Here is a 57,671-nt window from a genome sequence, read left to right as displayed (position 1 = left end):
ATTAGATCTAGCAGAATCGATAACCGATGAAAATGCCATTATTGCATCAAACCATATTCCGTCCATTAAAGTCATTCCTTTTCAAATACAGCAACTGTTTTCAAACTTAATAACTAATTCGTTAAAATATAAATCAAATGACAGAACCCCAGAAATACGTATTACTTATAGTAAAGTAATAGCTTCAGAAGAACCAAGAATACTAAGGCCTAAAAAACCATATTATCATAAAATTAAGTTTTCAGATAATGGTATTGGTTTTGATAATAAATATGCCGAAAACATTTTTGTGCTTTTTAACCGTCTTCATAATAAGCATGAATATTCTGGTACAGGCATAGGGTTATCTATTTGTAAAAAAATAGTTGAAAACCACCAAGGTTTTATTTTCGCAAATGGCAAACCTAATATTGGTGCCACATTTACTATTTACCTTCCCTTTTTATAAATTTTCCATTTTTTAATACAATAAGACCTTACAAGTGCTTTTGATAGGTTAATTCATATGTATTCTTTTTAGTGTTAAATACAAATGTTGGAATATTGTAACCATACTCCATAATACTGTAACATAAAAAGTAGCAGGCCATCGCATATTTGTATTAAACTTATTCAATAAAGCATCAAATTAAAAGAAATGTAAATTCTATAAGCATTGTAAAAAATATTATAACACAAAAAGCATCATTCCATTGCATATTTGTAATGCAGTGTAAAGGAAGAAGAAATGAAATTTAGAAACATGGTAAAACTGATATTGATGTCGGTATTTGCAACTCTCACATTAATTTCTTGTAATTACATTTTAGAAAATGACAAAGATGAGAATGACATTGTAAGTGACATTCAAACTAGAATAAACATATACAAAAAAGAGGCTGAGTTATTGCTTAGTGTTTCAAAAAACAATTTGGATATTCTAGAATTATGTGAGGCCATAGAGTATGTTGATACCCTCGATAATGTGGCCCATTTAACTGAAAGATTGGAACAAACGCACATTGAAATATCTAATAATTACAAAAAACTTGCAGAAGATAAACTTATTTCAATTCCAAACTATATAAACATAAGCAATGAATTTGAATTGAAAAATGTTGATGATAATGAATTTATAGAAAAAAAATTAAAAATAATCTTAAATAAGATAAAAACACAAATACGGTTGCTAGAAACTTTAGGAAAAACAACGAATAATGTAGAATTTAAAGTATTAGCAGTTAGAGATACTCATGAATTAATATCCAATACAAACAAAATTGAATCTGCTTTAAATAAATTAAACCAAGAAGCTCAAGATATATAAATACTAAAAATTAACGTCATGAAAAATTCAATTATTGCAACTGGTATAGCGGCATCGAGGATGTTATACTCAAACCAAATGAATGCAGCAACAAAAAAAAATGATATGGAGGCAGAGGATAAAGTTATACAGGTATATAAATGGAGTATAGAAACAGAACTGGGATCGTTTACAGGAACCTGTTTGAGTATGGATGGTGTAAATGAAGAAATAACATTGCTAACAAACAATGCTAAAATTCTTAAAAAGAATATTATCCCGATGTCTTTAATCAATGAAGATTTAGGAAATAAGGTTTACACCTGGAATATAATAACCAATTCTGGTCAGGCCTCTGGTGTATCGGTAAATTTAGAAGAAGCTATCAGGGTGGTAAATTCATTTGGAAGTACCGAGGAGGTAAAATCCAATATAGACGAATCATTTAAAATATTAAAATAATAATTAACCAATAAAACACAATATTATGAGAAGTTTATTATACATCATCGCAGTCATCCTAATAATTGGTTGGGCATTCGGAGTTTTTGTTTACAGCGCAACCGGACTAATACACATTCTATTAGTTATAGCAGTAATCGCCATTTTATTAAGATTAATAGGTGGTGGTAGAGGAATTTAATAATTAAAATAAATTAATAACAATTAACAATTAAAATTAAAAAAAATGAAAACAAGTAACACAATATTAGGCCTGTTAGCAGGTGTAGCAGTAGGAGCAACTTTAGGCGTTTTATTCGCCCCAGACAAAGGTGAAGCTACCAGAAGAAAAATCTCGGAAAAAAGCAAACAAGCTAAAGACAAAGTAAAAGAAGGTTTTAACGACTTTTTAGATACCGTTTCAGATAAATATAGCTCTCTTAAAGAAAACGGTGAAGAATTCTTGAATAAAGAAAAAGAAACAATAAAAGATAATATGAAAAAAACCTATTAAATAATCAAAAGAACCTATTAAACAATAATAAATGGAAACCACAGCCAAACATATAGAATTGCTTTATGATAAAGTTAAAGAATATACCGAAACTAGTTTAGAGCTATATAAATTGAATGCTATAGATGTAACAGCAGATGTTGTTTCGTCTTTAGTATCAAGAATAGCAATAGCTTTGGTGTTTTCTTTATTTACCCTTTTTGTAAACATTGCCATTAGTTTATTAATAGGCAATTTACTTGGGGCTTATTACCTAGGCTTTTTAATTGTCTCTGGTTTCTATTTAGTTATTACCATCATTTTCTATTTTTTCAATGATAGGTTAATTAAAGCACCCATCACAGATCTGGTAATTGAAAAATTACTAAAATCAAGAAAACCTGAATTTATAGAATCCAATACTGAAGAAAATGAAGAATTATAGTAATCAAAGTCAGCTTTTGGATGCAAAAATTACAGCTCTAGAAAACAAACAAAAAATAAAAACTAGGGAGTTAAAAGGACAATTAGACCTTACCTATAAAGAATTAAGACCTTCTAGATTATTAAATAGAGTCTTAAACGATATTAAAGAAGAACCCCAACTTAAAGGCAATATCCTAGAATCAGCACTCAGTTTAGTAGGAGGCTATTTATCAAAAAAAATATTAGTAGGCAAAACAAATTCCATATTCACAAATTTGTTTGGTTACGGCGTACAATACCTTGCAACAAAAATAATTTCAAAAAAAATCAAACATTAAAATTATGAAAACAATAAAGTTAACAATCGGAATCTGCTTATTTGCCTTATTATTTGCATCATGTAAAGATGAAAAAGCAGAAATAGCCAAACAAAACGTAGAAGAATACACAAGTTATGTGGATTCTATAGCAACTCTAGAATATGCCGAAGCCTATTCTAATTGGGAAAGTATTGAAGATGGGTATAACAACCATAAATCTATGGCAAGCGTGGACATAGATGATAACGAAGAAAGAGTTGTCTTGTTAGAAAATGTGGATAATGCCACATTAAAATATGAGACTTATAAAACCAATCTAATTGCTGAAAAAGAAAAAGAAGACATCCGTACTAGCAAAAGTAATTTTAGGAAAACGCTTTTGGGAGCAAATTATGATGATAGTGGTGACATGGCTTTTGAATGGATCAATAAAGACAACATACTAAGCGTTTATGAAACATTTGTTAATACTGTACAAACCAATAAAGACTCTTATTCTAGAGAAGATTGGGATGAAATTAAACTATTGTATGAAGCTATTGATACTAGAAAAAATACTGTAGAAAACGAAGGTCTTACAAGCTCTGATAACAGAAAAATTGCTGGACTTAAATTAAAGTTTGCACCCATGTATACTGTTAATAGAATGGGAGCAAAATCGGCTGAAAATGCTGAAGCAAAAGAATAATACCGCGTTATCGCAATTTATATAGCCAACAAAAAAATAATTAAACTTAATAATTAACCCTTAAAATAAAAATTATGTTAAAGTGGACTATAATATTCATAATTATTGCAATCATTGCTGGAGTATTAGGCTTTGGTGGTGTAGCAGGAACTTCAGCAGGAATAGCTAAAATACTATTCTTCGTGTTTATTGTCTTATTCATTTTATCACTTGTAAAAGGTGGTTTTAAAAGATAAGAACCAATAAAAGAAAATCGATAACCTTAAAAATTAAAACATGAAAAAATTAGCATATATATTTATAATTGTTCTATCCATGACGGCCTTTAATAGCTGTAGAGAAAAAACAACTGGAGAAAAAGTAGAAGATAGCGTTGAAGAAGCAATAGATGATACTGGAGACGCGATTGATGATGCTGCTGATGAAATAGAAGATGCCGTCGATTAACGATTACGAACATTTTTAAAAACAAAAAACCACAAAATATTTTGTGGTTTTTTATAATATATTATCTGTATATTTATATTCAATTAAATGAACTAAAAGCCAACCCAAACCTACAATTATAAAAAGAATTTATTTTATAGAACTTCTTCTCTTTTAAAACCAATTACTTTAAAAAAAGTCACCTGTAAAATCTAGGCTAATCTAGATTTAATTTAAAAAATTTATTTATTATCAGCTTTCGTTAAATGTACTGAATGAAATTATACATTAAATATATGGTTAGCAATCGTTGCAAAATGATTGTGAAAGAGAAGTTAAAAAACCTCGGATTAAATTATGTAACAGTAGATCTGGGTGAAGTGGATATTCTGGAGGAGATATCCAACACGCAGCGCGACCAACTAAAATATTTGTTATTGAAATCTGGGCTTTTATTAATGGATGATAAACGAGCCATGCTCATTGAAAAAATAAAAAATGTAATCATTACAATGATTCATCATGAAGATGAACTTCCGAAAATTAAATTCTCCAATTACCTAAGTGAAAAACTAAATTATAATTATACATATCTCGCTAATATTTTTTCCGAAAACCAAGGAATCACCATTGAACAATTCATTCTCCTCCATAAAATTGAAAGGGTCAAAGAACTGATTATCTATGATGAGTTAAACCTTACTGAAATTTCCCATAAACTTAATTACAGTAGTGTAGGTGCTCTTTCCAATCAATTCAAAAAAATAACGGGACTCACACCTAGTTTTTATAAACACCTGAAAGAAAAACGTAAAAAAAACATTGAAGACCTTTAAAATCTTTAATTCATATAGTAATCAAGACAGTCTTGTGTTTTTTTACTATTTTCCTTTTCCCACCTCTTTGTTCCATTCAAAATAATCGCGTTTCGTTATTATCAACCAACATAAAATAATGAAAATAGAACACCATCTATATAACAACTCTTTATAACATTTTCCATCACAATATGTATGAATGTTGTAATTAATACTTTTAATTTTATAACACTTTTACTGTTATAAGAAATCACCTTTGCCCCATAAACCCCAAGTGTATCCCGTTCCCTCCGGATTGCTTTTAAACCCTACAAATACATGAAAACATTTAGACCCTTGTCAATTTTTACATTAATAATGCTTGTGCTTTTTTCGGCCTGCGAAAAAGACAGCTTCATAGAAACCATTGGGATATGCCCCTTGGTAATAGCAACTAACCCTGATAATAACGATACTAATGTACCACTTTCCCAGGTTATAACAGTGACCTTTAATGAGGAAATGAACCCTGCAACCATAACGGACATAACGGAGGCATCTATTATTATTGAGTCGGGATCAGCGATTGCAGGTACTATAACGTATAGTGGCTTTACTGCAACCTTTACGCCTGCAGCTCCACTGGAAAGAAGTACTACCTACACCGGAAGGGTAAAAACTTCCGTTAAGGATCTTAATGGTAATGCCCTACAGGAAGAGTATGTTTGGACATTCAGTACTGGCATAACAGTATCGCCAATGGTTATCTCAACTAATCCCGAAGACGAGGAAACAGATGTTGTAGTAAATAAAACCATCACAGCAACATTTAGCCAGCCAATGGATCCGCTCACCATAGATGAAACAAGTTTTATTTTAATGGACGGTTCTACAGCTATATCTGGAGTAGTGACCTATAATAATTTTACCGCTACTTTTACCCCTACCGTAAATCTTGAGGCAAATACGCTATATACTGTAACAATAACTACAGATGCCACTAATGCTACAGGCATCCCCTTAGAAAACAATTACGAGTGGAGTTTTACCACAGGAACCTTATTAGCACCTATGGTAACTTCCACAGATCCTGAGGACGATGAAATAGATGTTGCACTAGACAAAACAATCACGGCCACATTTAGCGAGCCAATGGATTTGGCTACCATAGATGAAACCACGTTCACTTTACAGGAAGGGACAAATTCTGTGACTGGTACAGTAAGTTACAACGCTTTAACAGCTTCTTTCTTTCCTTCAGTTGATCTTTTGCCAGGTACTTTATACAAGGCTACCATAACAACGGGAGCCACCAATGTAGCAGGTATTCCGTTGGCAAATAATCATGAATGGGAATTTACTACAGCTGGAACGCCCTTTAATCCAACAATTGCTTTAGGCTCTGTAGCACGATTTGGAATAATCTCGGGAGTAGCGGTAAGCAATAATGCAGGAGCAAGTGAAATACATGATTTGGATATTGGTATATATCCCGGTGCTAGATCATCAATAACAGGCTTTTTTGAAGTAGATGGTGGACCAGGACTTATATTCAATGGTGATTTTTATGCCGCTGATGATGCAGACCCAGTACCTGCTATGTTATTACAAGCTAAAGATGACCTTACTGCAGCCTATCTTGCAGCAGAGGGAGCAACTTCACCTGCACCGGCTACTGTAGCAGGAGATTTAGGTGGTCAAACACTGCCTCCTGGTATTTACAAATCAAATTCAACATTATTGATACAAAATGGAAACCTAACTCTTGATGGGCAAGGTGATCCAAATGCCGAATGGATTTTCCAGATTGCAAGTGATTTTACAACAGTGGGAGGAGCACCATATCCATCTCCAGCAGGTGGTAACGTTATCCTAATAGGCGGTGCACAGGCAAAGAATATTATTTGGCAAGTTGGAAGTTCAGCTGTAATTGGGGATTACACGTCATTTAAAGGTAATGTTCTTGCATTGACGTCAGTTACCATGAATGCTTATTCACAAGCTGTTGGAAGAATGCTTTGCAGCAATGGAGCAGTTACCCTGACTAGTACAAACTTTATTTACAGACCTTAAATCTACCTAGAACATGAAAACAAAATATAATAAAAATAAGGGATCAGGCAAAGCCTGGTCCACTTATACAACAAATATAAAAAGTGTCATTTTATTCGCTTTTATAATAGCAGTTATACAAGCGCCACTTCAGGCACAAGAACAAGACACATTTTCCAAACCATCATGGTGGTTTGGTGTTGCAACAGGAGCCAATTTCAACTTCTATCAGGGAAGTACACAGCAATTAAATGCTGACCTAACTGTACCTAAAGCGTTTGGTGATGGTTCTGGTGTAGGACTATTTCTTGCTCCATCTATTGAATACTATCGCCCTGGTTCTTTATGGGGTATGATGTTGCAGTTTGGCTTAGACAGTCGAAAAGGGGAATTTGACGAAACATTGTCTGTATGTAATTGCCCAATGGACCTGTCAACTAACCTCAGCTACTTAACGATTGAGCCAAGTATACGCTTTGCTCCTTTTAGAAATGATTTTTATTTATATGCAGGCCCACGTTTCGCCTTCAATATGGATAAAGCGTTTACCTATCAGTTGCATCCAAACCCAGCTTTCCCTGAACAGGTAATGTTACCAGAAGAAACAGGCGATTTTAGTGAGGTGAAAAACACTCTTATATCCATGCAAATTGGTGCCGGATATGACATCCCGCTTTCATCCCAAAACAACAAAACGCAATTTGTACTTTCTCCTTTTGTTGCATTCCACCCCTATTTTGGTCAGTCTCCAAGATCTACAGAAACTTGGAATATCACAACCATCAGGGCCGGTGCTATTCTTAAGTTTGGAGTAGGCAAAAATACAACTGTTGAAGAAGAGGATGTAAAAGTTGCAGATCCAAAAGTTAATTTTACAGTTAATGCTCCGGAAAATATTCCTTCAGAGCGTACTGTAGTAGAAACGTTTCCAGTAATTAATTATGTATTCTTCGATTTAGGTTCTACAGAGATACCTAACCGTTATGTATTATTGAAAAAAGAAGATGTTAAGAATTTTAAAGAAGAAAATGTTCAATTATTCACACCTGCTAATCTTTCGGGACGTTCTGAAAGGCAAATGGTTGTATATTATAATATATTGAATATACTTGGTGACCGTATGGTAAAAAATCCTAACACCAATATTAAACTGGTTGGTTCTTCTGAAAAAGGAGTTGATGATGCAAAAACAATGGCTGAATCCGTAAAACGTTATTTAACCGAGGTTTTCGCTATGGCTGGTTCCAGAATAACTACTGAAGGTCGCAATAAACCAAAAATCCCATCAGAACAACCGGGTGCCACTGAAGAACTTGAATTGCTACGTCAGGGAGACCGAAGGGTTTCGATTGAAAGTAATTCACCTGCATTGTTAATAGAGTTCCATAGTGGCCCAGATGCCCCGTTGAAACCTGTAAAAATTGTAAACGTACAGGAAGCACCTGTAGAAAGTTATGTTACTTTTAATAATGAAGGTGGTGCAGATGCTTTTACATCTTGGACATTGGAAATAGAAGATGATAAGGGTAAAAAACAAAGTTTTGGCCCTTATACACAAGATGTAGTTACCATTCCAGGAAAAACAATCATGGGCACACGGCCTGAAGGTGTTTACAACGTGAAAATGACAGGAATTACAAAAGAAGGCTTAACTGTAGTAAAAGAAACCTCAACCAAAATGGTTCTTTGGACGCCTTCCAAAAATGAAGAAGCCATGCGTTTTAGCGTGCCTTACAACTTCAATGATTCTAAATCAATAACTATGTATAACACCTATCTTACTGAAGTGGTGACACCAAAGATACCAACGGGCGGAAAAGTAATTATACACGGCCATACAGATGTGATAGGTGATGCCGCTTACAACCAAAAATTATCTGTAGCACGCGCAAATGATGTGCAAGCTATTATCAAGGAAGCCTTGGCAAAAACAGGCAGAACAGATGTGACTTTTGAAGTGCATGGATTTGGTGAAGACCCAAACCTGTCACAGTTTAATAACAAGCAACCTGAGGAACGTTTTTACAATAGAACGGTCATAATCGACATCATTCCCCGTAAATAAATTATAAATCGATTAATGAGCAAAGGGCTGTCTAAATTTAGACAGCCCTTTGCTTATTATATTAAAACCGCATTTAAAAGGTTTGTGGTTTTCAAATATGTCGTCAATTACTTTAGTTTTGGAATTATATATGTTTGTCAAAAGATGCATTAGTGACAAGAAAATGGATAGGTTTAAATGTTCCACCATTACTGTCTTCAGCAGAGCAAGCCGTTAAACCCACTATGAGATCCATTTCGGCTTTAAACCTAATTAAATCCCCTGGCTTCGACGTTGGAGGTAACACTTTAAGCTGACCCGTTGTGTCAAAATGTACATTCATAAAAATGTTAAAAGCTGTTGGAATACCATCCAATTCAATGCCATAACCGATCAAATTTTTATTTAAATTTTCCAAGCAACTTGGGTGATAGCCAGGATTGTTATACATGATTTTGAATGTTTCCGGACTGCATGGGGCTAACAGAAAATCATTCCTTCCGTTACTATCTTCCATAATTTCCATCATTTTTTGTGAACGATTGCTCCATAAAAAATGTCCTTTAGTTAATAATATCGTTTCTTCAAAGTCCATGGTTTTTCCAGAGGATATTTTTTCTTTTATATCATCACGATTAAAAAGCACCATATCGCTTACTTGTTGACCAAGCGGATCGATAACAGTAAGTATATCGCCTTTATTCATTTCAAAGGCTGCACCAGATTGCGGTGCTATAATATGTAATGCACTCATACATTTTTATTTTTAGGTTTAAAAGGGCATTCCCACTGATGACCCACTGCCCTTCCACTATATTGTTTGGTCTCTGTATCTGAACCAAAATCACGTAATACAGGGTTAATACTTCCCTGTAATTTCTTATCGCGTCTACGTATTCTTTTTTTAACACTTTGATAGGTCCCCATTTCCCTCAATTTTTCAAATTGCCAATGTAAATTAAAAACGACGGTACAATAAGGCGCTTTCCTTGCTATTCTTGAACTTTCTGGATGCATGCCCACTACATAAAAAGCTTTTCCCTTAATACTGAAACTGAAATTCGACTCATTTGGGTTTTGACTTACATTGCAATCCCAAACTACATCATCATGATTATGAAGCCTTTGTAAAAATATCCATAGGGCATTTTCAAACTGAATTTCTGATTTAAAGGTATTATTTTTAAAACAAATCATTAAAGACTCAAAGTGATTAGACTCAAAATCATATTGATTTAAATAGTTTTCTATATCCAAAAGAATGGGAGTTATAACCTTATCAGATGTCATATCCTCATAAATTTTTATATGATAATTATCCATAGCAAAAACCGTATTTGCCATGATACAAGGATGTTTTTGTTTAATAATAAAATTTCGATATTCAAGTTCAATTCTATCTGGCTTCTGTGGAGTCATAAAATGATTATTTAATGATAATTAATTTTTAAAATCGATGCCTATTATTGTTGTACATCTTTCATAATCCAATCATCAATAGCATTATCATTATCTTTATGTATTACTACCAAATCGCCAGTAGTTTCAAAAACAACAGCTTTCACCTCAGAAAGTTTGGTAACATTGGACGCACGCAGTTTAGATCGCAAATCACCTTCTGTGACTCGAACTGCTTTCATATTGTCCCTTAACATGACTTCACCATCCATTAACAATGTAGGCTGATTGTCTGTGATTTGTCTGAACCATTTATAACGTCTTAAAAATGCGGCAGTTAACTGAAGGGCATACACCGCAAATAGGCCTACAGCACCTTCCAAAAGGGTAACCGAACTTGATAATATGGTAGTGGCTATCATAGAACCTACTGCAACAGTCATGGCAAAATCAAAGCTTGACATCTTTGAAAAGCTTCTCTTTCCAAATAGTCTGGTATATAGAATGACGGCAATATATATGCCCACACTGGACAACAATATTAGTGGCAAAGTATTTTCAGTTATCTCAAAAAGATCGTTCCACGTCTGGGAATAAGTATTATTTATAGCTATCATAGTAATGAAATATGGATGTTGAATAATTATGGGTTACACATTACTTTCCATTGACCCAAAAAGCGTAAATCATACCTGGAATCCATCCAATTATAGTAAGTATAATGCTAATGAGCAATTCTTTGCCTGTTCCATGTTTGAGATAAACCGCGAATGGAGGTAAAATGATGTTAAGTATAATGATATGTAAAGGCATTGTATATAAATTTTAAATTAAAAAAGCTTCTGGCCACGTATCGTTGCCAGAAGCTTTTTGCAGAAAAAAAATCGATTATTTTTTCTTAGAAGGATTCGCTGACTTTTGATTAGTAGGCGATTTTTTTGGAGAATCTTTTTTATCCTCTTTTTTATCCTCTTTTTTTTGGGTTTCTTTTTTGTCTTTAGCGCTCATAATCCTCTTATTTAAGTTTATCAAATAAAATTAGATATAACAAACCGGATAAAAGTGCGCAGAAAAAGAAAATAAGAACGCTATCAATTAATTATTACTTGAGTAGTTAATGGCGTATTCAGATTCTTGGTTGGATAAGTTTGGAATCACGTTTAAACAATATATTATATTTCAATTTTTGTCCCATTCATATTTTGTGGGACAAGCAGTGGGACAAAATCCGAGTAATTGAACGCCGAATACATAATAATCCTATTTTAGTGAAACCATTGAAAACACAAAGGCGAACCCGTATTACCGCTGTGGTTAGCAGTAATGCGTTTCGCCTTATTTTTTGTTTTAGTGACCTCGACTGTTTAGTTTTTTAATCAGTTTTCCAATTAAAACTCAGCGTTTCTGACGTTTTTCCACACTTTTTTACAACAATTTTTAATGATAAATGGTCATGAATGGACATATGTGGTCAAAAATGTGGTCATATATTTTTTTCATTTTCAGTGACTGTTATAACTTTTAAAAAGTAAAAAACTGAAAAAATGAGAACAAATTTTAAACTTAGAAATGGAGCAAAAGTAAACACAATTTTAATTGATTTAAGATACGGAAGAAACATAAGAGTTCGATGTACAACAGCATTAATTATTAAAAAAGGTTCAGAAAAATATTGGAATGCTAAAAGGTGCAGAATTAAACAACCAAATGACATTTATAATGCCGATGAAATTAATAAAAAACTTAAAAATTATGAATCTGACATCGAAGAGATAATTGAAAATTTAGAAAATAAAAATATCTTAACTCAATTTAATTGTGATGAAGCTATTAAGAAACTTTTAAACCCAAATGTCCAAAGTGAAATTGAGACAGATATAAGTAAATCAAATAATGTTCTAACATACTTCGATTGGTATCTAACTTTTTATGCAAGCAAAATATCTCCACATTCTAAAAAGCCCTTAACATCAGGTACAATTAAAACTTACAGAAACTGCAAAGTGTATTTTGAAAAGTATCTAAAATCAAAAAAAATTAAAGATTTTTATTTTGAAAATTTCGATAAAGAATTTTATTATGATTTTATAGATTACGGTTACTCCAATGGATATACAAGAAATTATGTTGGTTCTATGATACAAAAACTAAAAACGATAATTAGTTCTGCATATGATAATGGAAACCATAAGAATATAGAATTTAAGCAACGTTATTTTTCAAAACTTACGGAGGAAATTAACCATCCTTACCTAAATGATAAAGAACTTGATTCTATCTATTCACTTGAATTAAATGACCCATATCTTAATGATGTTAGAGATGTTTTTTTAATAGCCTGTAATACTGGATTAAGAGTTGGAGATTTAACAACTTTTCTAAAAGAACCCAAATTGATTAACTTAAAAGGTAGGGATTACATATTTTTAAAACAACAAAAAACAGGAAATGAGGTTTATATTCCACTAAATAGTATGGTTCAAAATATTCTCAAAAAGCGAGATAACTATTTCCCTCCTTACATCCATCAAAATCTTCTGAATGAGGAAATAAAGCGAATTTTAAAAAGAGCCAAAATAACAGATGATTTTACAATAATAAGAACAGTAAAAGGAATAAAAGAAAGAGAGATTAAGCCCAAATATAAATTAATCAGTATGCATAGCGCAAGAAGAAGCTTTTGCACAAATGCATATAATCAAGGAATGCCTCCTCACCACATAATGATTATTTCTGGACACAAATCCGAAAAGGTATTTTACAATTATATTAAAGCAACAGTTCAAGAAAAAGCAACGCAAGTAGCAGAGCATAGCTTTTTTAAATAAATTAATTTTCTTACAATCTATTTTTTTTGTAATTTTATAAACTTATCCTAATAAATTAATTTTTTACATTTTACTTTTTTGAGTTAATAAAAATTTATCATTATAAAATATGGAATCATATTTCGCAAAATATTAGCATTTAAACCAACCAAAAACCAATATACTATGAAAACCAAATGCTTATTATTATTATTATTATTATTTATCAGTTTATTTTCAATTCAACTTCAAGCACAAACTTTTTCGAAATCAATTAATAACAAAATAGTTACCGATTCAAAAGTTACTTTAACTGATAACAATACACATTCTCTAAATCAGAATTATATTATTGAAGCCTCAAAGTCGGATTCCAATTACTTTGATGTCATTCTTAAATCAGATAATAATCAAGAAGAAACTTTTAGGATTCATCCTTTGTCTATTGATCTTTTTTCTGCAAAATTTAAAAATTCATTTTTAAAGTTGGCTGCAAAAGCTGAGGGAAAATCTATAAAGAATACATCAACTTTTAATGAACTACAAATATCTTATCTATTTGCACAACTTGTTACTTTTGAAAGAACAGAAGATGAACGACCAGTGGTTGCAAATATCACTTTAAAACAAGATATTCCTGTTAAAATAATGATTACAGACTCCACATTTGAAGTTAAGACTATTGATGAAGCAAAACTTGAACTCACATTCTTTAATGGTTATATTGAAAAAGTCGAATTAGAAACAGAGTTATATGGTACTAAAGTTAGATTTACAAATACATATTCCATTGGAATTTCTTCATCAAACGGAATAAAGAATTTTACAAAAAATAACATTCTAAGTTTTTACAAATATAAATTTGACAAATCTAAATTAACACGAGATTACTATGGATATTACTTAACTATTAATTTTGCGGATATTATAGATTATGACAGAGAAATTGACATAAATGCTAACGATATTAGTCCAGAACCGACCAAATTAGTCTTGGACGAAACCCAAAAAACAACAAAACTTTATAAAGAACAATCTACAAAGCTATTTGAAGCTATTGTTTACTCAGATTTTTTAGGGGTATTCGATGAAGAAAATCCTAATGGAATAATACAAACAGAAATAGCTAAAAAATTCTATATAAATACACATCGATATGAAATTACTCCAAAAGGTAGATTCTTAGGACTTTTATTTCCACCTATCGCATTTTCTGAAGGGTATGGTTGGTTTGAATATGTTAATTTAAGTGCGATGTTGTCGAAAATTGAAGAAAACAATAAATTCCTACAGCCAAGTACAATTAGTACTGTAGATTATTTCTCTCCAATTAATATTATGCAACATCAATCTTTCTCCATAGGATTAGATATTAACCTCCTATATTTAGAAAACCAAAACAAAAAAATTAATACTAATTTTGACTTTGGAGTAAGATTTGGAAGGAGCGGTTTGCAAATTGATGAAAGCACACAAGAATTTTTTAATAGTATTACCACAACTATAGAATTAGGTTTTCAATTTATACCAGAAAAACGTTATGGGCTTTTGATAAGTGAAAAACTAATGCATTTTCAAGTGTATAACGATGATAATTTTAATGTTATGTCTCTCAAAAATGGAGAACTTGTATCACCTGAAAACTTGTTTAATAAAACCCAGTTTGAATTTTTTGTAAATACTTCAACAACAGGCAAACTCTTTATAAGGTACAACCTTATTACTGAATTAGCAGATTGGGATAATAATTATTCACAATTTCAATTTGGCTATTCATTTTATTTACTTAAACAGAACGGAAAGTCAAAATAAGAAAAAAGCTCGTCTTGATAAATTTATTATCAGTTTTAAACCTAAAAGTTTGTAGGTTAGTATTTTATGGTTAATAGTTTAATTAATTTGGAGCTAAGAAATTATTAATATCCCTATTTTATTCATTCTAACAAAAAGATTTTAAAAGGTAATATTTTTCTTATTATATCATAACTTTGGGAAGTTATGTCTATTTTAGTAATCCTAAAATAAAATAGCCTTCAGCCAAAATAATTAACACAGTAAATATGAACATTTATAAACTAAAAATAGAAAACTACAGGCTATTAAAAAGCTTTTTTATAGACATTGAAAAAGAGCTTTCTTTGGTAATTGGGAAGAATAATTCAGGAAAAACCTCAATTCTTTCAGTTCTTGATAAATTCTTGAATGAGAAAAGTAAATTTTCCTATGATGACTTTAATATAGATTTTATAAACGAATTAGAAAGTTTAATTAAATCTCCTGATACTCCTGAAGAATTTCTACCCAAAGGCATTAAATTGAAAATTTATATAGAATATAACGAGGCAGACGATTTATCTAATGTAAGCAGAGTACTCATGGATTTAGACCCTAACAACAATAAAATTGTGTTGGGTTTTGAATATACACTATCATATACAGATTTTATAAAAATAAGGGCAAATTATCGAGTTTTTACTGCAAATGAAATAACCAAGAATGATAAGAAGAAAGAATACAAACCAAGAGAATTAAAAGAATTTTTAAAACAAGAATTAGATAATTATTTCCAAATAAACAAAATGTCTTTTGAGTATAATTCAGTTACGGATAAAGTTAATGATGCTAACTTTATTAACCTTGAAAGTGAAGGTATTCGTATAAAAGATATTATTAGCTTTAAATACATTAGTGCAAGAAGAGATGTAACTAATAAAGAAAAAGAAAATACACTTTCTAAACAAACTTCGAGCCTTTATAAGAAGAAAGAGGATAGTAGCGATAAAACCGAAGCTACAGAGGATTTTAAAGACCAACTTTCAGAAACAGATAGAACATTAAGTGAAATATACAAAGACCTATTCAAAGATGTAATTAAAAAAGTACAAGATTTTGGAGGGGTTAAATTCAATGACACTGATATAGCAATAATTTCAACATTACAACACAGAGAATTGCTTGAAGGAAATACAACAGTTGTTTATACTCACGATGACCATAAATTGCCAGAGCATTATAACGGCTTAGGTTATATGAACCTAATAAGTATGATTTTTGAAATTGAAATACTTGTTCAGGATTTTAAAAGGGATAAGGAAACAAAGCCAGCCGATATTAATTTATTAATCATTGAAGAACCTGAAGCACATACACATCCGCAAATGCAGTATATTTTTATCAAGAACATAAAGAGGTTACTAGCAGAAGGTATTAAAAAAGATGATGGAATAATAAGACCACTACAGTATATAATCACCTCACATTCATCTCACATAGTTGCAGATAGTGATTTTGACGATATTAAATATTTGAAGGCAAAGGAGAAAAATAACGTTGTTGCGAAAAACCTGAAAGATTTGAGTAAGCAATATGATGCTGAACCAAATCATTATCAATTCTTAAAGCAATATTTAACTATAAGTAGAGCAGAAATTTTCTTTGCTGATAAAGCTGTTTTAATTGAAGGAGATACAGAACGGATATTAATTCCAACTTTTATGCGAAAAGTAGATATGCAAGAAGCTGACCGTTTGAAAGAAGAAGGAAAAGAAGATAATTTTCTTCCGCTATTATCTCAAAATATATCAGTCATTGAAGTTGGAGCATATTCCCAAATATTTGAAAAATTTATTGACTTTTTGGGGATAAAATCTTTGATTTTAACGGATATTGATGCCGTCAAAATTGTAGAAAAAGATGATTTTGCAAAGGATGTTTGGGGAGCCTGCCCTGTTGAAGAAGGCACTAAAACAAGTAACTCGGCTATAAATTATTATTTGAAAGGTATTGCTTGGGATGTTTTAAAAGATTTACCTATTGGTGATAGAACAATTATAATTGGGAGTTCTAAAGTTTGTTTATGCTACCAACAGAAAGAAAATGGATATTATGCAAGAAGTTTTGAAGATGCTTTTATTCATTCTAACAGAGAATTTGTGAAAGCAAATAAAGAAACTTTTCTAGGATTAAAAAAGGCTAATGATTTTGATGATGATGATAAAAGCCCCTATGAATTAGCAGAATCTTGTATAAAGAAGAAAACTCATTTTGCTTTAGATATATTATACCACAGCAATGAAAATTTTAGTAATTGGAATATCCCTGAATACATCCAAAATGGCTTATTATGGTTGAAGAAAGATTAGACTTAGAACCCGAAGTACAGGAAATCTTCAAATTAATTGACGATGGAAGAAACTTCCTTTTGAGTGGTGGTGCAGGAAGTGGTAAAACTTATTCACTAGTAAGTGTAATTCGTCAAGTAATAGTGGAAAATCCAACCATAAAAGTTGCTTGTATGACTTATACTAATGCTGCCGTTAAAGAAATAGAAGAAAGGGTAAATCATAAAAATTTGAACGTATCAACAATTCATGATTTCTTATGGGATAGTATTAAACACTTTCAAAAAGAGCTTAAATTAGCACTTATATCTTTAGTTAATAATGTAGAAATAAACAGCATTAATATTGACGATATATTTCCCCTTCCTGAAAGTTATTACGATTTATTACCTGATGGTATTCAATATAAGGAATTTGTGAAGTTACGAGAAGGCATCATCTCTCACGATGAATTACTTATAGTTGCAAACTTTCTTTTTGAGAAATATCCTAAACTGAGTAGCATTGTAAAAGATAAATACAAGTTCATATTTATTGACGAGTATCAAGACACAAATAAAACTGTTGTAGAAATATTTCTAACTCATTTCAAAAAAAGTGAAAGAAAAAATATTATTGGTTTTTTTGGTGATGCAATGCAATCAATTTATGAAGGTATTGGTAATTTAGCTGATTACACAGGAGAAGATGCAGACAAAGTAAAAGAAATTAAAAAGAATCAAAATAGAAGAAACCCTCAACTCATAATTGACTTAGCCAATAAACTTCGAACAGACGGTATAATTCAAGAAGCCTCTACTGACTCTAAAGCACCAAATATGATAGAAGGTGTTGTTAAACAAGGTACTATTTTATTTTTGCATTCTGCCGATGGTGATATTAATGTGGTTGAAAAATTCTTAGAGAATAAATATGATTGGGACTTCAATAATTCAAAGCAAACAAAAGAACTTAACCTCACTCACAATTTAATAGCAGATAAAGCAAGGTTTAGAACACTAATGGATATTTATGATAATGATCCAGTTATTGGTCTAAAATCTGAAATACTTGAGAAAATAAAATACAATAAAAAAAATAATAGACCCGAAATTAAAATTGAAGAAGATGATACTTTTGATACTGTTGTAGATAAATTTCAACTTAAGAATAGACAAAAACAACTAAAAAAAGATATTCTATTATCTGACCCAGATAAGGCTGAATTATACAATCAGTTAAAGGATAAACCATTCTCCGAAGTAAGGAAAATCTATTTGAATAAAGATGCTCTAATTGATGATAAGAAACAAGATGAAGAGGATGAAAACAAAAAAGGTTCAAAAAGAGATAATCTTATTAAGCATTTATTCAAAATTCAAACTAATATTTCTCTTTATCAAAATAAGAAGTACAATGAATTTTTAAGAGCAACAGACTATCGTTACAAAATAACAAGTATTGAAAGCAAAAAAATATTAAAAGAAAATATTGAAATTCTTATAAATGTTGGAGATAAAACAATTGAAGAAGTAATAAATGTTGCTAACGAAAAAGGGATTTGTTTAATTGATGACAGGTTAGATATTTTTAAAGAGAAGTATATGTATTTATATAATCGTGTAAAGAATGTTAAATTTATTGAGTTTCAAAAATTATATGAATATTTAGAAGGGTTAACACAATTTTCAACACAACATAAAACAAAGGGTGCTGAATTTGATAATGTATTAGTTATACTTGATAATGGAGGATGGAACAATTATAATTTTGAGAAAATGTTTTTAGGAACTGCTTCTGAAAGTGTATTGGAAAGAACACAAAAACTATTTTATGTGTGTTGTACTAGAGCTAAAGAAAATTTATCAGTTTACTTTCACAATCCAGATGAACTTGTTTTAGAAAAAGCCAAAGAATGGTTTGGGAAAGTAAATGTAATTGATATTGTCAGTAAGATATAATACTAACTATATTTAATCATAATAATGAAAAAGTCAATAAATTAATTAACAAACTGATATAAAGACCTTTTAAACTTGTCCTAAGCCGATTCAAACAGCTATCTCTAATTCTATGACCCAAGCTCACTTTAATAACATTCGATATAAAATTTTAGAATTAATTAGTTCTTCAAAAGAAGAAATTCAAATTTGTGTAGCCTGGTTTACAAGTAAAGAGATTCTAGGAAAACTAATTGATAAAGCTGAGATAGGATGTAAAGTCCAAATAATAATAAGTGACCATTTTGAAAATAAAAGACTAGATTTTAAAGAGTTTATCAACAAAAATGGAACAATTAAAATTTTGTCAAGTAGTTCAGGGAGATTTCTTCATGATAAATTTGCGATTTTTGACAAAAAGAAAGTAATTATTGGTTCATATAATTGGACTAATTCAGCAGAATTTTTTAATCATGAAAATGTTATAATCAGTGATGATAAAACAATCATTAAACAGTTTTTAGGGCGATACCGATTTTTAGAAAATATTGTTGAAAATTATGAAATTCAAAAACTACTAACAAAATCAATTTTAGAAACAGAATCTAAAGAAGAAGAATTTCAAAATATTGAAAATGAGTTGTTTAATGAACTCATTAACTCTATTGAACTTTCCATAAAACAGGGAGCAAAAATAAATAAATCAACAATTTTGGATTTACTAAATAGATATGGAGCAATTGGCACAGCAAAACGTTTGGTAAAGGATGGTGCTGAAAAACTTCAATCTGGATTTCTAAAAATGTTTGAGATAGATAGATTAGACCTAACTTTTGAAAACATAATCTTAAAAGACAAGTATAGAGTTATGTTTGATGAAGATACACTTAAAAAAGCAAAAGAAAAGCTTGATAAATTAGGATATAATATTAACGGATAATTAAATACTACCCTACTTAGTAAAATATTTTTGGGTTTCTATCCGGTTTTATTCACAAAATTAGAAATTTAAACAAAATATTAATATTACATAAATAAGTTATTCGCAATTAAATGAAAAATAAAATTGAACTACCTCCATTTTATAATTATAAAGAGGAAGGAACTGATAGTGGTTACGAATCAATCCAAGATTTTATATTAAGTTGGACTTTAAGGTGTTCTGTTGAAAATTATTCAAAGGTTAATAATACTCTTCAATCTTATTCAAAAGGAGTTCTTTTAGCCTTAATTTTTGGCGATAATGATAGTGATTGGAATTATCAACTTGCAGCTTCTAATTCTGAAATAATAGTTAAATCTGTTAAAACAAAAAGACAGTGGAATTTAATTGATTTATTAGCTGAAATCAATTTAGAGATTAACGGTGAGAATAAATCTTATATTTTAAGCATAGAGAATAAATGGTATTCTTCAATCAGAGAAGGTCAACTTGAAAAATCAATAAAATTTATTAGGGATGAGTACTCTTATTTTAATAATAAAATTATTAACCTTATAGTCTTTAGTGATTATGAGAAACTAAATCTTTACACTAAAGAATTTTGTAAAAAGGCAGGTTATAAAGTTGTAGTTATAGAAGATTTATATGAATTAGCTAAAATGAGAAAAGACAAACTAACAAATAATTATTTATTTGACGAATACTGGTTCAGATTCTAAAGAACCTACCCCTTTAGTAGTAAATAATTTTTGTCTAGAATAGAAATTGATAATAATTTTGAGTTTAAAGAATGAATCACGATTTAAATAATTTACAATTCCCCAAAGATTCAAGAAACGAGCAATTAGAAGTAATTTCCGAAAATTATTTTCGCCCACTCTTTGATGTTGAACGTTTCATATTAAAGAGTGAGGTTATTGATAATGGCATTGATTTTAGAATTGAATTAAAGCAAAAAGGAAACAAAGTAGGCTTTGGATTAAATTTTCAACTTAAAAGTACCGAGAACATATTTAAAAACAATGATGGTACTTACAGTAAGTCTTTTAAAACTTCAAACATTGAATACCTTTTAAACAATGGTCAACCCGCTTTTTATGGTTTCTATATTGATGAAGAAAAAACAATGTATTATGAAAGTTTAGATGCATTCATAAATCAATTAAATTCTCAAAAAATTAATTGGCAAAACCAAGAAAATCATACTTTAAGATTTTCTAAAAAAATTACCTCAAATTCAATCAACGAAATTTATGATTTAGCATTAAAGAGAGGGTTGATGTTGAGAAAATTAAATTCTAAGCTAGCTGAAAATATCAATAATATTGAGCATGATAATAGTATTTTAATTGATTATGATTGCAATGTGGAATCAGAGGATGATATAAAAAATATTATTCAAAATAGTGGATGGATATTAAATGATGAGTGTAGGTGGAAAGAAATTATATTTTTACATAATAAAACATCAGTAGGCTCAAAAAAAACAGCCTTATATAATTTTATAGTAGGGCTATCTTATACATATACTGGAGAATATTTTAGGGCATTAGATTGTTTTAAAAGTGCAGTCCAAGACATTGATGAACTTCAACAATATGTAAAAGGATATGCAATATTTTTTTACGCTGAATTACGTTATTTGTTCGGCTTAATTGATAAAGATGAATATGATAGCACAATTAAAAACTTACCAAGTGATAGTGGGATTAAATATTATATTCAATTAGAAGAAATAGAAAAATCAATTCCTGATTTATTTAATTCTGATAACTTTATTTCAAAGAATTACGAAAAGCGAATTTCTGATTTTATTGGTAACGACAAAGTAAATAATAAAATAAAACTAATAGCTAAAATTGGAGTTGCTGCATACAAAGGAGAACAATTGATTTGCTTGACACCATTTATGTTTATAAATCATGATGAGCACATATTACAATCAAGTTTTGTCGCTCTTAATAAAGAGTTTCGTAGTTTATTGCTTGAATCTGAAAAAATCAAAAGTCCATTTATTAGCCACTATTGTGCTTTAAAGCACAATAAGTTTTTAATACAATTTGATGCTATTTGTAAAACTAAAATAGATTCTTTGTTTGATAATAAACTGTTTGAGGATATTCAAAAGTCATTATATCAATCTTACAAATATTTTATTGAGATTGGACATATTGATAACCAAATATTTTCGCTTACCATTCTATTAGAATCATATCAAAGTTCTGATAACAAAGAAAAAATAAAAGAAATAATTTCTCTGCTTGGAGAGTATGCAGAAAGGTATCAAAATCCTGATCTAAAAAAGCGAATAGATTTTGTGGTTAATGGGGGTACTTTTGTACAATATACTATTAACCAGAAAGAAAGAATTAAAAAAATTGAGATTGAAATTCAGTTTAAAAGAGATGAGCTAGAAAAGCTCGATGAAATTGAAAAAAAGAAACAACACAATACATCAAATAATAGTTCTGTGATAAATTTATTTCCGATAGGATATTTTATAATACCTAATGACAAAGTTGAAAAAAGTTTTGATATTCTGGAAATAAAAGACACATTACTAAAAGAAAGGCTAAAATGGTTTTTTAAAGAAGGGATAATACCAATAGTAAATGTTTATGTTCCAGAAATAACCGAAGAAGGAGCTTTAGAAGGAAATCTAGAGTACAGAGGCATTGAGAGTTATAGAAAATTATATGCCATCAGAAAAGCCTTTTTTGAAAATGGCTTTTATAGAACAAATATTTTTTAAATGGAAATAAATAAACTTCATATCTTCTCAAAAGATACAGATGCTTTTTCCTCTCAGAGAGGTTACAATTACCAAACTTTAAAAACACTCGAAACTTGGGTTAATAATTTTTTAGAGGATAATAATGAAGAAATATATTGCGAATTTGAAGAAGATATTTTCCAAAAGGACAATTTAAATAATAGCCTTAAATTTAGACAACTTAAACTTTATAAAAGTAACTTTTCTTTTAGCAGTGATGAGGTTAGAAAGTGTATAGCACACTTCTTTATGTTACATATTAAATATGATTACAATGACTTTCAAAAAGAATTTATTTTTGAAACCAATTCAAATATTGCAGGAAAAAGGCTAGAAAACGATGCTGAACTATTAAAAGACTGGTATGAAAACCAAGACGTTTTTGATTTTGATAAATTTAAGATATACTCTGTAAAAGTAAAGGAGATAGTTTCTGAATATATACAAAAACAAAAGAAATCATTAGAGGGAGAACTTGATGACAAGTTATTAGCGGAGTTAATTGAAATTTTTGATATAATTGATGATGATTTTTGGTTAGAATTTACAAAACTTATTAAATGGAAATTTATTGGAATTAGTTCTGAAGAAGAATTTATTCGTGTAAAAAGTAACATTGAAAATCTAATACTTAAATTACCTTTTTCAGAAAATAGTGGCAATGAATCACAGGCTTTTGGTGTATTATTGGAAAAAGTATTCTCAACGACTTCACAAGAAAAGCCAGAAAATAGGAAATTAACCCTTGTCCAATTGGAACAGTTAATGCTAAATATTGGCAGTGAAGATGATAAATGGTATTCCAAAGGACAATTATTCTATTCTAAAATAAATAAAATAGATACATTTAGAATAGGAGAGTTTTACGAAATTTTAGACCTAGTAAATTATTGCAGAAGAAAAAGGTATTTACACAAGCATAAAGCCCTCTGGAATGCTTTTTTGGGATTTTATACTAAAAACGAAAACATTCTCCCTTCATACAAAAGAAAGGCCATATACGAGCTTGTTTTTCTTAATAACGAGTTTTATGAGGTTGATTATAACAATCTCAAAGAAAGAGTGCGTCCAAAAGGTAGTTTGTTTGGTTTTGAGGAGGAAATAAGGTATTATTTAAATGATTTTAATTCATTTCAGAATGCAGATGAGTTAGAAAAAGCCCAAAACATCATGAATGTTTTACTTCCAGTAGTATTTGAACAAAAAGTAAATATTTCTGAGAACGATTTAAAGTTATGGTTAGTGAATCTTTATAAGGAAATAAGCAGAAGGTTTTTATCTGAAAGAGACATTAATGAAAAATGTAGATTAATTGAACAAAAAGGAAATATTTTACTTTCTGTTAATAGATTTAGGCTCAGGAGCAATATTGAGTTTATTTATTATTATGAACAACTTTTAAAATTAATAGACCAAGCTCCATTGTTTAAAATTTCTCAATTTGGAGACAGGATTGATAAGTACATAAAAATACACATAAATATAGACCCTAAAGATAAGATGGGTATAATACAAAGCTTAGAGGATTTCTCAGAAAAGCTTTTCCCATTTGTAGAAGAAAGAGAGGGCAAGGTTAAATTAGCCCAAAAACAAGTTTTAAGGGGCGTTCAGTATCTTAATAGTTCTGAACCACCACTCTTATTAAAGGCATTGGAATACTTTCATAAAGCAAAAGACAACTATTTACAAGAAGATACAATTGAAGGTTATATTTTGGCTTTACTTAATATTTCTCAGCTATATAATCAAGTAGGTATGCACTTAGCAGCTAAATATTATGCCTTAGCAGCGTTTCGATTATCTGTTAATAAGGAAATGGTAAATAGAACGGAAAAAAGCTTGGCAATGATGTTCTATTGTGACTACAAACAAGGCTCTTGGTTTAATGCAATAAATATCTATAAAATATACATTGCTATTAGAGATGAATCAAATCTTCAAATGTCAGATTATAAAGAAGAAGGAGAAATTACCCAAAGGTTAGCAATGATATTGTACTATACAAAAAAGACCTCAAACCAATTTAAAAATTTTATAAATGCTTACTTGAAGGAACTAGATTATATAGGTAGTGAAATAATAGAGCCAATTTTTAAAAGAATTGAAAAGGATATAGATAATAGTGAAAAATTGAATAAAGTTATATTAAAAGAAATAGATGATTTTCCGCTTAACGATATTGGAAATGAAAGAGTTATTTCTTTTTACGCTTTAGGAAGTCTCTGGAAAATTAAGTTTGAAAATAGTTTTGAACTTATGTCTATTGCTGAAGAATACATTTCAACTATTCAAATAGTTTTATCTGAAATCTCACTTTCTAATTATGATTTTCATCTAACAAAAAGTGAAATTAATATTGAATTAGAATTGAAAAACGATTATACCCCACCAGAACAATTACCTTCAAACAAAATTAATAAATGGAAAGTTTTTATTTGCCATTTTGACAAAACTAATCCCGAAGCAATAAATAAACATACTGTGTTTAATACAGTTACGGTTCTATATGTTTTGAATAACATTAGTTTATTAATAGAAGAAGAATATAAAGACCTTTTTTTTAAACTTATTAAGGAAAGAGGCTTAGACAAGAAGCAAATCTCTGTTAATTTATATCAAAGAATGCATCGAGATATATACACTAAACAAGCTTTTGATATTTCACAAAGATGTTCTTTTCAAAAAGAATATTTTCCACTAAATTTCCCAAAAGAGAACAAAGCAATGAGATGGGATGATTCTTTAAGTGAAAAATATGATGTGGGTTTTTCTGTTGAAGCAATTGAAAACAGATTTAATAACACAAAAAAATCTATATATATAACAATTGAAAAACTGAAAAAGGACAATGAGTTTATTAAGCTAATCCATAGCCTAAGAGAGGAAGGTTGGAAAGATTGGCAAATAATTACTAATATTTTTAATTTTATGATTAGTTATAAAGTTAGAAGATTTGAGAACATTAATTATACCAATGAAAAAGAAGCTATTGAACTAATAAATAAAATGTTTGTTAAGTACAAAAACTTAGATGAAAAAGATTGTTATATAGAATTTCCAGTTCAAGCTTTCAAAAGCAAAGAATTTATGGAACAGTTTGAAGTTGGTATAGGAAGTATAATAAAAACTTATGGATTAGAAAACAAATCAATAACTCCAAATTTTGATGCTATTAAAGAATTTTTAGATGTTAGATTTAATTTAGCAGTAGATGATTATAATGAAAACAATCCTTTGAAAAATATTTAGCTCTCAGCCATTATAACTGTTTTTTTTAGAAATTATCCATAATAGAACATGCGAAAAACAGTCAAGGTAAAATACTTTCAGTGGATTAAATTGAGCATAGACATAATTATTGCATTTCCTTTCATAATTTAGGTTAAAGTGATTTCTTATAGGGTTCAAAAATTTCTTTTTTTAGTGGCTCACTTTGACAGCCCTATTCACTGTTGTATATAATGGAGTATAAAACTCAATATTTTTTGTGTCGTATAAATTTTTTAATTTCATAATTTAACAAAGTTATTAAATAAAGACATTGTAAAAATGAAAAACTTAAAATTAGAGGATTTACCTAAAGCAATGGAAATAGCTTTAGAAAAGCTAAGTATTATAGAACAACAATTAAATGATTTAAAACATAATTTCCAGCCTAAAGAACCTATTGAATTAATAACTAGAAATGAAGCGGCAGAATACTTAAAAATTAACTCTACTACACTTTGGAGTTGGACAAACAAAGGTAAACTTAAAGCATATGGGATAGGTGCTAGACGATACTATAAAAGAAGCGAAATAGAGAAATGTATGGTTGTATTAAAAAAGTGAAATTGATATTTGTGCTTCGTTATTTTGTGTGCTGTTTTGTTTAAATTTAAAAGTTTTTACATCTTTAAAATATGACTAAAAGCGATATAAGAAATACCTTTTGGGGCATAGGAGTTGATAGTCTTAATAGATTTCAATGTTTTTTAGACCTTAAACAAAAACTATCAGGTGAAAGTTATTGGTATGCTTTAAGAATAGCTTATACCGATAGTGATAACTTATTTTATCATAAATCAAGTATAATGGATTCTTTTTTATGTGATGAACCTTTCAGAGAACATTTAATGGAAAATGATGAAATTGAGTATTTAAAAAGTTTACCTGATAAAGTAACAATATATAGAGGTATGACAAAAGAAGAGTTGAAATCTGGTTTTTATGGTTGTTCTTGGACTCTGAAAAAAGAGGTTGCAGAATTTTTTGCAGATAAATATAACCGTAATTATTCCACCAATAATTTAAAGAAAATAGTTGTAAAAAAAAAGATTTTAAAAGAAGATATAATTGCATTTCTTAACAATAGAGATGAGTTTGAAGTCATTTACTTTGATTTAGCTGCATTAATACACCATCACTTCAAAATCTAAATCTGTCCAATCTTTATTCGTCTAATTGAATAAAAGGATAATTTTATATACTTTCAGAACCAAGTTCCTTAAAAAATTTAAATGTATTATCTAATTGCCAGATAGGAGGAAAATACAAAATAACACCGTCTCTACCCCTAGTTAGTAAAATCCTATAAGTGTTTTGTCTAAATTCAGTATTCCCTACAATTGACCGCACAAATTCATAATTCCACCTGTTTTTGTACCAAATATAATCTACACCCCAAACAATAATGGGCATTTGCATTTCAAATCCAATTGCAGAAAATTCGGTTAAAGGGATTAAATCTCCATTACTATCTTCACATAAACCATTGTTATTAAAATATTGATTAATACCTAACCTACTTGATTTTTTGTAATCATACAAAACGTTACTCTTAAAATTTAGTTCCCTAATTTCATTAATTTCTGATTCAGATGATGTTAGAGTGCAATAAGAATTTGGTTTATCTTGGTATCTAGCTTCACAATAATCAATAGCACTGTCAATGTTCCTAGTTATAATAATTTTAAATCCATTATCGCATAATTCATTAAACTCTTTCTGTAAACTTTTAAAATAATAAGAATCTAAAGTTCCCTCAAAATCAAGTAATTTATTAATAAAAACAGGTGAACTAGGTGTTTTAAAATTTCTAAATGAATGCGATAAATCAAAATTATTTTTCTCAAAATAAATTATTTTCTTACTATAACCAATCCCTTTCTTCGTTTTATTAGAACCATAAACCATCCATTTTTTATTTGCATTATTTATAGCATCTTTCCACTGGTAAAAATTTCCGTATTCTCCCCAACTTAATTCTTGCCCACTACCTATTAAAACTACTAAAACACCCCATTCTTTTTTCTCATATAATTCTAAAACAAATCTGCTTTCACTTGATTTTAAGCCAAAGTACTTTTCCATTTTATCTTGATTCCAAAATCGCTGTGCTTCATCAAAAACAATCAAATCCCAAATTGGCTCACCTTCCTTTTTTGAATATTCAGTTATAAAATTATGAGTTGTTTTAATATTAGAACAAACACCAATTTCATCATTTAAATTTTCAGCAAATTGCCTGTTCTTTGTAACATATAATCCATTATTTTCGAATGCGCATTTAAGACCTAAAGCTGATTTACCAGAACCTGCTGTACCTGTTAGAAACACTATTGCATGTTCATTTTTAGCCTTCGATTCATTATACACATTATTCAAATCAATACTTATTTGACTCGATTCAAGGAAACATGCCTTCTCAATATGCTCAATTTCTTTATTTTCAAATACTGCCTTCGCATATTCAGTAATAGCAGGAACTGGCTTAAAATTTCCATCATTCAAACTATTAGGATGAACCATTAAATAATTTTGATAATTTTCAAGTAAAATAGGCTTTAAATTATCTGGACTTAAAACAACTATCTCTCCTATATTTTCCTTTAATCCATTAGCTTTAAGCAATAATAAAATAGGTTTGATTTCAAAATTTTTAGCTGTAGAATGATAATATTCTAAATCAAGTTTATAGCCGTTTATTTGGTCTAAATCAGCCAAAGTATATTCTGATTTATTTTTTACCTCTATTAGAAAAATGGTAACGCCATTAATTAATAAAATATCAGGACGTTTACCACTTGACAAGGGAATAAGAAATTCAAAAATAATATTCCAATTTTTATTATCTTTTTCAAAAATACTTTTTACTAAGTCGATAGATTTATTCCAAGAAATAATTTGTCCTTTTGAAAATGTATTACAATTTATCTTTTCATCAAGAAAACATTCAATGTTACTTATAATTTCGGAAGTTGAAAGCTCTTTCAACTCTCTAATAGTGTAATAAGACTTTATCTCTTCTTTATTTAACATATTAATTTGGGGTAATAATTTATGTAATCATTAATGTTTAAAAAAATATTCGTTAGAACTCATGTAGTAACTTTTCTTAGAACCTGCTTTCATTTCCTCCTCCCACATAGTTTTTATTATATCTTTACTGTACCAAAAATTCATTCCATTTTTCCAACTATTCCAAACAGCTTTTTCAATTCTATTTTTTTTAAACCAAAAATATTCTTCGGCACAAAGATTAAAATAATCGTAGATTACATTTTTATCTTTAAAATCTAACTCCTTCATAGATTTTTTATTTTTAGTTATTTTATAAAGTTTAGAATTGAGCTTATCATAGCGTAAATTAAAATCCAAATATAACTCCTTAAAAAACCTGTCATCTTCCATATAGATTTTTGTTAAACCTAAGAAAAAGGTGATAACGCCACCTAAAAGACCTAATAATAAAGAAGGTTCTATTTCAATAATAAGATGAAAAACTAATATAGTAATGAATAAAAAAATTGATGTTACAGATAATATTCTAGTCCTATTATTTCTAATATATCTACTCATTGTTTATTTAAAATAAATGTTTTTATAATAATTCTACTATAGATTAGTCTAAGTTAAATTTGGATGCATTTAAAATATAAAACACAAAATATCAATAAAATAATTTCAAATAAATAAATTGGCAATATTGTTGGTCTTTTAAATATTACCCATTTATTGACTTTTATCTTATAGTCCGAAATATCCATACTCATTGATTTAACTTCTTTATTTCTGACACCATCATATAGTTTTCTGAAAACTTTTTCAAGCCATAAATATTGAGAATCTAAATACCAGAAAATTATTGTAATGGGAAATCCAATAAGAAATATTCTATAATCTTCTTTGTCAATACCAAAAGCGATTAATGCAGTAATAGCAGTTATACTCCAACTTTTTACCAGAAAAGATTTATGTGATAATCTGTTTATCACATTGTGAATAAGCTCTAAATGTTTTATTGTAGTTTCCTTCATGATATTATATTCTTAATATTGGGTCTGTGCCAGTAAGCCAATAATCCATCATTACATATTTATTTAAATTTTCTCTAATCCATAGTTTATAGTTGTCTGTTCCTTCTATTTTATTTTGGGTTATATATGGATAAATACCTAAATACTCTGAACCAGAAAAATTATCGGATTCATAATCAGATATTGGCAATACAGCCACTAGACCTTTATACCCATCAAAATAACCTAACTCCCAAGGCATCCACTTTGACAAACTACTATTTCTTGAAAAAGCATATACTAAAGATTTACAATTTTGCATTCTATATTTAATTATTTTTGCCGTTTCCTTTGTAACTGAATTTCTATTTAGTTGGTAGTCCTCAATCCAATCTATATATACCGAAAACCCAAAATCTTCCAGATAGATTTTAAGACTAGCTATCTCATCTTTATCCAAATAGCTATGAGATAAAAATATATCGTATTTCTTATTTATGCTAAATGACTCATTTAAGATTTCGGGTGTATCTAACTCTTTACTAAAATTAACTTTTCTGTAATTAGTAACTCTACTTAATAAGTCTTTTGTTATTAAACTCATACTAACTCTTTAACCATTCTATTATACCAATTTTCTTCCCATCTGGAAAAATAACATCGTAGTCATCATTCCATTCCACACTTTTATACCTTTTATCAACATATGGATAAATTTGTAAATATTCATTCCCGTTCCAATTTCCTGAATTATCAGCAACAGGTAAAAGTGCTATATTACTGATATATTTATGAACATCACCTATTCCCAATTCCCAATTACACCATTTTGATTCAATAGCTTCAGTTGTAGCCAATAGTAAAAATTTTTTATTAGCTTTTATCATGTTCTTTATCTTTACAGCTGTACTTCCTGTTGGAGGATAAGATAATTCATCATCCATCCAATCAACATAAACTTCAATTTTAAGTTTATTTAGAATACCCACCAAATAACCTACTAAATCAGAATTTTTATGACTGTGGCTAATAAATATACTTGACTCAAATTCTCTTCTATTTTTAGAAAGTTTTGATGACATTGATAATAGCACAGCCATACTTCCTTTTATTCCAAATGAATCTTCGCCAAGCGTAGATTTTAATTGTTCTTTAGTAATAAAATTTGCCATCTCTAAATATTCTCTACAATTGCAATTTCATTTTCAGTTAAGCCATACAACAAATAAACCATTTGGTCGATTTCCTTTTCTGTTTGTTGTATTTGAATTTTAAGTTCTTGTGCTTTTTGTTTGTTTTCTTCAAAGAGGTCTAACCACTCAAACTCATCTTTTTTGGAAAGTTCTGCAACGGGAGATTTACCTCCTGCTAATAAAGTTTTGTTATTAGCTTTTATAGCTTTGTCTAGCTCTTTAATAAACTCACTAAATTCTAATTCGTTCCAGTTTTGTAGTTTGTTGGATAGTTTTTCTAATTGAAATTTTTGCAGTAAGTAATTCTGAAATTTATTAGAAGAATTAATATCCCTTTCATTTAGCTCTAAAATTAGATTTGCTTTTTCTATAAAATACTCTTGTTTATCTACATTAATTTTTTTTATGGGAAATTTTCTTAAATCATTTAAAATAATTTTAGGAAACATCTTCCTAACAGATTTAGCTGTGTTCTTTACAAAGTAATATGCTATTAATTTACTATTAAGTATAGTTAGTATATATTTTAAAGAAATTTCAATATTATTTTTATTCGTAATCGCAATATTACTCATATTAAATAAATAATCCTCATCAGTAAAAGTTGCAATTATACTTTTTGGAAACTTTCCTGTAATCTCTCTAATAATAATTTTTTCACCTGTAAAACGTCTAGGTTCAGCTAAAAACGAACCAAATCTTAAAAATGTTCCTGACCAATTAATATAATTTCGACCAATATCCCTACCTTCAAGATAAGGAAAAGTTTTGTCATCAAATTTATAAGAATAATCAAAGGGTCGGTTTTTAACATCTTCGACTGTTTGTTTTGGTTTACCCTTACCTTTTTGATAAGCCTTTAAACCAGATTTTATTAAAACTAGGTCATCAAGTTTTTTAGAATTATATTGTAATTTTTTAGTCAATTCAACACTTATTTCATCTGAAAATACCTTAAACTCAAACCCTTCATTTTTTGAAAAATCAATCTGCTTTCTATTGTGAGAATATCTAAACTCTTTGCCTTCACTTAATAAAACCTTTAGTTCATTATCTTTACTTTTCTGATTCGTTTTACTGGCAATGATTATAATTGTTTCAACATTTACCCCTTCAAAGGAGTACCCTGCTAAATTTATTATTTGATTCATAGAACACCTTTCCAATATAAACCTCCTTAAACCTTTGGCTGAACTAACCATTAACCAAGCATTTGGTATAATTAAACCATAATTTGCATTGGACTTAATAATATTAATTGTACGCTCAATAAACAACAAATATGTGTTAATTTGATATTCAGCGGAAACATAATTGTTAATATAATAATCTTTTAAACTTTGAGTAAAGTTGTCTCTAGCAAATACATAAGGAGGATTTCCAATCACTACATCAAACCCACCCTTCTCAAATACTTTAGGGAATTGTTCTTGCCAATTAAACGCTTTATTGCCAGCTATGGCTTTACTATCAATTAAACTGTTACCGCATTTAATATTACTGCTTAAATCGTTTAATTTACGTCTTGGCTGTGCGGTACGTAACCAGAGGGAGAGTTTAGCAATTTCTACAGATTCTTCGTTTAGGTCAACACCAAAAATATTATTTTCCAAAATTGTGTTTTCAATATCTGGAAATTGAAATCCTCCGCCTAATACCTTTGTTTTTAACTCATCTATATAAGTATGTTCTTTTATCAAAAAGTCTAATGCTTGGTTTAAGAACGCACCAGAACCACATGCAGGGTCGCAAATAGTTAATTGAAGTAGCCAATTTCTATAACCATCTAAAATTGATACTAATTTTTCAATGGTGGTTTTATTTCTGTTTTTACGACCTTTAAAGTATTCTTCTTCTTTAAACCCTAACTCCGTTTTCTTTTCAATACATAGTTTGCCTATGGTATTCTCTACTATGTATTTCGTTATGTACTTAGGCGTGTAAAAAACCCCATCTTTTTTACGCTTACTTTTTTGCTTATCAAAATCTCCTCCTTCAATCTCGGCATTAACACTTTCAATCTCGTTTAATGAGTTCTCAAATATATGCCCTAAAATATTTACATCTACCTGACTTTCAAAATCGTATGCAGCTAATTGTTTTGTGTATTTGTATAATAGCTCGTTATCTATTTCAAGCGCATCTAACAAAGTATCTTCTTTAAAAAGACCACCATTATAGGCGTAAATTTCGGCTCTACTGCTCGTTCCCTGCCTTCCTATATCTAAAAAATTAAAATATTGCTTAAATAGGTCATAAAGGGGTCTTTCATCTCCAAAATCTAAATCAGCTTTCCATTTATCTAAAATTTGTATCGTGCTATTTGCTGGTAATAAGCCCCTATCCTCCGCAAAGAATATAAATAGAAACCTATCTATTAATTTTTGAGATTTTTTAAATAATGTAAGTTTTACATTTTTTTCTAAACGCTCTAATTCAGTTTTAACCTCATTATCTATATTAACCGAAGTGTATATACCATTCTGAAAAGATTTAAGTCGTTTTGAATTTCTTCTTACTAAATCCCTATATAATTCACGCTTAAAAAGTGAGTAGTCTTTATAAAACTGTTTAGTTATTTGTTCTTCTATAACAATAGAAGCTTCCTTAATTTTTGAAGGTATATTATTTAAAATATTATCTTTTTGAAGGCATAAATACAATAATTCAAATCGCTCTTTTGTTAACTCAAAAAGATTAAACTCTTCAAATTCAGTCGCATCATTTATATAGAATCGTAACTTTTCAAAGTTTGAGGTAATTACATATACACACCCTTTTTGATTGACTTTATAATCAAAAGCCTGTTTACGTATTGTTTCTAAATCTTTTGTATTAGTTCCCTTTAATTCTATGACACCAATGGCGATGTCATTACTCAATATTGCACCATCAGCTTTACGAGAATTACTTTGGTTTTTATATTCTGCAACTAAGTTAAAATCTATGTTAGGCTTTAATGTGTAATCTAAAATATTTACAAATAACTCCGTTAGGAATATACCTTGATATTCTTCTTCTTTAGAGCTTCGTATATTATCTTGTATTGTTAAATTCAGGAAGTATTTTGAGTACTTTTTGTAAGCCTTATCTAATTTATCTTGCTCAAGTAATTTAAGATGTTGTTTTAAAACTGAAACTTGGTACAATGGCATTATAAAAAATTATTTATTTATCCATAAAAATAAGATTTTTTAGACACTAAGAGCATTTCTTTAAAATTGTTTTAAAATATAATTTTTCATTAAAAAAACAATAATTCATACTTTACAAAGAATAATTAAAAAGTTAAGTTATTTAATTAGTTACCAATTAAATAATTGGAAATAACTTAATCTATATTAAAAACAACAATAATCAATTATTACTTAGTATAATGATTCAATAATAATATCATTACTTAATTAATATTAATCCAAACTAATGCTTACCAAATTCCCATATTCAATAGGGTTAAAATTACTGACCTCTACAAAATCTACCACAAGTCTAAAATTAAATGAAGAGCCATTCCGTTCAATTAAATATATTGGTATTCCTTTTCTATATGCTGTTTCACAATCTTTAAATGAACCCTTACCAACATATCCATTATATTCTGATACAATTAAAACATCAACTAAACGAAATATATCTGTGTAATCTGATTCATTAACAAATAAGTGTGAATGGTTATTTGGACATATGATATTCCCATTAAAAAAGTTTTGTAAAAATTCAAACTCTTCTTCCTCGTCAATAGTATTATATGTTTTTATACTATGGGAGAAATACGCTTTTTTACCATTTAGTTTCATATATAATTTTAGATTAAAATTATTTTTAAAAAGGTAATCGGTTTTACTGTCCATAGTTAATTTCTTAAAGTGTTTTTTAAATTCTTAAAATGTCTCATCGAAAAATTTAAAATCCTACAAGCTATACCAAAAGCATAAACGCTTCCAACAACTATAGTTCCTATTTTTATATTTTTTATGATTTGTTCTGTTTTTGTTTTAATCATGAAATGCTCCTGAGTCATTTCAAGAATACTTTTATTTCTTTTCATGTTTTAATTGTTATTAGTTATACATTTCTTCAAAGACTGAGACAAAGGCTATTCATATCAAATAGCTTAATTTTTTTAATCTTAGACTTTTTTTAAATTATTTATATTCCAATATTCCCTTTTCAGTTTTGGTTTTTGTCCTATTTTTAAATATAATTCTTCATTCATAACCTGCTCAACTATATCTACATATTGAGGAGTTGTTGCTATACTATCGTGTATAGTAAATATTGGTGCTAAAGGATATTCTTCAGATATTCTTTTAGCAATTACATCAACAATTAAATAGCTTTCAATATTTTGAAGTAATCTAGGAAGTAATGTTTTGTCTTTTCGTTTGATAATTTCAAACAAAGAATATACCTCAGGAAATAAATTTTTGAATAGTTTTTTTGGCTTCGCTTCTGGTTGACCTAAAAAGTTATTATGTGAAAATAAAACTAAAAAAACCATTGCTTTTACTCCTTTCCTATCATTATAAACCACATCATGCTCAGTCTTAATTTCTTCTTGTAAAAACTCATAAAGCTTTCCTGTGACAACTAGATTAATAAAATATGAAAAGTCATGTTTCAAAATACATCCGAGAATTTCTTCTAACATAATGTAAGGAATGATATTATTACATTTAAGTTTATATATATTTATAATTAATTGAAAATCAGTTGATTTACAACCTAAATTAAAAAAATCGCTCGTTTTCGTGCCATTATCGCTCGTTTTTATGCCATTTTTTTCTTTTCTCCAAAACAAAGGATTCATAAGTATCGTACTAAAATATGGTTGACTATTTTTTATATCAATCGATATGAGGTTTTCACCATTATAGCTAAGCGCATTTCTTAACATACTTGGCATGTTTGTCAGGTTTGAGTGAAATCGATATACATTTAAATCTCTAATCATGAAAAAGTCTCTTTTAAAAATTTTATAGATACTCATTTTAGCATAATTAAAACTGTTCGTAATATTTGGTATATCTGTTGTCTTACTTTGAATCTTATATTGGGTTTTAGCAAATTTCATGGCTTCTTCAAAATCCATACTTAAATCATTAAACCATTTGGTTAAATGGTAAAGTTTCTTTTCCACTTCAATATTTTTTGTTTTTTCTTGGCTTAACGCTTTTTTGAAAACACAATCCATAACTTCATAAATAATCACTTCTGTTTGATAATAATCTTTCAGTTTATATCCTTTAGATTTCTTGCCACTTATATACTGGTTATCACATTCAACAATTTTTAAGATGTTAACTAGATAATCCAAATATTCAGTGTAGTTATGTATTTTGCTTTGAAGAAGAGTAGAATTTATAGGAATGAACCTCTTATCTCTATATAACTTATTTACTAAAGGAATATGAATTATCAAGTGAATGATATACAGCAATTTTTCAATCTTAAATTTTGTTTTCTTAAAAGTTGGAGGATTTTTAATTATAAGCTCTTCAAAATCTAAATTTTTTGGAATAAATAATAACATTTCTCAGCAGTTTTGATGTTTTATCAATCTGGTTTAAGTTGGTTTGATTCGCGCCTTTTAGATTAAAAACGAATTATTGTTTACCAATTTTTATATTTAGGCTTAATAGCTTTAAGATTTTCTTCTGTAACTGTGTCCTCGTAAATTAACACCCTAGTACTGTAAGCTGGTTTAAAGGCTTCAAACCGCCCTTCTGACAAATACCTATCAATTGTTCTAATACTTAGCCCCAGTTGTTCTGTACATTTTTTTCTTGAAATTGTTATTCTTTCCATAATCTACATTCATATTTTTCATAAATATATGATGCGATTAAAAAGAAAAATCGGAACAGATTCAATGGCAAACCATCAATTCTATTCCGATTTTATTTTCTACTATGCTAAAAGTTATAGATGCTTTTGTATATCTCTGAGCTTTTCTTTGTCCAAGCTTTCAATATCTCTACTATGAAAAAGCGGTTTATTTATATTGTTAAACAATGTTCTCAATTCCTTATTATATCTGTTCGAGGTTATATTATTCTTTTTAACAAAATTTGATTTAAAACTAGAATATATCATTCGTTCTGCACTTCTTGCAGTATTATATTTAATTATATCATCTAAAAAGGTTAATGCCTCCTCTGTACTATTACATTTTGAACTAACTAATAAATTATCAATGAATCCAATTGAAGTTGTAAGTGTTTTTACGTCGATTTTTGATTTCTTTAAATTTTTGATATTTTTTAAAAAATCTCTTTTTAAATTTTTAAAGTCAACTCTAAATTCTTTTTCATATGTAATATTATCCCGTGTAATTCCAAATTTAAAATCAATCGATTTGCAAAAAATCACAAAACAGTATTTATAATATGAATTAAGTAAATCTTTATAAATATTTTCAACATCAATTTCAAAATTATTAACTTTACTTAATCTCAGCATTTCCTTATTTAAGAAATCCTTATCGAGCTTGAAATTCAATAAATTCTTTAAAAGCACTTTATCTGTTTGTGGCAAATCCTGTATAAACACTCCTTTGAGTTCTTTCCAAGCATCAATATCAATATTATAAAATGAGAAAGTTGGATAAATAGTTAATAAGTAAAAAAGTAAATCATAACCAACTTTACTTCTTGCATTATAAAAAAACATTTTTGGGGCAATATCTCTTACAGTAAATAATTTTTCTGAATCATCTTTAACAATTTCCTTATTTATAATATCAAAAAGTAAGCTATTTTCGTAGTCATCAAAACTACTTAAACTTCTGTTTTCAAATAACTTAAAATGATATAGTGGAAAATTATTATTTAAATAGTATATTGACATAATAAAAGAATGTGGTCAAAAAAAAGTCAAACGAAGATAAAAAAAATCCTCAACACCTTGTGAATAAAGGATGTTAAGGATTGTATTGTGACCTCGACTGGATTCAAACCAGTAACCTCTTGAGCCGTAATCAAGTGCGCTATTCAGTTGCGCCACGAGGCCTTTTTTGTGGGTGCAAATATAGTATTTTTATTAATTCTCTACCAAACAATTTATTTCAATTTTATAAAATGATTATCTTTACGTATGACAAACGAATTGGTACACCAAAAGTTTCATCATATTTTGGATGAAACCCTCATCAAAGAAATTTTAGAAGTAGGTTTATTTAGGCATTTTTCAAAAGATGACATCATAATAGATGTCGATCAGCCTCTAAAATACATACCGTTACTACTTAGTGGCAGTATTAAAATTCTTAGAGGGGATGACGAAGGCGACGATTTACTAATTTATTTCTTGGAAGCTGGTGAAACCTGCACCATGTCGCTTGCCTGTTGCATGGGTACAACAAAAAGTAAAATTCGAGCCGTTGCAGAAATAGATTCCTATTTGGTTATGATTCCCGTAGAATACATGCAAAAATGGTTTCACTCCAATGAAAGTTGGCGCAACTTTATTTTAGAAAGCTACCAAACCCGTTTTAATGAAATGCTAGAAACCATTGATACTTTAGCTTTTATGAAAATGGACGAGCGTCTTTTAAAATACCTAAAAAACAAAGTGATGCTTCACGACAGCAATACACTGGACACAAAACATCAAGATATAGCAGAAGATTTACATACTTCAAGAGTTGTTATTTCCCGACTTTTAAAACAACTTGAAAACGAGCATAAAATTAAAATAAGCCGTAATAAAATAGAAGTATTGGTTTAAAATCAACATATATCACATACGTAACATTTATTACAAACCGAAGTTTAACTTCATTATATATTTACTCTAATTTATCAGGTATGAATTTTATTTTAAACCCATGGCCATGGTATGTCTCTGGCCCATTAATTGCTTTGGTAATGGCTCTTCTTGTTTATTTCGGAAAAACTTTTGGTATGTCATCCAACCTTAAAACCATGTGCACCATGTTGGGTGCCAATAAATTTTCAGACTTCTTTAAAGTTGATTGGAAAGAACAATCTTGGAATCTGGTTGTTGTAATTGGTGCTATTATTGGCGGTTATATTGCCGTTAATTTTCTGTCTAATGACGCCGTTACCAACCTAAACCCTAAAACCATTTCGGAACTAGCAGCCCTAGGATTTAACAATCCAGGTACCACTTTAGTTCCTAATGAATTGTATGATTATGAATCTATAATGTCTGGCAAAGGTCTTCTCATCTTAATTATGGGCGGTCTTTTAGTTGGTTTTGGAACACGCTATGCAGACGGATGTACTTCGGGGCATGCCATTACGGGATTAAGCAGCTTACAAAAACCTTCATTAATAGCCGTAATAGGCTTTTTTATTGGAGGTTTGGTTATGACGAACCTGATATTACCACTAATATTTTAATTATGAAGCATCTTAAATTTTTATTGGTCGGTATATTTTTCGGAATCGTTTTAGTGAAGTCGGAGGCTGTTTCATGGTATCGTATTTATGAAATGTTCCGGTTTCAATCCTTTCACATGTATGGCATCATCGGGACCGCTGTTCTTTTAGGGATATTGTTTTTTTTTATTTCTAAAAAAGGAACTATTAAAAACACTCAAAACGAAACCATTAATTTTACTTCAAAAGACAAAGGCTTTATAAGATATATAGTTGGTGGTTCTATTTTCGGATTGGGTTGGGCACTCATTGGTGCATGCCCTGGCCCCATGTATATACTATTGGGCACTGGTGTTTTTTCTATGCTTATTGCAATAGCATCTGCTTTAGTTGGAACTTTTTTATATGGTGTTTTAAAGAACAAACTACCCCATTAACATGGAAGCAACCGAAGTCCTTGGATATATAGGAGCCTTAGTTGTAGGCTTGGTTTTAGGACTAGTAGGTGGCGGTGGTTCTATTTTAACAGTTCCTCTATTGGTATATTTATTAGGTTTTAGCCCTATCGTGGCGACAGCCTATTCCCTTTTTGTAGTTGGCTCATCATCGCTAGTGGGTGTTGTTCAAAAACATCGAAAAAAGCTTGTTGATTTTAAAACAGGCATCGCATTTTCATTTCCTTCATTTTTGGCGGTATATTTTTCAAGACGGTATTTAGTGCATGCCATTCCAGAAACGCTTTTTACTATGGGTGATTTTGCTATTACCAAGAATATGACCATTATGATATTCTTTGCTATTATCATGATTCTTGCTTCATTTTCCATGATAAGAAACACTAAGGAAGACACCCTTATTTACGTGAATCAACCCTATTACAAAACGTTTATTCAAGGCATAATTATAGGGACTATTACAGGAATTATTGGAGCTGGTGGCGGTTTTCTTTATGTTCCCGCCTTAGTGCTTTGGGCACATTTACCCATGAAAAAAGCCGTAGGTACATCATTAGTCATTATTGCCATAAATTCGTTGATAGGCTTTATGGGCGATTTGCATAACCTTTATATTGATTGGAAATTTTTATTGTTCTTTTCATTTTTGACTATAATAGGAATTATAGTTGGTGGTAGCCTTTCAAAATATATTTCCAATAACATCCTTAAAAGGGCATTTGGCTATTTCACATTTTTAATGGCTATTTATATCATATACAAAGAACTATAGCAATTAATGTGACTTAAGTTACAGACCAACTCTAATCTATTTCGTACTTTTAATAAAATATTTTTTAATTAATAACTAAAATAAATCCCTTCCCTTAGGGAAGGTTAGGATGGGAATGAGAATAGAACAAATTTATACAGGATGTTTAGCACAAGGTGCCTATTATATAGAATCTAATGGTGAAGTTGCTATTATTGACCCCCTTAGGGAAACCCAACAATATGTTGATAAAGCCGCCAATGAACATGCGAAAATTAAATATATATTTGAAACCCACTTTCATGCCGATTTTGTTTCTGGCCATATCGACTTAGCAAAAAAAACAGGTGCTAAAATCATATTTGGTCCGACTGCAAAAACTGATTATGAAGCCTATATCGCTAAAGATAATGAAACATTCAAATTAGGAAACATTACTATAAAAGTGCTTCATACACCTGGTCATACTTTAGAATCTGCTACCTATTTACTAATTGATAAAAACGGAAAAGATCATGCGATTTTTTCTGGAGACACCTTGTTTTTAGGTGATGTTGGCAGACCCGATTTGGCTATTAAATCCGATCTTACTAAAGAAGATTTAGCTGCTATGCTTTATGACTCGTTACGAAATAAAATTATGCCGTTAGCTGATGATGTTATTGTCTACCCTGCACATGGTGCAGGATCGGCATGCGGTAAAAACTTAAGTAAAGATACCGTTGGCATTCTTGGGGAACAGAAAAAAACCAATTATGCGCTAAGGGCTGATATGACTAAAGAAGAGTTCGTAAAAGAGGTTTTGGATGGTATTCTGCCGCCGCCGCAATACTTTGCTAAAAATGCCATGATGAATAAAACAGGTTATGATGCCTTTGAAACCGTTCTAAAAAAAGGAAATATCGCATTATCTGCAAACGATTTTGAAATTATTGCTAACCATGAAAATGCATTGGTTTTGGATGTTAGAACCGAACAGGAATTTGCAAAAGGACATATTCCAAATTCAATTTTTATTGGCTTAAATGGTGCCTTCGCGCCTTGGGTTGGGGCATTAATAACCGACTTAAAACAACCCATTTTACTGGTGACTCCAATTGGCCAAGAAAAAGAAACCGTTACACGATTATCTCGTGTGGGTTATGATAATACATTGGGCTTTTTAAAAGGTGGTTTTGATACTTGGGGGGCATCAGGAAAAGATGTTGAAACATTAGAATCCATTTCAGCAGAAGCATTTTCAAACCGATTTAAAGAAGAAGATTTGAATGTACTTGATGTTAGAAAAGATGGCGAATACCAATCCACACATCTAAAAGGAAAGAATGTTAAACATTTTGCACTGGATTATATTAACCAAAACATGCATGCCATAAGTAAAGACAAAACATATTATATTCATTGTGCGGGCGGCTATCGGTCTGCTATAGCAACATCGATATTAAAAGCAAGGGGATTCAATAATCTAATTGACATTACTGGAGGTATTGAAACACTTAAAAAGACAGGTGTTCCATTATCAGATTACGTTTGTCCAACAACTCTTTAATTCTAACTTAAATTTATTAAAATGAAAAAAAACATGGGTGATTTAGACAGAGGCATTAGGATCTTAATTGCGATCGCTATTGCAGTATTATATTTTACAAATACTATTGAAGGTACTTTAGCCTATATTTTAATGGCCTTTGCTGTTGTTTTTGTGCTAACTAGTTTTATTAGTTTTTGTCCGCTTTACCTAGCATTAGGCATGAATACATGTAAAGTAAAAAAATAAAAGCAACTTTAAAAATACAAGATTTAAAATGTAGTGGTTGTGCTACAGGTAGAATCACATAAATACGTTTTTAAATAATTTCAGCACTTAAACCCGCTTCCAATAACATAGAACAACGCGGCTTTAAGTCGTCATACAATCCTGTTTTTACGGTACATTGTCCTTTATAATGTACAATGATGGAGCATTGCTCAGCTTGTTCCATGGTATGATCACAAGCATAAATGAGTGTTTCTATAACATGATCAAACGTGTTTACATCATCATTATAAAGAACAATTTCATTTTGAGTGCTTACTTTTTCTTCCAGTAATAATTCTGAGGTTTTTTCTTTTGTACTCATAGCTCTTATTTGTGTGTAAGAATTTTTCAAAGGAAAAACTATTTAGTTTACTAATTTAAAAATTTTAGTGAAACCCAATTGTTTCTTTCTAATTTTTCTGCAAATTTTAACTTATATTTTTCACATTCCGCTTGGATTGTAGGAATATCATCATTATAAAAGCCACTTAAAAACAACATGCCGTTTTTATTTAATGATGATACATAGGTGCCCATATCGTTTAATAAGATATTCCGATTGATGTTAGCGATAATCACATCATATTTTTTACCTTTTAGTACAGAAGCATCACCTTCTATAACCGTGATGTGTTTGCGATTGTTCCTTTCAACATTTTCTAAACTGTTCAAATAACACCAATTATCATAATCAACAGCATCAATAGGCTTGGCACCTTTCATTTCGGCCAGAATAGCCAAAACACCCGTACCACAACCCATATCTAAAACCGATTTGTTTTGTAAATCAGTTTTTAAAATATGCTGAATCATCATGTGGGTCGTTTCATGATGGCCCGTTCCAAAACTCATTTTAGGCTCTATGATAATATCGTACTTTGTATCTGGTTTTTCATGAAACGGCGCACGAACAGAACATTCACCATCAACGATGATGGGATTAAAATTTTTCTCCCATTCCGCATTCCAATTTACCGGTTCAATGTCATTGAAGCTATAGCCAATTTCAAATTCATCAGAACCAAGTATTTGAATATCTTCTAAAATGGCATCGTTCCATTCATCTTTTTGAATGTATGCCATAACGCCTTCTTCCGTCTCTACAAAACTTTCAAAACCAGCATACCCTAGTTCTGCGATTAATATTTCAACCCCTGGTTCAAGTGGCTTTACTTTGAACTCGTAACCTATATAAATGGTATTTGACATTTTATAACTGATTCCTTAGGAATGACATGGGGCTTTAAAATGCGTTAACAATAGCAAAAAAGTCGTCAGCACTTAATGCCGCACCACCAATTAAACCACCATCAACATCTGGTTTTGAGAAAATCTCTTGGGCATTATTTGGTTTTACACTGCCTCCATAAAGAATTGAAATACCTTCGGCTACATCAGAACCATATTTGTTTGATAATGTTTTTCTAATGAATGAATGCATGTCTTGAGCTTGCTCCGGACTGGCCGTTTCGCCTGTACCGATGGCCCAAACTGGTTCGTAAGCTAAAATAATATTAAAAAATGATGATGCTTGTAAATGAAATAAGGCATTTTTAATTTGGCTTTCTACCACTTTCTCATGATTACCAGACTTTCTATCTGCCAAAACTTCACCAAAACAAAAAATTACTTTCATACCGCTCTCTAAAGCTGCATCAACCTTTTTTGCTAATAACTCATCCGTTTCATTAAAATATTCACGACGCTCACTATGTCCTAAAATAACGGTTTCTACACCTATACTTTTAAGCATACTAGCACTTATTTCTCCTGTGTAAGCACCATTTTTTGCAAAATGCATGTTTTGTGCAATAACTTCAATATTTGTACCTTTTAAAGATTGATAGGCATGCCACAAATTTGTAAAAGTTGGTGCCACCATAATAGCTGCATCAGATAGTTTTGTGTACTTCTTTAAGTCGGATATTAACGCTTCAGTTTGCGCTAAATCGTTATTCATTTTCCAGTTTCCTGCTACAATTTGTTTTCTCATAATGTTTATGTAATAATCCATTCCCATTCAATTAAAGAAAAGAAATGGTTTGAATTGTGAATTAGTTTAAAATACAAAGGTAATTATTTTAAAGCTTCTGAAATATTTTTATCGTCGGCTTCTATGGCTTCAAACAGTTTTATTTTACCATTTTTGTCTATAACCATATATCGGGGGATCCAGTTTAAACCTGCAAAAGACCCAAAAGGGCCTTGCCTTCCCGATTCCATAAAATAGTGTTGACCAACAACTTTATACTTTTCGATGCCTCTCTTCCAGGCATCGTGACTTCTATCCAAAGACAAAAAAACATAAGCTACTTCTTTGTGTTTATTTTGAAGCGCTTTTAATTTAGGCATCCCTTTAATACAATCACTACACCAAGATGCCCAAACCTCTAAAACAATAGTTTTTTCTTTATTAGTGTCTAAAATGTCATTAAAGGTCATTTTATTGCCATTTAAATCTATGAAAGTATCATTTAATACCTTTTCAGAAAATTGGATAGGCTCTTTAGTTTCGCAACTTAGAGTTATTAACAGTAAAAAAAGCAGATAACCAATTCGTTTCATTTCAATTCAATTCAATTTTTAATATTATCCATAAAAGTGGTTAGTCGAGTTTTACCTTAGGATCTAACCAAACATAGATGATGTCTACCAAAATATTGATAATTATAAATAACAAAGCAATAATTAAAACCGCCCCCATAATGACTGGTAAATCCAAGGTATTTAACGCATTTACAATTTCCTTTCCTAGTCCGTTCCACCCAAAAATATATTCTACAAAAACAGCACCAGCCAACATGGATGCAAACCATCCTGAAATAGCCGTAACTACGGGATTTAATGCATTTTTAACAGCATGCTTCCTAATAATTTGATACTCACTTAAACCCTTAGCCCTTGCTGTGCGAATATAATCTTGATTAAAAACTTCCAATAAAGAATTACGCATGAGTTGTATCACTACAGCTAACGGACGAATGCCCAAAACCACCGCAGGAAGAATTAAATTCTTCCATTTGATATGCATGGCCTCTCCAAAATCATCCAATTCATATAAACTGCCAGTCATTTCTAAATGGGTATATTTATGTAAAACATACCCAAAGAACCAAGCGAATAGAATAGAACTAAAAAAAGATGGAATGCTCATTCCGAACGTACTTAAAATTTGTATGGTTTTGTCTAGCCAAGTATCTTTATATAGTGCTGAAACTATTCCCAGAAATACTCCCAAAAGCATCGCAATAATAATGGCCGTCACCGCTAAAACAAAGGTATTTGGTAAGGTTTCGGCCAATACGGCACTTACTTTTTTCCCTTGTTTAGTAAAAGATTCCCGTAAATATGGGAACTTTAAAACCGTTGTAATATTTCCAATAGAAAATAATTTAGTGGCGGTGTATTTATTAGGTGTTAAATATGTATAATCTTCAGGTTTTTTTGAATGAAATGAAATAAGAGACAAATCGTTTAAATAATACAAATATTGCGTACTAATTGGCTTATTGAATCCGTACTTTTTCTTGATGGTTAACAATTGTTCACTATCTTCATTCTGACCTAACATCATTTGAGCTGGATCGCCAGGAAGCACATTAAATAAAAAGAAAATAACCGTGACCACTCCAAACAATGTGAGCAATGCGTAAAAGATTTTATTTAGCAGATAATTTATCAGTTATCGTTTGGTGTTAAGTTGTTAAGGTGTTTAGCCGATTTCTCCCTAAGTCTGTAAACTACAGTTCCAAATCATCCATATCATTATAATGTAATTTTTGAATGACGGTTCCTTTATTCAGTTTTAAGATACCAGGATTGGAGCGCACCACTGTTTTAAGCGCTTTTTCATCACACAAATAAAAATCGAAATCCAAGTGATAAGTGTCTTTAATATTTCTTTTAGCATCTGCTCCTGAAGCTGTTACACCAATAACCGTATACCCTTTTTTTAGAGCTTCATCTGTAAGCTTTTTTAATTCATTCAAATAGGTTCTATCTATATGTTCTAGACTATAAGAAACAACCATAATGAGTTTGTCTTCACTTAAAAAATAGTCGGTTAAGTCTTCATCATCGCTTTCTATTGAGAAATCTTGTATTGGGGGTTGGTAACCTTCGTCAATAATTTTATTCTCATAGCTAATATATTCACCATCTACCTCTGGGTAAGAACCATCAGTTGTAATAATTTCTTCTTTACCATTTATTTTAAATTTCCAATAAAACTCCTGAATGGGTTTTGGTGCATTTTCTGGTGTAATCATGCCTTCCTTAATGTTGTTTCCAACTTTATAGGCCCTAAAGTCAATTAAAGGCAAATGCATTAATACATGATACGCAAACCATAAACTTAAAATAAAGCCTAACAAAGCTAAAACAGTTGTTGGCAACTTCCCAAATAGAGGTTTTATGTGCTTCATGCCAAAAAACAGAATAAGTATGAAGACCAATAAAATAACATCTTTTATAAAGCTTTCCACAGGTTTTAACTTTAAAAAATCCCCAAAACAACCACAATCCTTAACCTTATCGAAATACCAAGCATAGAAAGTTAAAAATGTAAAAAACACAATCATAATCAACAAACTCCAAACCGTAAATTTTGGTTTATAGCCTATCAACAGAAAAACCCCTAAAACCACTTCAAAAACCACAACAAAAACAGCAATTAATAAGGCATAAGGTTCTAAAAAAGGAAGATTTAAAACATCGGGGGTAAAAAATTCTTGAAGTTTGTAAGAAAACCCCAGGGGATCGTTCAATTTTATAAATCCTGAAAAAATAAACAAGGTTCCTACTAAGATTCTTGAAATGTGAGTAATGATTTTCATAATGTTGCTATCCTGTTTGGGCAGGAATCTATTTAGTTAGTTTTATTTTGGATTCCTTCCCGAAAGCTATCGGGATCGCAGGAATGACATTTATTTTTCATTTAGATGGATTAATGCAAAAACCGCATAATTTATCATATCCTGATAATTAGCATCAATACCTTCACTTACCAAAGTTTTTCCGGCATTATCTTCAATTTGTTTAACCCGTAATAGTTTTTGTAAAATCAAATCGGTTAAACTACTCACCCGCATGTCTCGCCAAGCTTCACCATAATCATGGTTTTTATCTTCCATTAATTTTTTAGTGATGGCTACTTTTTCAGAATATAATGTTGTGGCTTCTTCAGCTGATAAATCCGGTTGTTCTACAACGCCTTTTTCCAGTTGTATCAATGCCATAATGCAATAATTGATGATACCTATAAACTCACTAACTTCACCTTCATCTACTTTTCTAACTGCATTTTGTTGCAAACTACGTATGCGTTGGGCTTTTATAAAAATTTGGTCGGTTAAAGATGGTAATCTTAAAATCCGCCAAGCACTCCCGTAATCACTCATCTTTTTTATGAATAAACTTTTACAGGTCTTTATAACTGCATCGTATTGTTTTGAAGTATCTTGCATTTAAATCAATTGAATTTTGTGTAAATTTCGCTTAAATAGTTTAAAGTTCAAAGTTTATACAATTTAAAGTTCAAAGTTTCAGGTTCCAGGTTTCCATACTCCTATTTTTTTAAATAATTAGTTTAACTTTGAACTTTAAACCTTGAACTCACTATCGCATAAATGACCATAAATTGTAAAGGGCAACTTATCGACTTAACATCCCCGAAAGTGATGGGTGTTTTAAACATCACGCCTGATTCTTTTTACGATGGTGGAAAGCATAAAAATGAAAAAGACATATTGCTTCATGTGGAAAAAATGCTGACTGATGGTGCTACTTTTATTGATGTTGGTGCTTATAGTTCCAGACCAAATGCCGAGCATATTACTACAGATGAAGAAATAAAACGTATTCTGCCCATCGTTCATTTAATTCTGAATAAATTTCCTGAAACCTTAATTTCCATTGACACCTTTAGAAGTCAAGTTGTAAAACAATGTATTGAAGCTGGTGCTGCTTTAATTAATGATATTTCAGCCGGAAAATTGGACGATACCATGTTACAAACCATTGCCGATTTACAAGTGCCTTACATCATGATGCACATGAAAGGCACACCACAAAACATGTTAAAGCAAACAGAATATGACAACATCATTAAAGACGTTTTATTTTATTTTTCGGAACGGTTGGCTGCTGCCAAACACTTGGGAATTATAGATGTTATAATTGATCCTGGTTTTGGTTTTGCTAAAACAAGAGAGCAGAGCTTTGAATTATTGAACCATTTAGAATTATTTAAAATGTTAGAAAAACCTGTTCTTGTTGGTGTTTCAAGAAAATCCATGATTTACAAAACCTTACAAACAACCCCAGACAATGCCTTAAATGGCACCACTGTTTTAAATACGATTGCTTTACAAAAAGGTGCTTCCATATTACGGGTTCATGATGTTAAGGAAGCTATGGAATGTATTACTTTGGTTGAGTCGTTGAGGCGTTGATTTGTTGATATGTTTAACTGTTAAAACGTTTAATTGTCTAATTCTATGAAAAACACATACCTACTTGTTATTTTACTATTTCTTATTTCCTGCGGAAAGGATAAAGTGGTTCAGCTTCCTGAAATCGATCATTCAGACATTTCCGAAATACATGATGTATCTGCCGCATATTTATTTTATGATGAATCAAATCCGGAAGGTATCGAACTGAATAGAAAAAACTTAATAAGTACTACTAATTGGTTGGTAAATGTGGATAAACGCTTAACATTAAAACAAGTAATTCCGCAACTAAAATTTCTTCAAAATAAAAAGCAAACTTCGGAGCACAAGAAAGAAGGCACAAAAAATTATTTTACCTGCAACGATACTAGCAAGAAAACCTTAGGATTTATTGAGTTTTCAAATCTTGTTTACCATGAAGAATCTTCCGAAACGTATATGTCTAAAATTTCGGAGTTTAAAGAAGCGAAAAATATAAAACCCGTCAGCTTTAATTTAGATGGGGAGATTTCCATCATTAACCCGAACTCCGAACCTTTTATAATCATGACCAACAAAAACGAGTTGCTAAATGATTTAAAAAAACTGGATACTATACAAACCACTTTATATTTAAATTTTAATGAGCAATTGTCATTTCAGGATTATATTACCTATAAATCCATAATATTAAAATCTGATTTTAAACATCTAAAAATATCGAATCAAGAGTTTCTCCATAATTAACCATATTTTATTAAATTTACCAAAACCCATATACTATTGGAAATCTTTAAAGACCTTTTAAAATTTACGGTTATAGACATCATAGATGTTTTTTTGGTAGCGCTTCTACTCTACTACATCTACAAGTTAGTAAAAGGCACGGTGGCCATTAATATTTTTATTGGCATCATTATTATTTACTTGATTTTCAGACTCACGGATTTTTTAAATATGGCATTGCTTACCAATATTCTTGGTGGATTTATGAAAGTTGGTATTATTGCGCTTATTGTGGTTTTTCAGCCTGAGATTAGAAAATTTCTGCTTATGGTTGGTTCCACCAATTTTAGTAAAAAAGGGAAATTTTTATCCCAATTCAAATTTTTAAAAACCGAAACGGGCGATGAAACCAATGTCGATATTATTATTTCTGCTTGCAATAAAATGTCGATGTCGAAAACGGGCGCTTTAATTGTTTTTGAACGCAATAATAATTTAGATTTTTTAACCGCTACGGGTGACGAAATGAATATTAAAGTGACCCAGCCCATTATAGAAAGTATCTTCTTTAAAAACAGTCCGTTGCACGATGGCGCTATTATAATCAGCAACAATATAGTCAAAGCAACCCGTGTGATACTTCCCGTTAATAATGACAAAGTGATTCCGCAACGTTTTGGGTTACGCCATAGAGCTGCCATTGGTGTTACTGAAAAAACAGATGCCGTAGCATTGGCGGTAAGTGAAGAAACAGGCCATATTTCTTATTTTAAAGATGGTGAATTTGTGCTGTTTAAAGACAATGTTGAACTTACTGAAATCATTAAAAAAGATTTGGCTTAAATCACTTCTTCCTTTAAAAACTGAACTTCATAAAGATTTTTATAGTATCCATTTTCTTTTTTAAGCAACTCATTGTGTGTGCCTTGTTCCACAATTTCGCCCGCATCCATTACAATTATTTTATCGGCTTTTTTTATGGTTGCCAATCTATGGGCAATAACAATAGAGGTTCTACCAGTTGTTATTTTATCTGTTGCGTTTTGAATAAGTTGTTCTGAATAAGAATCAACCGAAGAAGTCGCTTCATCTAAAACCAAAATACTTGGGTTGGCAACATAAGCCCTTAAAAATGATATGAGTTGACGTTGACCAGATGACAACATAGCACCACGTTCTTTCACATTATAATGATAACCATCAGGCAAACTCATAATAAAATCGTGTATACCAATATCTTTAGCAGCTTGGTGCACTTCAGCCTCTGTAATATTTGGTTTGTTAAGGGTTATGTTGCTTAAAATGGTATCAGCAAACAAAAAGACATCTTGTAAAACCACCGCAATTTGATTTCTTAAGGACAACAAAGTCACATCTTTTATATCAATGCCATCAACGGTAATAACTCCTTTATCAATTTCATAAAAGCGGCTTAACAAATTAATAATTGTTGATTTCCCCGCTCCCGTAGCTCCAACAATGGCAACGGTTTGTCCAGCTTCAACTTGAAACGACACACCTTTTAAAACAGTTTCATCTTCTACATAGCTAAAGTAAATATCTTTAAAAACAATATCTCCTTTAAAATGAGTGATGCTTTTAGTGCCTTTATCATCAATTTGTGAATTAGTATCTAATATGTTAAATACTCTAGTGGCAGCAACCATACCCATTTGCAGTGTATTAAAATTATCGGCAATCCTATTCAAAGGCCTAAAAAGTTTAGGAATGTACATGATAAAAGCAAAAATAATACCTTGTGTTGCCCCCTCACTTATGACCATTGCCAAACCAGCATACCATACCACCAAACCAATGGCGAGGGATGATGACAACTCTGCTATTGGAAAAAATATGGAGTTGTACCAAATCGTTTTTAACCAAGCTTTTTTATGACGTTCATTGATGTCCCTAAACTTTTTGCTCTCGATATCTTCCCTAACAAAAAGTTGAAGTATTTTCATACCCGTTAACCGTTCTTGAACAAAGGAATTTAGGTTTGAAACTTCATTACGGACCTCCTCAAAAGCCTTTTTCATATATTTTTGAAATATACGGGTAGCGTACATTAATAATGGCAACACCGTAAACACAATAAGGCTTAATTTCCAGCTTTTGTAAAACATAAAACCAGAAACGACTATCATAGTGAGCAACTCTCTAAAAATGGTAAATAATCCTTGTCCAAAAATATCTGCAATACGTTCCATATCGGTTACAGAACGCGTAATGAGTACACCTACTGAAGAATTATCATAATACTTCATTTTAAAATTAAGCAGGTGATTGAACAATTTTACCCGAACATCCTTGACCACATTTTGCCCCAACCAACTTGAGTAATAAATAAATATAAGCTGAAATACAAACTCCAGAATTAAAAGAATAATCATTAAAATAATGTAAAATGAAAACCCTTCGAGTTCGTTTTTGGCTAAATTTTCATCCACGGCTATTTGCAAAATATGAGGAGTTAATGCAGCCAATACAGCAATAATAAGCACAGACACTAAAACGCCTATAAAAACCGTTGTGTAAGGCTTTATATATTTAAGCAAACGCGAAAATAAATTAACATCAAACTTGCTTTCCTTTTTATTGCTCATCTAAAGTTTTAAATTATTAGGATATTCAACCTCTATTAAATACAACGCATGCGCAGGCACAGAAAAACCGGCTTCACTCCTATTCTTAGATATTATTATGGTATGTAAATCCTCTATATTTAATTTACCTATGCCAATATTAATCATCGTTCCAACAATGGCCCTCACCATATTTCGTAAAAACCTATCGGCCTTTATAACGAAATGAAGTTCATCTTCCTTAAAAAACCATGATGCCTTCATAATATCACAATCATAGGTTTTAACATCTGTTTTGCTTTTTGAAAAACATTGAAAATCTTTATACTGAAATAATATTTTAGAAGCTTCATTCATTTTGTCTACATCCAACTCTTGTTTAATATAAAACGTGTTATCAAATGTAAACACATTTTTTTTTAATGTAATTCTATATAAATATGTTCTGCTTAACGCATCAAAACGAGCATGAGCTTCGGCTTTTACTTTAAAAATAGTATGAACTGCAATATCTTTTGGTAAAAAAGAATTGAGTTTATAAACCAAATCGTCTTCTTTAAAAGCTATTTCGGTATCAAAATGGGCAAACATTTGTGAGGCATGCACGCCTGCATCAGTTCTACCAGCACCAACTATAGCTATGCTTTCACCTAATAATTTAGACAAACTATCTTCTATAACTTCTTGCACAGAAATTGATTTCGGCTGATTTTGCCAACCATGATATGCCTTACCATTATAAGAAAGTTCAATAAAATATTTCATCTGTGATTTTTATTTTTTTAGAGGACAGATGTAATTCGCATTTAATAATCATAGTTTTTGCCACAATGCTTATTGGAGCTCATTCCAAGCTATTTTTTAATACTTTTGTTAAAACGACAAAGATAGACAGATTTGTTATTCCTACGAAGTTAGCTTTCTTAATTAAATATTAAAAGATATTCGCTACAGCGGAACTTATTTATGATAAAAATATTATTACTTTCTGATACCCACAGCTATATAGATGATGACATATTAAAATATGTGAAACAGGCTGATGAAGTGTGGCATGCGGGCGATATTGGTGATTTAAAAGTAACTGATGATATTAAAAAATTAAAGCCTATAAAAGGTGTTTTTGGCAATATTGATGATAACATCATACGAAAGGAGTTTCCAGAGAACAATCGTTTTATGTGTGAAGATGTGGATGTTTGGTTGACCCATATTGGTGGTTATCCAGGTGCTTATAATACAAGAATACGCGAAGAAATCAGGTTACATCCACCAAAACTGTTTATTTGCGGACACTCGCATATTTTAAAGGTGATGCCAGATAAAAAATTAAATCTGTTGCACATGAATCCTGGTGCTGTTGGCAAATACGGATTTCATAAAAAACGTACTATGTTACGTTTTACCATTGATGGTAGTAAAGTTGATAATTTAGAAGTGATTGAATTTTCCCATCCCTAACCCTTCCCTAAGGGAAGGGAATTGTATTCTTAAAAAAAGCAACAATAGAAATCTAAAACAACAAATACAATACCCAACGATTTCCCTCCTTTGAAGGGATTAAGGGAGGAAAAAAAAGCCCAAGATCTTCACCTTGGGCTAACGCACTAATACTACTAAGATGTTAGGTTTATCGCAATCGATCTACAGATTTTACGAGATCTTCATCCTTTTTGATGGCTTTATTGGCCAGAGCCAAAAAAACGATAGAAACAATAGGAAGGAACATCCCAATACCTTTCTCAGAAGCTTCCGCTTCTCCAGATACCGTTAGAGATTGATACACAAAAAATCCTAGTAAAATAAAGTTTAATATGATGGCAAGTCGCCCCAATACAAATTGAAGCTTCCTGTTTTTAAACATAAATATAGCTATTAATGACACTATAGCAGAACCAAAAAACAAACATGCAAACAACGTACTACTTATTGCAAATACCTCTACACCATCATTCAATTTCCAAATTGGAAATATAAATATTAACCCTCCAGAAATAATGGAGGCTATTAATAAATATACGGTTTGTATACGCTGTAACATACTGTTTTAAAAAACTTGGAAGCAAAAATAACAGTTTCTTTATAAAATTAGTGCTAAAAATTAAAATAAAGTTGTATAATTGCAGTAACAATTCACAACAATCACAGTAGTAAGTTGTTAATTCTTCAGATTAAAAATCATTTTTTCAGAATAATTCAAATTTTTTTCAAAATAAAATATTCAATTCAACATCAATGTTTGAAATTTCACAGTTACAAAATAAAAAACTCTCTGATTTACAAGAGATTGCTCAAAAATTGAACATAGCAAAATATCGTTCATTAAAAAAACAAGATTTAGTTTACCAAATATTAGACAAACAAGCGGCTGACCCAAAAGTTGTGAACGAGGTAGTAGAACCTACTTTGTTTAGCGAAGAAAAATCTAATAATGTAGAAAAAAAACCTAGAGCGCGTGTGCAAAAACCTGTAAAAAATACACCGCAACCAAAGAAAGAAGAAAAACCTGTAGTAGAGACTACAACAAATGAAGCTCAAAACGAGCCTGTTGCGGCTAATGTTCCTAAGAAAGAAGAACAAATAACTAAAAATGTTCCGAATCCAAGACCAAAAGATTCTCAAAAACCTCATCAAAAAAGAGATAATAATCCTCAGCACAAAAATAAAAACCAAAATCCCAACCAAAACCCAAATCAAAAAAACGGCAATGTTGATACTGGCAATAAAGACGGTAGAAACCGTTACCGCGAACCAGATTTTGAATTTGATGCCATTATAGAAAGTGAAGGTGTTTTAGATATTATGGTGGATGGTTATGGATTTTTAAGATCTTCGGATTATAATTATCTGTCTTCTCCAGATGATATTTATGTATCCCAATCTCAAATACGTTTATTTGGTTTAAAAACCGGGGATACCGTTTTAGGACATGTAAGACCTCCAAAAGAAGGCGAAAAATATTTTCCTTTAATCAAAGTGAGTAAAATTAACGGTCAAAATCCAAATGTGGTAAGAGATCGTGTATCATTTGAGCATTTAACACCATTATTTCCAAAAGAAAAATTCAAATTAGCAGAAAAACAAAGCACCATTTCTACAAGAATCATGGATTTGTTTTCTCCAATTGGAAAAGGACAACGTGGTATGATTGTATCGCAACCTAAAACAGGAAAAACCATGTTGCTTAAGGATGTGGCAAATGCTATTGCTGCCAATCATCCTGAAGTTTACCAAATGATATTGCTCATTGATGAACGTCCAGAAGAGGTAACAGACATGCAACGCAATGTACGCGGCGAAGTTATTGCATCAACATTTGATAAAGAAGCTCATGAACACGTAAAAATCGCCAACATCGTTTTAGAAAAAGCAAAACGTTTGGTCGAGTGCGGCCATGATGTGGTAATTCTTTTAGATTCTATTACACGTTTAGCAAGAGCATACAATACCGTACAACCAGCATCTGGTAAGATATTAAGTGGTGGTGTAGATGCCAATGCGTTGCACAAACCTAAACGCTTTTTTGGTGCTGCCAGAAATATTGAAAATGGCGGTTCTTTAACCATTATTGCAACGGCACTAACTGAAACAGGTTCTAAAATGGACGAAGTCATCTTCGAGGAATTTAAAGGAACTGGTAATATGGAGCTTCAATTGGACAGAAAAATATCCAATCGTAGAATTTTCCCTGCTATAGATTTGACATCTTCAAGCACACGTAGAGACGATTTATTACTAGATGAAAACACGATTCAACGTATGTGGGTGATGCGAAAATATTTAGCAGATATGAACCCTGTTGAAGCTATGGAATTCATTAACGACCGTTTCAAACAAACTAGAAACAATGAAGAATTTTTAATATCCATGAACGGATAATATACTTACTGAACATTAAACAAAATTTAAAAGCCTTAACAGAGAATTGTTAAGGCTTTTTATTATTATACGAGAATTTTAAAAAAAACATAAAAAAAACCTCTCAATAACAAACTGAGAGGTTTTCTTTTATAAAAACTCTTTGGTTCTTTGTATTAAAGTGCAGCTATGTGTTTAGACAAGCCAGATTTAAGGTTAGCCGCTTTGTTAGCGTGAATAACATTTTTCTTAGCTAATTTATCTAACATAGAAACTACTGAAGTATACAACGTTTCTGCTTCATTTTTATCAGTTAACTCACGTAATTTTTTAATAGCATTACGAGTTGTTTTATGCTGATATTTGTTTACTGTACGTTTAGTTTCGTTACTTCTAATTCTTTTTAACGATGACTTGTGATTTGCCATTTTAATTTTGTTTTTTTTTAATTGTAGCCCGTAGGGGAATCGAACCCCTCTTACCAGGATGAAAACCTGGCGTCCTAACCGATAGACGAACGGGCCATTATTTTTTTTTGAGCGCGCAAATATATTAATAAAACTTAAACTTGCAACGCTTTTCAAATAACTTACAATGTTTCCATTGCGGATGCAAAAATACAACTATTTTTAAATGTCACAAGACCTACTTAATCTTTTTTGAAAAAAAATTAAATTAGTATGCTTTTGCGAATAATACTCTCGCTTTTGAAGGTTTTCCTGTGTACACACAAACGCCTGCTTCTTCCTTATTTTTCAATGGAATACATCTAATGGTGGCCTTTGTAAGCTCCTTTATTTTCTCTTCGGTTTCATTTGTGCCATCCCAATGTGCTGAGATAAAACCACCTTTAGTTTCTAAAACGGACTTAAATTCAACGAAATTTTCCACTTCTGTTATATGGGCATCCCTAAAATCCAATGCTTTATTAAATAATGCTTTTTGTATCTCTGCCAACAAATTATCAACGACTTCAATCAAATTACTTAATGGGATAATATCTTTTGTTAATGTATCACGTCTTGCTATTTCAACAGTACCATTTTCTAAATCCTTTGGGCCGATTGCAATACGCAAAGGCACACCTTGTAATTCGTATTGAGCGAATTTTGCTCCTGGACGCTGTGTATCCCTATTATCGTACTTAACAGATATGTTTTTACTTCTTAAATCTTTTAAAATATCGTTTGCGACTTCATTAATGGCATTCAATTCTTCTTCACTTTTATAAATAGGCACAATAACTACTTGGTTAGGTGCCAACGTTGGCGGCAATACCAAGCCATGATCATCACTATGTGTCATAATTAAAGCGC

61 protein-coding genes and 2 tRNA genes (2 of these 63 cut by a window edge) are annotated in these 57,671 nt (G+C 30.4%); 34 read left to right on the top strand and 29 right to left on the bottom strand.

Annotation, left to right across the window (positions count from 1 at the left end; translation table 11 throughout):
- The 13 genes from CSW08_RS04990 to CSW08_RS18450 form a co-directional block, all read left to right on the top strand.
- Positions 1-448: the final stretch of a CHASE3 domain-containing protein gene (locus tag CSW08_RS04990; protein WP_106658812.1), read on the top strand. 1,337 nt of this gene lie to the left of the window's left edge; 448 of the gene's 1,785 nt are visible here — the last part of the coding sequence; its start codon lies beyond the left edge, outside the window; it ends in the stop codon at positions 446-448.
- Positions 449-727: 279 nt separating this feature from the next.
- The gene (locus tag CSW08_RS04985) at positions 728-1,306 is read left to right on the top strand and encodes a hypothetical protein (RefSeq protein ID WP_106658811.1); all 579 of its coding nucleotides are present in this window, start codon (positions 728-730) and stop codon (positions 1,304-1,306) included.
- 18 nt (positions 1,307-1,324) lie between these two features.
- Complete coding sequence (locus CSW08_RS04980) at positions 1,325-1,747, top strand: hypothetical protein (RefSeq protein ID WP_157831425.1); 423 nt, start codon at positions 1,325-1,327, stop codon at positions 1,745-1,747.
- 25 nt (positions 1,748-1,772) lie between these two features.
- Positions 1,773-1,928: a lmo0937 family membrane protein gene (locus CSW08_RS18070; RefSeq protein ID WP_157805323.1), complete on the top strand. Its 156-nt coding sequence runs from the start codon at positions 1,773-1,775 to the stop codon at positions 1,926-1,928.
- Positions 1,929-1,973: 45 nt separating this feature from the next.
- Positions 1,974-2,240 (top strand): YtxH domain-containing protein, encoded by a 267-nt coding sequence (locus CSW08_RS04975; protein WP_106658809.1) that lies wholly within the window; start codon positions 1,974-1,976, stop codon positions 2,238-2,240.
- Between the two features lie 31 nt (positions 2,241-2,271).
- A complete protein-coding gene (locus tag CSW08_RS04970) occupies positions 2,272-2,664 on the top strand; it encodes a hypothetical protein (RefSeq protein ID WP_106658808.1) in 393 nt (130 codons plus the stop codon).
- A complete protein-coding gene (locus CSW08_RS04965; protein WP_106658807.1) occupies positions 2,651-2,983 on the top strand; it encodes a hypothetical protein in 333 nt (110 codons plus the stop codon). Before CSW08_RS04970 ends, CSW08_RS04965 begins: the two co-directional genes overlap by 14 nt.
- A gap of 4 nt (positions 2,984-2,987) precedes the next feature.
- The gene (locus CSW08_RS04960; RefSeq protein ID WP_106658806.1) at positions 2,988-3,653 is read left to right on the top strand and encodes a hypothetical protein; all 666 of its coding nucleotides are present in this window, start codon (positions 2,988-2,990) and stop codon (positions 3,651-3,653) included.
- A 74-nt stretch (positions 3,654-3,727) separates the two neighbouring features.
- Positions 3,728-3,889 carry a DUF1328 domain-containing protein gene (locus CSW08_RS04955; RefSeq protein ID WP_106658805.1) on the top strand — a complete coding sequence of 54 codons (162 nt, stop codon included), beginning with the start codon at positions 3,728-3,730 and terminating at the stop codon, positions 3,887-3,889.
- A 40-nt stretch (positions 3,890-3,929) separates the two neighbouring features.
- On the top strand, positions 3,930-4,100 hold the full coding sequence (locus CSW08_RS18230; protein ID WP_203226849.1) for a hypothetical protein: 171 nt from the start codon (positions 3,930-3,932) through the stop codon (positions 4,098-4,100).
- A 254-nt stretch (positions 4,101-4,354) separates the two neighbouring features.
- Positions 4,355-4,915 (top strand): helix-turn-helix domain-containing protein, encoded by a 561-nt coding sequence (locus CSW08_RS04950; protein WP_106658804.1) that lies wholly within the window; start codon positions 4,355-4,357, stop codon positions 4,913-4,915.
- Between the two features lie 300 nt (positions 4,916-5,215).
- Positions 5,216-6,949, top strand: coding sequence for an Ig-like domain-containing protein (locus tag CSW08_RS04945; RefSeq protein ID WP_106658803.1), 1,734 nt, complete (start codon positions 5,216-5,218; stop codon positions 6,947-6,949).
- A gap of 13 nt (positions 6,950-6,962) precedes the next feature.
- Entirely contained in the window at positions 6,963-8,993 is a 2,031-nt protein-coding gene (locus CSW08_RS18450) for an outer membrane beta-barrel protein (protein ID WP_106658802.1), read from the top strand.
- A gap of 124 nt (positions 8,994-9,117) precedes the next feature.
- Here CSW08_RS18450 and CSW08_RS04935 read toward each other — a convergent pair whose 3' ends face one another.
- The 4 genes from CSW08_RS04935 to CSW08_RS04920 are packed head-to-tail and all read right to left on the bottom strand — an operon-like array spanning position 9,118 to position 11,183.
- Complete coding sequence (locus CSW08_RS04935) at positions 9,118-9,726, bottom strand: DUF1989 domain-containing protein (protein ID WP_106658801.1); 609 nt, start codon at positions 9,724-9,726, stop codon at positions 9,118-9,120.
- Complete coding sequence (gntA, locus tag CSW08_RS04930) at positions 9,723-10,391, bottom strand: guanitoxin biosynthesis heme-dependent pre-guanitoxin N-hydroxylase GntA (RefSeq protein WP_106658800.1); 669 nt, start codon at positions 10,389-10,391, stop codon at positions 9,723-9,725. Before gntA ends, CSW08_RS04935 begins: the two co-directional genes overlap by 4 nt.
- 44 nt (positions 10,392-10,435) lie before the next feature.
- Positions 10,436-10,987 carry a DUF421 domain-containing protein gene (locus tag CSW08_RS04925; protein ID WP_106658799.1) on the bottom strand — a complete coding sequence of 184 codons (552 nt, stop codon included), beginning with the start codon at positions 10,985-10,987 and terminating at the stop codon, positions 10,436-10,438.
- A 40-nt stretch (positions 10,988-11,027) separates the two neighbouring features.
- Entirely contained in the window at positions 11,028-11,183 is a 156-nt protein-coding gene (locus CSW08_RS04920) for a YqaE/Pmp3 family membrane protein (RefSeq protein WP_106658798.1), read from the bottom strand.
- Positions 11,184-11,914: 731 nt separating this feature from the next.
- On the opposite strand from CSW08_RS04920, the gene CSW08_RS04915 reads away from it, so the two are divergent.
- The 10 genes from CSW08_RS04915 to CSW08_RS04870 all read left to right on the top strand — a co-directional run bounded on the left by CSW08_RS04915 (position 11,915) and on the right by CSW08_RS04870 (position 27,351).
- On the top strand, positions 11,915-13,198 hold the full coding sequence (locus CSW08_RS04915; protein ID WP_106658797.1) for a tyrosine-type recombinase/integrase: 1,284 nt from the start codon (positions 11,915-11,917) through the stop codon (positions 13,196-13,198).
- A gap of 165 nt (positions 13,199-13,363) precedes the next feature.
- Complete coding sequence (locus tag CSW08_RS04910; protein ID WP_106658796.1) at positions 13,364-14,989, top strand: hypothetical protein; 1,626 nt, start codon at positions 13,364-13,366, stop codon at positions 14,987-14,989.
- Between the two features lie 248 nt (positions 14,990-15,237).
- Positions 15,238-17,319 carry an ATP-dependent nuclease gene (locus tag CSW08_RS04905; RefSeq protein ID WP_106658795.1) on the top strand — a complete coding sequence of 694 codons (2,082 nt, stop codon included), beginning with the start codon at positions 15,238-15,240 and terminating at the stop codon, positions 17,317-17,319.
- The gene (locus tag CSW08_RS04900) at positions 17,301-19,238 is read left to right on the top strand and encodes a UvrD-helicase domain-containing protein (RefSeq protein ID WP_106658794.1); all 1,938 of its coding nucleotides are present in this window, start codon (positions 17,301-17,303) and stop codon (positions 19,236-19,238) included. Before CSW08_RS04905 ends, CSW08_RS04900 begins: the two co-directional genes overlap by 19 nt.
- 112 nt (positions 19,239-19,350) lie before the next feature.
- Positions 19,351-20,157: a phospholipase D-like domain-containing protein gene (locus CSW08_RS04895; protein ID WP_106658793.1), complete on the top strand. Its 807-nt coding sequence runs from the start codon at positions 19,351-19,353 to the stop codon at positions 20,155-20,157.
- Between the two features lie 113 nt (positions 20,158-20,270).
- Positions 20,271-20,879: a PD-(D/E)XK nuclease family protein gene (locus CSW08_RS04890; protein ID WP_106658792.1), complete on the top strand. Its 609-nt coding sequence runs from the start codon at positions 20,271-20,273 to the stop codon at positions 20,877-20,879.
- A 71-nt stretch (positions 20,880-20,950) separates the two neighbouring features.
- Complete coding sequence (locus tag CSW08_RS04885) at positions 20,951-22,912, top strand: DUF4365 domain-containing protein (protein WP_106658791.1); 1,962 nt, start codon at positions 20,951-20,953, stop codon at positions 22,910-22,912.
- Complete coding sequence (locus tag CSW08_RS04880; protein WP_106658790.1) at positions 22,913-26,182, top strand: hypothetical protein; 3,270 nt, start codon at positions 22,913-22,915, stop codon at positions 26,180-26,182.
- A 300-nt stretch (positions 26,183-26,482) separates the two neighbouring features.
- The gene (locus CSW08_RS04875) at positions 26,483-26,764 is read left to right on the top strand and encodes a helix-turn-helix domain-containing protein (RefSeq protein ID WP_106658789.1); all 282 of its coding nucleotides are present in this window, start codon (positions 26,483-26,485) and stop codon (positions 26,762-26,764) included.
- Between the two features lie 71 nt (positions 26,765-26,835).
- Positions 26,836-27,351: a hypothetical protein gene (locus tag CSW08_RS04870; RefSeq protein ID WP_106658788.1), complete on the top strand. Its 516-nt coding sequence runs from the start codon at positions 26,836-26,838 to the stop codon at positions 27,349-27,351.
- Positions 27,352-27,394: 43 nt separating this feature from the next.
- On the opposite strand, the gene CSW08_RS04865 is transcribed toward CSW08_RS04870, so the two are convergent.
- The 12 genes from CSW08_RS04865 to CSW08_RS04810 form a co-directional block, all read right to left on the bottom strand.
- Entirely contained in the window at positions 27,395-29,233 is a 1,839-nt protein-coding gene (locus CSW08_RS04865) for a DNA/RNA helicase domain-containing protein (protein WP_106658787.1), read from the bottom strand.
- A gap of 30 nt (positions 29,234-29,263) precedes the next feature.
- Complete coding sequence (locus CSW08_RS04860) at positions 29,264-29,773, bottom strand: hypothetical protein (protein WP_106658786.1); 510 nt, start codon at positions 29,771-29,773, stop codon at positions 29,264-29,266.
- Positions 29,774-29,826: 53 nt separating this feature from the next.
- A complete protein-coding gene (locus tag CSW08_RS04855) occupies positions 29,827-30,231 on the bottom strand; it encodes a hypothetical protein (RefSeq protein ID WP_106658785.1) in 405 nt (134 codons plus the stop codon).
- Positions 30,232-30,235: 4 nt separating this feature from the next.
- A complete protein-coding gene (locus CSW08_RS04850; protein WP_106658784.1) occupies positions 30,236-30,814 on the bottom strand; it encodes a TIR domain-containing protein in 579 nt (192 codons plus the stop codon).
- 1 nt (position 30,815) lies between these two features.
- The gene (locus tag CSW08_RS04845; protein WP_106658783.1) at positions 30,816-31,382 is read right to left on the bottom strand and encodes a toll/interleukin-1 receptor domain-containing protein; all 567 of its coding nucleotides are present in this window, start codon (positions 31,380-31,382) and stop codon (positions 30,816-30,818) included.
- Positions 31,383-31,384: 2 nt separating this feature from the next.
- Positions 31,385-34,558, bottom strand: coding sequence for an Eco57I restriction-modification methylase domain-containing protein (locus tag CSW08_RS04840; RefSeq protein WP_106658782.1), 3,174 nt, complete (start codon positions 34,556-34,558; stop codon positions 31,385-31,387).
- Between the two features lie 255 nt (positions 34,559-34,813).
- A complete protein-coding gene (locus tag CSW08_RS04835; protein ID WP_106658781.1) occupies positions 34,814-35,254 on the bottom strand; it encodes a hypothetical protein in 441 nt (146 codons plus the stop codon).
- 2 nt (positions 35,255-35,256) lie between these two features.
- Complete coding sequence (locus tag CSW08_RS04830; RefSeq protein WP_106658780.1) at positions 35,257-35,451, bottom strand: hypothetical protein; 195 nt, start codon at positions 35,449-35,451, stop codon at positions 35,257-35,259.
- 81 nt (positions 35,452-35,532) lie between these two features.
- Positions 35,533-36,936 (bottom strand): hypothetical protein, encoded by a 1,404-nt coding sequence (locus tag CSW08_RS04825; protein WP_106658779.1) that lies wholly within the window; start codon positions 36,934-36,936, stop codon positions 35,533-35,535.
- An 80-nt stretch (positions 36,937-37,016) separates the two neighbouring features.
- Entirely contained in the window at positions 37,017-37,211 is a 195-nt protein-coding gene (locus tag CSW08_RS04820; RefSeq protein ID WP_106658778.1) for a hypothetical protein, read from the bottom strand.
- 114 nt (positions 37,212-37,325) lie between these two features.
- Positions 37,326-38,252: a hypothetical protein gene (locus CSW08_RS04815; protein WP_106658777.1), complete on the bottom strand. Its 927-nt coding sequence runs from the start codon at positions 38,250-38,252 to the stop codon at positions 37,326-37,328.
- 88 nt (positions 38,253-38,340) lie between these two features.
- A tRNA-Arg gene (locus CSW08_RS04810) sits at positions 38,341-38,414 on the bottom strand.
- An 84-nt stretch (positions 38,415-38,498) separates the two neighbouring features.
- Here CSW08_RS04810 and CSW08_RS04805 point away from each other — a divergent pair.
- The 6 genes from CSW08_RS04805 (at position 38,499) to CSW08_RS04780 (ending at position 42,731) form a co-directional block, all read left to right on the top strand.
- Complete coding sequence (locus tag CSW08_RS04805) at positions 38,499-39,131, top strand: Crp/Fnr family transcriptional regulator (RefSeq protein ID WP_106658776.1); 633 nt, start codon at positions 38,499-38,501, stop codon at positions 39,129-39,131.
- An 80-nt stretch (positions 39,132-39,211) separates the two neighbouring features.
- On the top strand, positions 39,212-39,769 hold the full coding sequence (locus CSW08_RS04800) for a YeeE/YedE family protein (RefSeq protein ID WP_106658775.1): 558 nt from the start codon (positions 39,212-39,214) through the stop codon (positions 39,767-39,769).
- Between the two features lie 2 nt (positions 39,770-39,771).
- Positions 39,772-40,185, top strand: coding sequence for a YeeE/YedE family protein (locus tag CSW08_RS04795; protein ID WP_106658774.1), 414 nt, complete (start codon positions 39,772-39,774; stop codon positions 40,183-40,185).
- Between the two features lies 1 nt (position 40,186).
- On the top strand, positions 40,187-40,975 hold the full coding sequence (locus CSW08_RS04790) for a sulfite exporter TauE/SafE family protein (protein ID WP_106658773.1): 789 nt from the start codon (positions 40,187-40,189) through the stop codon (positions 40,973-40,975).
- 115 nt (positions 40,976-41,090) lie between these two features.
- Positions 41,091-42,503: an MBL fold metallo-hydrolase gene (locus CSW08_RS04785; protein ID WP_106658772.1), complete on the top strand. Its 1,413-nt coding sequence runs from the start codon at positions 41,091-41,093 to the stop codon at positions 42,501-42,503.
- Between the two features lie 21 nt (positions 42,504-42,524).
- A complete protein-coding gene (locus CSW08_RS04780; RefSeq protein ID WP_106658771.1) occupies positions 42,525-42,731 on the top strand; it encodes a YgaP family membrane protein in 207 nt (68 codons plus the stop codon).
- Between the two features lie 70 nt (positions 42,732-42,801).
- Here the strand turns inward: CSW08_RS04780 and CSW08_RS04775 are convergent, their stop codons facing one another.
- The 7 genes from CSW08_RS04775 to CSW08_RS04745 all read right to left on the bottom strand — a co-directional run bounded on the left by CSW08_RS04775 (position 42,802) and on the right by CSW08_RS04745 (position 48,217).
- Positions 42,802-43,074 carry an ATP-dependent Clp protease adaptor ClpS gene (locus tag CSW08_RS04775; protein WP_106658770.1) on the bottom strand — a complete coding sequence of 91 codons (273 nt, stop codon included), beginning with the start codon at positions 43,072-43,074 and terminating at the stop codon, positions 42,802-42,804.
- Positions 43,075-43,124: 50 nt separating this feature from the next.
- Positions 43,125-43,961, bottom strand: coding sequence for a 50S ribosomal protein L11 methyltransferase (gene prmA / locus CSW08_RS04770; RefSeq protein ID WP_106658769.1), 837 nt, complete (start codon positions 43,959-43,961; stop codon positions 43,125-43,127).
- Positions 43,962-43,995: 34 nt separating this feature from the next.
- The gene (tpiA, locus tag CSW08_RS04765; RefSeq protein ID WP_106658848.1) at positions 43,996-44,745 is read right to left on the bottom strand and encodes a triose-phosphate isomerase; all 750 of its coding nucleotides are present in this window, start codon (positions 44,743-44,745) and stop codon (positions 43,996-43,998) included.
- Positions 44,746-44,828: 83 nt separating this feature from the next.
- On the bottom strand, positions 44,829-45,317 hold the full coding sequence (locus tag CSW08_RS04760) for a TlpA family protein disulfide reductase (RefSeq protein ID WP_106658768.1): 489 nt from the start codon (positions 45,315-45,317) through the stop codon (positions 44,829-44,831).
- Positions 45,318-45,357: 40 nt separating this feature from the next.
- Positions 45,358-46,434, bottom strand: a complete 1,077-nt coding sequence (locus tag CSW08_RS04755; protein ID WP_106658767.1) for an ABC transporter permease — start codon at positions 46,432-46,434, stop codon at positions 45,358-45,360.
- Between the two features lie 58 nt (positions 46,435-46,492).
- Positions 46,493-47,587: a BT_3928 family protein gene (locus CSW08_RS04750; RefSeq protein WP_106658766.1), complete on the bottom strand. Its 1,095-nt coding sequence runs from the start codon at positions 47,585-47,587 to the stop codon at positions 46,493-46,495.
- Between the two features lie 90 nt (positions 47,588-47,677).
- Positions 47,678-48,217, bottom strand: a complete 540-nt coding sequence (locus tag CSW08_RS04745) for a DUF1599 domain-containing protein (protein WP_106658765.1) — start codon at positions 48,215-48,217, stop codon at positions 47,678-47,680.
- Between the two features lie 162 nt (positions 48,218-48,379).
- Here CSW08_RS04745 and folP point away from each other — a divergent pair, with 162 nt between their 5' ends.
- The 3 genes from folP to CSW08_RS04730 are packed head-to-tail and all read left to right on the top strand — an operon-like array spanning position 48,380 to position 50,755.
- Positions 48,380-49,204, top strand: coding sequence for a dihydropteroate synthase (gene folP, locus CSW08_RS04740; RefSeq protein ID WP_106658764.1), 825 nt, complete (start codon positions 48,380-48,382; stop codon positions 49,202-49,204).
- Positions 49,205-49,249: 45 nt separating this feature from the next.
- Complete coding sequence (locus CSW08_RS04735; protein ID WP_106658763.1) at positions 49,250-49,933, top strand: hypothetical protein; 684 nt, start codon at positions 49,250-49,252, stop codon at positions 49,931-49,933.
- Between the two features lie 36 nt (positions 49,934-49,969).
- On the top strand, positions 49,970-50,755 hold the full coding sequence (locus tag CSW08_RS04730; protein WP_106658762.1) for a diadenylate cyclase: 786 nt from the start codon (positions 49,970-49,972) through the stop codon (positions 50,753-50,755).
- Here the strand turns inward: CSW08_RS04730 and CSW08_RS04725 are convergent.
- Positions 50,752-52,518 (bottom strand): ABC transporter ATP-binding protein, encoded by a 1,767-nt coding sequence (locus CSW08_RS04725; protein WP_106658761.1) that lies wholly within the window; start codon positions 52,516-52,518, stop codon positions 50,752-50,754. The genes CSW08_RS04730 and CSW08_RS04725 overlap by 4 nt on opposite strands.
- Positions 52,519-53,262, bottom strand: coding sequence for a tRNA pseudouridine(38-40) synthase TruA (gene truA / locus CSW08_RS04720; RefSeq protein ID WP_106658760.1), 744 nt, complete (start codon positions 53,260-53,262; stop codon positions 52,519-52,521).
- A gap of 201 nt (positions 53,263-53,463) precedes the next feature.
- On the opposite strand from truA, the gene CSW08_RS04715 reads away from it, so the two are divergent.
- Entirely contained in the window at positions 53,464-53,958 is a 495-nt protein-coding gene (locus tag CSW08_RS04715) for a metallophosphoesterase family protein (protein WP_106658759.1), read from the top strand.
- Between the two features lie 169 nt (positions 53,959-54,127).
- On the opposite strand, the gene CSW08_RS04710 is transcribed toward CSW08_RS04715, so the two are convergent.
- Positions 54,128-54,538, bottom strand: a complete 411-nt coding sequence (locus tag CSW08_RS04710) for a DUF4293 domain-containing protein (protein ID WP_106658758.1) — start codon at positions 54,536-54,538, stop codon at positions 54,128-54,130.
- Between the two features lie 194 nt (positions 54,539-54,732).
- On the opposite strand from CSW08_RS04710, the gene rho reads away from it, so the two are divergent.
- On the top strand, positions 54,733-56,376 hold the full coding sequence (gene rho, locus CSW08_RS04705) for a transcription termination factor Rho (protein ID WP_106658757.1): 1,644 nt from the start codon (positions 54,733-54,735) through the stop codon (positions 56,374-56,376).
- 155 nt (positions 56,377-56,531) lie between these two features.
- On the opposite strand, the gene rpsT is transcribed toward rho, so the two are convergent.
- From rpsT to proS, 3 genes are all read right to left on the bottom strand, one after another.
- Positions 56,532-56,783, bottom strand: a complete 252-nt coding sequence (gene rpsT / locus CSW08_RS04700) for a 30S ribosomal protein S20 (RefSeq protein ID WP_100615978.1) — start codon at positions 56,781-56,783, stop codon at positions 56,532-56,534.
- Positions 56,784-56,807: 24 nt separating this feature from the next.
- Positions 56,808-56,879: transfer RNA gene (locus CSW08_RS04695), tRNA-Glu, on the bottom strand.
- Positions 56,880-57,030: 151 nt separating this feature from the next.
- Positions 57,031-57,671, bottom strand: partial view of a proline--tRNA ligase gene (proS, locus tag CSW08_RS04690; protein WP_106658756.1) — the end only. It continues 838 nt past the right edge of the window; the window shows 641 of its 1,479 coding nt (coding positions 839-1,479); the start codon falls outside the window, past its right edge; its stop codon occupies positions 57,031-57,033.

The organism is Confluentibacter flavum (assembly GCF_002843175.1).
GTDB classification, from domain to species: Bacteria; Bacteroidota; Bacteroidia; order Flavobacteriales; family Flavobacteriaceae; genus Confluentibacter; species Confluentibacter flavum.
Note: the sequence above shows the minus strand (reverse complement) of the source record. Positions and strands in the feature narration are given on the sequence as shown.

Bases quoted from the DNA above. Each gene is read 5' to 3' on its own strand.
- CSW08_RS04760 (WP_106658768.1), bottom strand. From the start codon at position 45,317: ATGAAACGAATTGGTTATCTGCTTTTTTTACTGTTAATAACTCTAAGT.
- CSW08_RS04805 (WP_106658776.1), top strand. From the start codon at position 38,499: ATGACAAACGAATTGGTACACCAAAAGTTTCATCATATTTTGGATGAA.
- CSW08_RS04920 (WP_106658798.1), bottom strand. From the start codon at position 11,183: ATGCCTTTACATATCATTATACTTAACATCATTTTACCTCCATTCGCG.
- CSW08_RS04955 (WP_106658805.1), top strand. From the start codon at position 3,728: ATGTTAAAGTGGACTATAATATTCATAATTATTGCAATCATTGCTGGA.
- CSW08_RS04830 (WP_106658780.1), bottom strand. From the start codon at position 35,451: ATGAAAAGAAATAAAAGTATTCTTGAAATGACTCAGGAGCATTTCATG.
- CSW08_RS04985 (WP_106658811.1), top strand. From the start codon at position 728: ATGAAATTTAGAAACATGGTAAAACTGATATTGATGTCGGTATTTGCA.
- CSW08_RS04715 (WP_106658759.1), top strand. From the start codon at position 53,464: ATGATAAAAATATTATTACTTTCTGATACCCACAGCTATATAGATGAT.
- CSW08_RS04880 (WP_106658790.1), top strand. From the start codon at position 22,913: ATGGAAATAAATAAACTTCATATCTTCTCAAAAGATACAGATGCTTTT.
- CSW08_RS04780 (WP_106658771.1), top strand. From the start codon at position 42,525: ATGAAAAAAAACATGGGTGATTTAGACAGAGGCATTAGGATCTTAATT.
- CSW08_RS04790 (WP_106658773.1), top strand. From the start codon at position 40,187: ATGGAAGCAACCGAAGTCCTTGGATATATAGGAGCCTTAGTTGTAGGC.
- CSW08_RS04800 (WP_106658775.1), top strand. From the start codon at position 39,212: ATGAATTTTATTTTAAACCCATGGCCATGGTATGTCTCTGGCCCATTA.
- prmA (WP_106658769.1), bottom strand. From the start codon at position 43,961: ATGTCAAATACCATTTATATAGGTTACGAGTTCAAAGTAAAGCCACTT.
- CSW08_RS04975 (WP_106658809.1), top strand. From the start codon at position 1,974: ATGAAAACAAGTAACACAATATTAGGCCTGTTAGCAGGTGTAGCAGTA.
- CSW08_RS04895 (WP_106658793.1), top strand. From the start codon at position 19,351: ATGACCCAAGCTCACTTTAATAACATTCGATATAAAATTTTAGAATTA.
- folP (WP_106658764.1), top strand. From the start codon at position 48,380: ATGACCATAAATTGTAAAGGGCAACTTATCGACTTAACATCCCCGAAA.
- CSW08_RS04815 (WP_106658777.1), bottom strand. From the start codon at position 38,252: ATGTCAATATACTATTTAAATAATAATTTTCCACTATATCATTTTAAG.
- CSW08_RS04745 (WP_106658765.1), bottom strand. From the start codon at position 48,217: ATGCAAGATACTTCAAAACAATACGATGCAGTTATAAAGACCTGTAAA.
- CSW08_RS04840 (WP_106658782.1), bottom strand. From the start codon at position 34,558: ATGCCATTGTACCAAGTTTCAGTTTTAAAACAACATCTTAAATTACTT.
- tpiA (WP_106658848.1), bottom strand. From the start codon at position 44,745: ATGAGAAAACAAATTGTAGCAGGAAACTGGAAAATGAATAACGATTTA.
- CSW08_RS04915 (WP_106658797.1), top strand. From the start codon at position 11,915: ATGAGAACAAATTTTAAACTTAGAAATGGAGCAAAAGTAAACACAATT.
- CSW08_RS04925 (WP_106658799.1), bottom strand. From the start codon at position 10,987: ATGATAGCTATAAATAATACTTATTCCCAGACGTGGAACGATCTTTTT.
- rpsT (WP_100615978.1), bottom strand. From the start codon at position 56,783: ATGGCAAATCACAAGTCATCGTTAAAAAGAATTAGAAGTAACGAAACT.
- CSW08_RS04965 (WP_106658807.1), top strand. From the start codon at position 2,651: ATGAAGAATTATAGTAATCAAAGTCAGCTTTTGGATGCAAAAATTACA.
- CSW08_RS04775 (WP_106658770.1), bottom strand. From the start codon at position 43,074: ATGAGTACAAAAGAAAAAACCTCAGAATTATTACTGGAAGAAAAAGTA.
- CSW08_RS04960 (WP_106658806.1), top strand. From the start codon at position 2,988: ATGAAAACAATAAAGTTAACAATCGGAATCTGCTTATTTGCCTTATTA.
- CSW08_RS04825 (WP_106658779.1), bottom strand. From the start codon at position 36,936: ATGTTATTATTTATTCCAAAAAATTTAGATTTTGAAGAGCTTATAATT.
- rho (WP_106658757.1), top strand. From the start codon at position 54,733: ATGTTTGAAATTTCACAGTTACAAAATAAAAAACTCTCTGATTTACAA.
- CSW08_RS04795 (WP_106658774.1), top strand. From the start codon at position 39,772: ATGAAGCATCTTAAATTTTTATTGGTCGGTATATTTTTCGGAATCGTT.
- CSW08_RS04950 (WP_106658804.1), top strand. From the start codon at position 4,355: ATGAAATTATACATTAAATATATGGTTAGCAATCGTTGCAAAATGATT.
- CSW08_RS04865 (WP_106658787.1), bottom strand. From the start codon at position 29,233: ATGTTAAATAAAGAAGAGATAAAGTCTTATTACACTATTAGAGAGTTG.
- CSW08_RS04845 (WP_106658783.1), bottom strand. From the start codon at position 31,382: ATGGCAAATTTTATTACTAAAGAACAATTAAAATCTACGCTTGGCGAA.
- CSW08_RS18230 (WP_203226849.1), top strand. From the start codon at position 3,930: ATGAAAAAATTAGCATATATATTTATAATTGTTCTATCCATGACGGCC.
- CSW08_RS04860 (WP_106658786.1), bottom strand. From the start codon at position 29,773: ATGAGTAGATATATTAGAAATAATAGGACTAGAATATTATCTGTAACA.
- CSW08_RS18070 (WP_157805323.1), top strand. From the start codon at position 1,773: ATGAGAAGTTTATTATACATCATCGCAGTCATCCTAATAATTGGTTGG.
- CSW08_RS04750 (WP_106658766.1), bottom strand. From the start codon at position 47,587: ATGAAAATCATTACTCACATTTCAAGAATCTTAGTAGGAACCTTGTTT.
- CSW08_RS04855 (WP_106658785.1), bottom strand. From the start codon at position 30,231: ATGAAGGAAACTACAATAAAACATTTAGAGCTTATTCACAATGTGATA.
- CSW08_RS04980 (WP_157831425.1), top strand. From the start codon at position 1,325: ATGAAAAATTCAATTATTGCAACTGGTATAGCGGCATCGAGGATGTTA.
- CSW08_RS04890 (WP_106658792.1), top strand. From the start codon at position 20,271: ATGAAAAATAAAATTGAACTACCTCCATTTTATAATTATAAAGAGGAA.
- CSW08_RS04875 (WP_106658789.1), top strand. From the start codon at position 26,483: ATGAAAAACTTAAAATTAGAGGATTTACCTAAAGCAATGGAAATAGCT.
- CSW08_RS04970 (WP_106658808.1), top strand. From the start codon at position 2,272: ATGGAAACCACAGCCAAACATATAGAATTGCTTTATGATAAAGTTAAA.
- CSW08_RS04725 (WP_106658761.1), bottom strand. From the start codon at position 52,518: ATGAGCAATAAAAAGGAAAGCAAGTTTGATGTTAATTTATTTTCGCGT.
- CSW08_RS04835 (WP_106658781.1), bottom strand. From the start codon at position 35,254: ATGGACAGTAAAACCGATTACCTTTTTAAAAATAATTTTAATCTAAAA.
- truA (WP_106658760.1), bottom strand. From the start codon at position 53,262: ATGAAATATTTTATTGAACTTTCTTATAATGGTAAGGCATATCATGGT.
- CSW08_RS04870 (WP_106658788.1), top strand. From the start codon at position 26,836: ATGACTAAAAGCGATATAAGAAATACCTTTTGGGGCATAGGAGTTGAT.
- CSW08_RS04900 (WP_106658794.1), top strand. From the start codon at position 17,301: ATGGTTGAAGAAAGATTAGACTTAGAACCCGAAGTACAGGAAATCTTC.
- CSW08_RS18450 (WP_106658802.1), top strand. From the start codon at position 6,963: ATGAAAACAAAATATAATAAAAATAAGGGATCAGGCAAAGCCTGGTCC.
- CSW08_RS04885 (WP_106658791.1), top strand. From the start codon at position 20,951: ATGAATCACGATTTAAATAATTTACAATTCCCCAAAGATTCAAGAAAC.
- CSW08_RS04935 (WP_106658801.1), bottom strand. From the start codon at position 9,726: ATGAGTGCATTACATATTATAGCACCGCAATCTGGTGCAGCCTTTGAA.
- CSW08_RS04905 (WP_106658795.1), top strand. From the start codon at position 15,238: ATGAACATTTATAAACTAAAAATAGAAAACTACAGGCTATTAAAAAGC.
- CSW08_RS04785 (WP_106658772.1), top strand. From the start codon at position 41,091: ATGAGAATAGAACAAATTTATACAGGATGTTTAGCACAAGGTGCCTAT.
- CSW08_RS04850 (WP_106658784.1), bottom strand. From the start codon at position 30,814: ATGAGTTTAATAACAAAAGACTTATTAAGTAGAGTTACTAATTACAGA.
- CSW08_RS04710 (WP_106658758.1), bottom strand. From the start codon at position 54,538: ATGTTACAGCGTATACAAACCGTATATTTATTAATAGCCTCCATTATT.
- CSW08_RS04910 (WP_106658796.1), top strand. From the start codon at position 13,364: ATGAAAACCAAATGCTTATTATTATTATTATTATTATTTATCAGTTTA.
- CSW08_RS04945 (WP_106658803.1), top strand. From the start codon at position 5,216: ATGAAAACATTTAGACCCTTGTCAATTTTTACATTAATAATGCTTGTG.
- CSW08_RS04820 (WP_106658778.1), bottom strand. From the start codon at position 37,211: ATGGAAAGAATAACAATTTCAAGAAAAAAATGTACAGAACAACTGGGG.
- CSW08_RS04735 (WP_106658763.1), top strand. From the start codon at position 49,250: ATGAAAAACACATACCTACTTGTTATTTTACTATTTCTTATTTCCTGC.
- gntA (WP_106658800.1), bottom strand. From the start codon at position 10,391: ATGACTCCACAGAAGCCAGATAGAATTGAACTTGAATATCGAAATTTT.